52 protein-coding genes and 1 pseudogene (2 of these 53 cut by a window edge) are annotated in these 56907 nt (G+C 63.5%); 34 read left to right on the top strand and 19 right to left on the bottom strand.

Annotation, left to right across the window (positions count from 1 at the left end; translation table 11 throughout):
• Positions 1-2: a 2-nt sliver of a Trm112 family protein gene (locus tag Q8S60_RS15205; RefSeq protein ID WP_305275214.1), read on the top strand. 211 nt of this gene lie to the left of the window's left edge; just 2 of its 213 coding nucleotides fall inside the window; the start codon falls outside the window, past its left edge; the stop codon is cut by the window's left edge — 2 of its three bases fall inside, at positions 1-2.
• Positions 1-363, top strand: the 3' portion of a protein-coding gene (locus Q8S60_RS15200; protein ID WP_305275216.1) for a DUF971 domain-containing protein. The gene continues 6 nt to the left of window position 1, outside the view; 363 of the gene's 369 nt are visible here — the last part of the coding sequence; its start codon lies beyond the left edge, outside the window; it ends in the stop codon at positions 361-363. The genes Q8S60_RS15205 and Q8S60_RS15200 overlap by 8 nt, the downstream gene beginning before the upstream one ends.
• Here the strand turns inward: Q8S60_RS15200 and Q8S60_RS15195 are convergent.
• Positions 360-1589 (bottom strand): FAD-dependent monooxygenase, encoded by a 1230-nt coding sequence (locus Q8S60_RS15195; RefSeq protein ID WP_305275218.1) that lies wholly within the window; start codon positions 1587-1589, stop codon positions 360-362. The two genes, Q8S60_RS15200 and Q8S60_RS15195, sit on opposite strands and share 4 nt — an antisense overlap.
• Positions 1590-1683: 94 nt before the next feature.
• Here Q8S60_RS15195 and Q8S60_RS15190 point away from each other — a divergent pair, with 94 nt between their 5' ends.
• On the top strand, positions 1684-3039 hold the full coding sequence (locus Q8S60_RS15190; protein WP_305275219.1) for an amidase: 1356 nt from the start codon (positions 1684-1686) through the stop codon (positions 3037-3039).
• A gap of 53 nt (positions 3040-3092) precedes the next feature.
• Here the strand turns inward: Q8S60_RS15190 and Q8S60_RS15185 are convergent, their stop codons facing one another.
• On the bottom strand, positions 3093-5294 hold the full coding sequence (locus Q8S60_RS15185; RefSeq protein ID WP_305275221.1) for a PQQ-dependent dehydrogenase, methanol/ethanol family: 2202 nt from the start codon (positions 5292-5294) through the stop codon (positions 3093-3095).
• A 418-nt stretch (positions 5295-5712) separates the two neighbouring features.
• Between Q8S60_RS15185 and Q8S60_RS15180 the strand changes: the two genes are divergently transcribed.
• From Q8S60_RS15180 to Q8S60_RS15115, 14 genes are all read left to right on the top strand, one after another.
• Positions 5713-7050, top strand: coding sequence for an ammonium transporter (locus tag Q8S60_RS15180; protein ID WP_305275223.1), 1338 nt, complete (start codon positions 5713-5715; stop codon positions 7048-7050).
• 380 nt (positions 7051-7430) lie between these two features.
• Positions 7431-7769, top strand: a complete 339-nt coding sequence (locus tag Q8S60_RS15175; RefSeq protein ID WP_305275225.1) for a P-II family nitrogen regulator — start codon at positions 7431-7433, stop codon at positions 7767-7769.
• 64 nt (positions 7770-7833) lie between these two features.
• Positions 7834-9177, top strand: coding sequence for an ammonium transporter (locus Q8S60_RS15170; protein ID WP_305275226.1), 1344 nt, complete (start codon positions 7834-7836; stop codon positions 9175-9177).
• A gap of 458 nt (positions 9178-9635) precedes the next feature.
• Positions 9636-10889 (top strand): ammonium transporter, encoded by a 1254-nt coding sequence (locus Q8S60_RS15165; RefSeq protein ID WP_305275227.1) that lies wholly within the window; start codon positions 9636-9638, stop codon positions 10887-10889.
• Between the two features lie 231 nt (positions 10890-11120).
• Positions 11121-12362 carry an aminotransferase class I/II-fold pyridoxal phosphate-dependent enzyme gene (locus Q8S60_RS15160; RefSeq protein WP_305275228.1) on the top strand — a complete coding sequence of 414 codons (1242 nt, stop codon included), beginning with the start codon at positions 11121-11123 and terminating at the stop codon, positions 12360-12362.
• A gap of 116 nt (positions 12363-12478) precedes the next feature.
• Positions 12479-15049, top strand: a complete 2571-nt coding sequence (locus tag Q8S60_RS15155; protein WP_305275229.1) for a DNA translocase FtsK 4TM domain-containing protein — start codon at positions 12479-12481, stop codon at positions 15047-15049.
• Positions 15050-15136: 87 nt separating this feature from the next.
• The gene (locus Q8S60_RS15150; RefSeq protein ID WP_305275231.1) at positions 15137-15868 is read left to right on the top strand and encodes an outer membrane lipoprotein carrier protein LolA; all 732 of its coding nucleotides are present in this window, start codon (positions 15137-15139) and stop codon (positions 15866-15868) included.
• Between the two features lie 135 nt (positions 15869-16003).
• Positions 16004-16897 (top strand): gamma-glutamyl-gamma-aminobutyrate hydrolase family protein, encoded by an 894-nt coding sequence (locus Q8S60_RS15145; RefSeq protein WP_305275232.1) that lies wholly within the window; start codon positions 16004-16006, stop codon positions 16895-16897.
• Positions 16824-18215: a glutamine synthetase family protein gene (locus tag Q8S60_RS15140; RefSeq protein ID WP_305275233.1), complete on the top strand. Its 1392-nt coding sequence runs from the start codon at positions 16824-16826 to the stop codon at positions 18213-18215. Before Q8S60_RS15145 ends, Q8S60_RS15140 begins: the two co-directional genes overlap by 74 nt.
• Before the next feature lie 108 nt (positions 18216-18323).
• Positions 18324-19955 (top strand): lipopolysaccharide assembly protein LapB, encoded by a 1632-nt coding sequence (locus Q8S60_RS15135; RefSeq protein ID WP_305275234.1) that lies wholly within the window; start codon positions 18324-18326, stop codon positions 19953-19955.
• A 270-nt stretch (positions 19956-20225) separates the two neighbouring features.
• A complete protein-coding gene (locus Q8S60_RS15130) occupies positions 20226-21608 on the top strand; it encodes an aspartate aminotransferase family protein (protein WP_305275235.1) in 1383 nt (460 codons plus the stop codon).
• A 442-nt stretch (positions 21609-22050) separates the two neighbouring features.
• On the top strand, positions 22051-22674 hold the full coding sequence (locus Q8S60_RS15125) for a hypothetical protein (protein ID WP_305275236.1): 624 nt from the start codon (positions 22051-22053) through the stop codon (positions 22672-22674).
• A gap of 52 nt (positions 22675-22726) precedes the next feature.
• Positions 22727-23533: an exodeoxyribonuclease III gene (xth, locus tag Q8S60_RS15120; RefSeq protein ID WP_305275238.1), complete on the top strand. Its 807-nt coding sequence runs from the start codon at positions 22727-22729 to the stop codon at positions 23531-23533.
• A 229-nt stretch (positions 23534-23762) separates the two neighbouring features.
• A complete protein-coding gene (locus Q8S60_RS15115; protein WP_305275239.1) occupies positions 23763-24404 on the top strand; it encodes a TetR/AcrR family transcriptional regulator in 642 nt (213 codons plus the stop codon).
• Here the strand turns inward: Q8S60_RS15115 and Q8S60_RS15110 are convergent.
• Together Q8S60_RS15110 and Q8S60_RS15105 are read right to left on the bottom strand one after the other, a co-directional pair.
• Positions 24395-24877, bottom strand: a complete 483-nt coding sequence (locus Q8S60_RS15110; RefSeq protein WP_305275240.1) for a PaaI family thioesterase — start codon at positions 24875-24877, stop codon at positions 24395-24397. The genes Q8S60_RS15115 and Q8S60_RS15110 overlap by 10 nt on opposite strands.
• Entirely contained in the window at positions 24870-25361 is a 492-nt protein-coding gene (locus Q8S60_RS15105) for a cyclic nucleotide-binding domain-containing protein (RefSeq protein ID WP_305275241.1), read from the bottom strand. Before Q8S60_RS15105 ends, Q8S60_RS15110 begins: the two co-directional genes overlap by 8 nt.
• Positions 25362-25480: 119 nt before the next feature.
• Between Q8S60_RS15105 and Q8S60_RS15100 the strand changes: the two genes are divergently transcribed.
• Together Q8S60_RS15100 and Q8S60_RS15095 are read left to right on the top strand one after the other, a co-directional pair.
• A complete protein-coding gene (locus Q8S60_RS15100; protein WP_305275242.1) occupies positions 25481-25945 on the top strand; it encodes a thioesterase family protein in 465 nt (154 codons plus the stop codon).
• A gap of 89 nt (positions 25946-26034) precedes the next feature.
• Entirely contained in the window at positions 26035-26199 is a 165-nt protein-coding gene (locus Q8S60_RS15095) for a hypothetical protein (RefSeq protein WP_305275243.1), read from the top strand.
• Between the two features lie 18 nt (positions 26200-26217).
• Here Q8S60_RS15095 and Q8S60_RS15090 read toward each other — a convergent pair whose 3' ends face one another.
• Both Q8S60_RS15090 and Q8S60_RS15085 read right to left on the bottom strand, forming a co-directional pair.
• The gene (locus Q8S60_RS15090) at positions 26218-26904 is read right to left on the bottom strand and encodes a response regulator transcription factor (protein WP_305275244.1); all 687 of its coding nucleotides are present in this window, start codon (positions 26902-26904) and stop codon (positions 26218-26220) included.
• A 7-nt stretch (positions 26905-26911) separates the two neighbouring features.
• On the bottom strand, positions 26912-28660 hold the full coding sequence (locus tag Q8S60_RS15085; protein WP_305668693.1) for a tetratricopeptide repeat-containing sulfotransferase family protein: 1749 nt from the start codon (positions 28658-28660) through the stop codon (positions 26912-26914).
• A gap of 401 nt (positions 28661-29061) precedes the next feature.
• Here Q8S60_RS15085 and Q8S60_RS15080 point away from each other — a divergent pair, with 401 nt between their 5' ends.
• Both Q8S60_RS15080 and Q8S60_RS15075 read left to right on the top strand, forming a co-directional pair.
• Complete coding sequence (locus Q8S60_RS15080) at positions 29062-29796, top strand: hypothetical protein (protein WP_305668692.1); 735 nt, start codon at positions 29062-29064, stop codon at positions 29794-29796.
• 89 nt (positions 29797-29885) lie between these two features.
• Positions 29886-30398: a L,D-transpeptidase gene (locus Q8S60_RS15075; RefSeq protein WP_305275248.1), complete on the top strand. Its 513-nt coding sequence runs from the start codon at positions 29886-29888 to the stop codon at positions 30396-30398.
• On the opposite strand, the gene Q8S60_RS15070 is transcribed toward Q8S60_RS15075, so the two are convergent.
• Positions 30395-31081 (bottom strand): YggS family pyridoxal phosphate-dependent enzyme, encoded by a 687-nt coding sequence (locus tag Q8S60_RS15070; protein ID WP_305275249.1) that lies wholly within the window; start codon positions 31079-31081, stop codon positions 30395-30397. The genes Q8S60_RS15075 and Q8S60_RS15070 overlap by 4 nt on opposite strands.
• A gap of 78 nt (positions 31082-31159) precedes the next feature.
• On the opposite strand from Q8S60_RS15070, the gene Q8S60_RS15065 reads away from it, so the two are divergent.
• Positions 31160-31777 carry a thiamine phosphate synthase gene (locus tag Q8S60_RS15065; protein WP_305275251.1) on the top strand — a complete coding sequence of 206 codons (618 nt, stop codon included), beginning with the start codon at positions 31160-31162 and terminating at the stop codon, positions 31775-31777.
• Here the strand turns inward: Q8S60_RS15065 and Q8S60_RS15060 are convergent.
• Both Q8S60_RS15060 and Q8S60_RS15055 read right to left on the bottom strand, forming a co-directional pair.
• Entirely contained in the window at positions 31758-32639 is an 882-nt protein-coding gene (locus Q8S60_RS15060) for a sulfotransferase domain-containing protein (RefSeq protein ID WP_305275252.1), read from the bottom strand. The two genes, Q8S60_RS15065 and Q8S60_RS15060, sit on opposite strands and share 20 nt — an antisense overlap.
• A gap of 123 nt (positions 32640-32762) precedes the next feature.
• Positions 32763-33890, bottom strand: coding sequence for a porin (locus Q8S60_RS15055; protein ID WP_305275253.1), 1128 nt, complete (start codon positions 33888-33890; stop codon positions 32763-32765).
• A gap of 611 nt (positions 33891-34501) precedes the next feature.
• Here Q8S60_RS15055 and Q8S60_RS15050 point away from each other — a divergent pair.
• The 4 genes from Q8S60_RS15050 (at position 34502) to holA (ending at position 39371) form a co-directional block, all read left to right on the top strand.
• Positions 34502-35074 (top strand): DUF3576 domain-containing protein, encoded by a 573-nt coding sequence (locus Q8S60_RS15050; RefSeq protein ID WP_305668691.1) that lies wholly within the window; start codon positions 34502-34504, stop codon positions 35072-35074.
• A gap of 98 nt (positions 35075-35172) precedes the next feature.
• A complete protein-coding gene (gene leuS / locus Q8S60_RS15045) occupies positions 35173-37788 on the top strand; it encodes a leucine--tRNA ligase (RefSeq protein WP_305275256.1) in 2616 nt (871 codons plus the stop codon).
• Positions 37781-38317 (top strand): LPS assembly lipoprotein LptE, encoded by a 537-nt coding sequence (gene lptE / locus Q8S60_RS15040; RefSeq protein WP_305275258.1) that lies wholly within the window; start codon positions 37781-37783, stop codon positions 38315-38317. Before leuS ends, lptE begins: the two co-directional genes overlap by 8 nt.
• Before the next feature lie 10 nt (positions 38318-38327).
• On the top strand, positions 38328-39371 hold the full coding sequence (holA, locus tag Q8S60_RS15035; RefSeq protein WP_305275259.1) for a DNA polymerase III subunit delta: 1044 nt from the start codon (positions 38328-38330) through the stop codon (positions 39369-39371).
• A 447-nt stretch (positions 39372-39818) separates the two neighbouring features.
• Here holA and Q8S60_RS15030 read toward each other — a convergent pair whose 3' ends face one another.
• From Q8S60_RS15030 to Q8S60_RS15005, 6 genes are all read right to left on the bottom strand, one after another.
• The gene (locus Q8S60_RS15030; RefSeq protein ID WP_305275260.1) at positions 39819-40736 is read right to left on the bottom strand and encodes a ParB/RepB/Spo0J family partition protein; all 918 of its coding nucleotides are present in this window, start codon (positions 40734-40736) and stop codon (positions 39819-39821) included.
• 234 nt (positions 40737-40970) lie between these two features.
• A complete protein-coding gene (locus Q8S60_RS15025; RefSeq protein WP_370867246.1) occupies positions 40971-41933 on the bottom strand; it encodes a ParA family protein in 963 nt (320 codons plus the stop codon).
• Positions 41905-42582 (bottom strand): 16S rRNA (guanine(527)-N(7))-methyltransferase RsmG, encoded by a 678-nt coding sequence (gene rsmG / locus Q8S60_RS15020; protein ID WP_305275261.1) that lies wholly within the window; start codon positions 42580-42582, stop codon positions 41905-41907. Before rsmG ends, Q8S60_RS15025 begins: the two co-directional genes overlap by 29 nt.
• A gap of 15 nt (positions 42583-42597) precedes the next feature.
• A complete protein-coding gene (gene mnmG / locus Q8S60_RS15015) occupies positions 42598-44454 on the bottom strand; it encodes a tRNA uridine-5-carboxymethylaminomethyl(34) synthesis enzyme MnmG (protein WP_305275262.1) in 1857 nt (618 codons plus the stop codon).
• A 375-nt stretch (positions 44455-44829) separates the two neighbouring features.
• The gene (gene mnmE / locus Q8S60_RS15010) at positions 44830-46146 is read right to left on the bottom strand and encodes a tRNA uridine-5-carboxymethylaminomethyl(34) synthesis GTPase MnmE (RefSeq protein WP_305275263.1); all 1317 of its coding nucleotides are present in this window, start codon (positions 46144-46146) and stop codon (positions 44830-44832) included.
• A 26-nt stretch (positions 46147-46172) separates the two neighbouring features.
• Positions 46173-46457 (bottom strand): DUF6489 family protein, encoded by a 285-nt coding sequence (locus Q8S60_RS15005; RefSeq protein WP_012110162.1) that lies wholly within the window; start codon positions 46455-46457, stop codon positions 46173-46175.
• A gap of 103 nt (positions 46458-46560) precedes the next feature.
• Here Q8S60_RS15005 and Q8S60_RS15000 point away from each other — a divergent pair, with 103 nt between their 5' ends.
• On the top strand, positions 46561-48591 hold the full coding sequence (locus Q8S60_RS15000; RefSeq protein ID WP_305275265.1) for a thioredoxin domain-containing protein: 2031 nt from the start codon (positions 46561-46563) through the stop codon (positions 48589-48591).
• A gap of 6 nt (positions 48592-48597) precedes the next feature.
• Here the strand turns inward: Q8S60_RS15000 and Q8S60_RS14995 are convergent, their stop codons facing one another.
• Together Q8S60_RS14995 and Q8S60_RS14990 are read right to left on the bottom strand one after the other, a co-directional pair.
• Positions 48598-49191 (bottom strand): arsinothricin resistance N-acetyltransferase ArsN1 family B, encoded by a 594-nt coding sequence (locus Q8S60_RS14995; RefSeq protein WP_305275266.1) that lies wholly within the window; start codon positions 49189-49191, stop codon positions 48598-48600.
• A gap of 36 nt (positions 49192-49227) precedes the next feature.
• Complete coding sequence (locus Q8S60_RS14990) at positions 49228-50181, bottom strand: transcriptional regulator GcvA (RefSeq protein WP_305275267.1); 954 nt, start codon at positions 50179-50181, stop codon at positions 49228-49230.
• Positions 50182-50281: 100 nt separating this feature from the next.
• Here Q8S60_RS14990 and Q8S60_RS14985 point away from each other — a divergent pair, with 100 nt between their 5' ends.
• The 6 genes from Q8S60_RS14985 to Q8S60_RS14960 all read left to right on the top strand — a co-directional run bounded on the left by Q8S60_RS14985 (position 50282) and on the right by Q8S60_RS14960 (position 54387).
• Complete coding sequence (locus Q8S60_RS14985; RefSeq protein WP_305275268.1) at positions 50282-50452, top strand: hypothetical protein; 171 nt, start codon at positions 50282-50284, stop codon at positions 50450-50452.
• Between the two features lie 90 nt (positions 50453-50542).
• Complete coding sequence (locus Q8S60_RS14980; protein WP_305275270.1) at positions 50543-51238, top strand: dienelactone hydrolase family protein; 696 nt, start codon at positions 50543-50545, stop codon at positions 51236-51238.
• Between the two features lie 128 nt (positions 51239-51366).
• Positions 51367-51993, top strand: coding sequence for a LysE family translocator (locus tag Q8S60_RS14975; RefSeq protein WP_305275271.1), 627 nt, complete (start codon positions 51367-51369; stop codon positions 51991-51993).
• 41 nt (positions 51994-52034) lie between these two features.
• The gene (locus tag Q8S60_RS14970) at positions 52035-53018 is read left to right on the top strand and encodes a quinone oxidoreductase (protein ID WP_305275272.1); all 984 of its coding nucleotides are present in this window, start codon (positions 52035-52037) and stop codon (positions 53016-53018) included.
• Positions 53015-53431 (top strand): GFA family protein, encoded by a 417-nt coding sequence (locus Q8S60_RS14965; protein WP_305275274.1) that lies wholly within the window; start codon positions 53015-53017, stop codon positions 53429-53431. Before Q8S60_RS14970 ends, Q8S60_RS14965 begins: the two co-directional genes overlap by 4 nt.
• The gene (locus Q8S60_RS14960) at positions 53428-54387 is read left to right on the top strand and encodes an alpha/beta hydrolase (protein ID WP_305275276.1); all 960 of its coding nucleotides are present in this window, start codon (positions 53428-53430) and stop codon (positions 54385-54387) included. The genes Q8S60_RS14965 and Q8S60_RS14960 overlap by 4 nt, the downstream gene beginning before the upstream one ends.
• Here Q8S60_RS14960 and Q8S60_RS14955 read toward each other — a convergent pair whose 3' ends face one another.
• The gene (locus Q8S60_RS14955; protein WP_305275278.1) at positions 54388-55059 is read right to left on the bottom strand and encodes a PAS domain-containing protein; all 672 of its coding nucleotides are present in this window, start codon (positions 55057-55059) and stop codon (positions 54388-54390) included. It lies immediately after the preceding gene.
• A gap of 269 nt (positions 55060-55328) precedes the next feature.
• Between Q8S60_RS14955 and Q8S60_RS14950 the strand changes: the two genes are divergently transcribed.
• A complete protein-coding gene (locus Q8S60_RS14950; protein WP_305275280.1) occupies positions 55329-56708 on the top strand; it encodes a hypothetical protein in 1380 nt (459 codons plus the stop codon).
• 54 nt (positions 56709-56762) lie between these two features.
• Here Q8S60_RS14950 and Q8S60_RS14945 read toward each other — a convergent pair.
• Positions 56763-56907 (bottom strand): annotated as a pseudogene (locus tag Q8S60_RS14945) (transcription termination factor Rho); the annotation flags it as partial.

The raw sequence follows: 56907 nt of genomic DNA, 5'->3' as shown, positions 1-56907 counted from the left end.
GACGCAAGCGCCGCGCCCTGGCCGACCGGCATCAAGCTGAAGAAGGCCGAGCGCATCCTCGAAATCACATTCGACGACGGCGTGAGCTTCGCGCTCCCCGCCGAATTGCTGCGCGTCGAAAGCCCGTCGGCCGAGGTGCAGGGCCATGGCAGCGCGCAGAAGAAGACCGTCCCCGGCAAGGCCAATGTCGCCATCGACACGCTGGAGCCCGTCGGCAATTACGCGGTGAGGATCGTCTTCGACGACGGCCACGACACCGGCCTCTTCACCTGGGAGACGCTCTACCGGCTCGGCCGCGACAGCGAAAAAATCTGGACGGACTACCTGGCAGCGCTCGCGCGGCAGGGGCTGAGCCGGGACTAGACCGTCTCGCCCTTCAGCAGGCGCGGCAGGTCGCCGACGACACCACCGGCATGACGCATGAAGAAGCGCCGCGCCGGGCCGATCTGGCCGACGATGCCGAGGCCGAGATCGCGCGCGAGGCGGACGGGGCCGATGTCGTTGGAGAAGAGGCGGTTAAGCCCGTCCATCAGCAGCGACAGCGCCACATTGTCGAAGCGGCGCCAGCGCTGGTAGCGCTCCAGCACATCGAGCGCGCCGATATCGAGGCCGAGGCGCGCGGCATCGACCACGACTTCCGCCGCCGCCGCGACATCGCGAAGCCCGAGATTGAGCCCCTGCCCCGCGATCGGATGAATGCCATGCGCCGCATCGCCGATGAGCGCCAGGCGCGGACGCACATAGTCGCGCGCGAGCTGCAGCGTCAGCGGGTAGGACCAGCGCGGGCCCGTGGGCGCGCAGGCGCCCAGATAGTCGCCGAAGCGCACACGCATCTCCTCGGCAAAGGCATTGTCGTCAAGCACGAGGATCGCTTTCGCATCCGCCGTCTTTTCCGTCCAGACGAGCGAGGAACGGTTGCCGACCATGGGCAGGATGGCGAAAGGGCCGCCAGGCAGGAAATATTCCTGCGCCACGCCCTCATGCGGCAATTCATGCTCGACGGTGCAGACGATGCCGGTCTGGCCGTAATCCCAGCCGACCGTCCTGATGCCCGCCGCCTCGCGCGTCGGCGAACCGCGGCCATCGGCGGCGAAGCAGAGCCGCGCCGTTACCTGTTCGCCATTGTCGAGCGTGGCGGTGACGCGCGCACCATAATCGACATGACGAACGAAACGCGGCGCGACGAGGCGGACGAGCGGTTCCGCTTCCACGGCCTTCTGCATCGCGATCCGCGTATGCCGGTTCTCGATCAGGTTGCCGAGCGGCTCGTCGCCGATTTCCTTGTGGTCGAAATGGAGGAAGAGCGGCGAGGCGCCTTCCCGCACGCGACCGTCCGACACCATGATGTCGTTGATCGGCTGCATTTGCCCCTTGAGATGCGCCGTGACACCTAGGCTGTCCAGCATCCGGCAGGAGGCAAGCGCAATGGCCGAGACGCGGCCGTCGAACGCCGCATCCGTCACGGTCGCGGGATCGAGCGCGTCGATAACGGTGACGGAGAGGCCGCCCTGCGCGCAGGCCAGGGCAAGCGGCAGGCCGGCAAGGCCGCCGCCGACGATAAGGATGTCGCTGTCCGGTGCATTGCTCATGACAGGGAAGATCGGTCGGAAGCCTGCCCAAGGCAAGCGCCGGATGGACGCAGGCGGACGCTATGCCTAGTCTTCGGCAAAAAGGGAGCGGCAAATGGATTTCGGCGGCATGAACGCGCTTGAGCTCGGCGGTCTCTTCGAGCGGGGCGAGGCCGACCCTCGCGAGGCGACGGAGGATTTTCTCGCCCGCGCGGCGGCGGCGGACCCCGGCCACCGCATTTATGTGAGCCTGCTTGGACCCCGGGCCCGCGCCGAAGCGGCGGCCGCCGCCGACCGGGCAAAGCGGGGGCTGCGGCGCCATGCGCTCGACGGCGTGCCGCTCTCCTGGAAGGACCTGTTCGACACGGGCGGTGCGGCGACGGCGGCGGGCTCACTCCCCCTCAAGAACCGCGTGCCCGTACATGACGCCGAGGTGCTGGCGCGCGCGACGCGGGCGGGCGCCGTCTGTCTCGGCAAGACCACGATGACGGAAATCGCCTTTTCGGGCCTCGGCATCAACCCGAAATTCGGCACGCCGGCCAATGCCTGCGACGAGAAGATCGAGCGCGTGCCGGGCGGCTCGTCGGCGGGCGCGGCCGTTTCCGTCGCGCGGGGTCTGGCGGCGGGCGCCATCGGCACGGATACGGGCGGTTCAGTGCGCATTCCCGCCGCGTGGAACGGGCTGGTCGGACTGAAGACCACCAGTGGACGTCTGCCGCTCGCAGGCACCGTGCCGCTGTCGCCGACATTCGACACTGTGGGGCCGCTCGCGAAGGACGTCAGCGACGCCGCCGCGATGTTCGCGCTTCTCGACGGCAAGCAGGCGCGCCGCATCGACGATTTCGATCTCGCGCGCGCGGTCTTCTGGCTGCCCGGCGGTATCGGCTGGTCGGAATTGGGCGAGGGCGTTGCCGCGGCTCTCGAAGCCGCGATCCGGCGTCTCGTGAAGGCGGGTGCGAGAATTATCGAGCACCCCCTGCCCGAACTCGACGAAGTACATGCGCTTGCCTGGGATCCGAAGGCAAGCCGCCTCGTCGCCGACGCCTATGCGCAATGGGGCGGGATGCTGCGCGCGAACAAGGCCGATATCTATCCGCCCGTCCATGACCGCGTGATGGCGGGAGAGGCGCTGACGGCGGGAGACATCGTCCGCGCCGATCTGAAGCGTGCGGAAATCCGCGCGCGCTATCTTGCGGCAACAGCGGGCGCGGACGCGGTACTGATGCCGGCGGTGGCGATTTCACCGCCGCCGATCGCGGACCTCATCGATGGCGGCGACGCCTATGGCAAGGCAAACCGCATGGCGCTTCGCAACACCACCATCGGTAACCAGCTCGGACTATGCGCGATCACGCTGCCGGCCGGCTATGACGGACAGGGGCTGCCGGTCGGGCTGATGCTGCAGGCTGCGCCGTATACGGAGGAAAAGCTGATGCGCATTGCGCATGCCGTGGAGAAGGTTCTGCACTAGACAGAAAAAAGCCCCGGAGATTTCGCTCCGGGGCTTTCTTTCATGACGGCAGATCAGTTCGTCGGCTGCTGCCGCGCGCGATCTTCAAGCGCCCGCTTCTGCACATAGGACAGGATCGCATCGACATCTTCTTCCGACAGGTGATCGGCGAAGCTCGCCATTCCGTTGTCGGAGAGAATACCGCCCCGCACAATGTCCTGGATGTGCTCGCGCGTACTCTCGCCCATGCGACGAAGGTCGGGCGTGACCCCCGGTGACACGGCAAGCGCGCCGTGGCAGAGCATGCAGTAGGTCGAGTAGCCGATCTCGCCCTGACGCACGGTTTCCTCCGATGCCGTCAGCGGCGGCCATTCCGGGATCGACTGGTCGAGCATCGCAAGCTGCGGCAGGTTACCGCCGCCACCGATCTTGAAGGCGAGCAGGCGCCCTTCATTGCCGTATTTCGCCGCCGCCGAAGTACGCGCATCGCCGGAGACGATGTTGACGCCGCCCCAACCCGCCAGCACCGCAACATATTGCTCGCCATCGACCATGTAGGTGACGGGCGGCGCGACGATGCCGGTCTGGATGTGTTGCGCCCAGACCTGCTCGCCGGTATCGGCCTTGTAGGCATAGAGATAACCGTCCGCCGTGCCCTGGAAGACGAGATTGCCCGCGGTCGCCAGCACGCCGCCATTGAGCGGTGCCGGATATTCCGCCTGCCATTTCACTTCGCCCGTCGCCGGATCCCAGGCCTTGAGATAGCCCTTCTCCATCGGCAGTTCCGGCAGCGCGTTGATCGCGTCGATATAGTCGGTCCAGTCGATGCCGGTGTTCCACCAGTTCTTTTTCGGCGTGAACTTCTTCTCGGTCTTCCATTGTTCGCTGAGCGAATAGATGCCGGCGATGTCCTGCGTCGGGATATAGACGAGGCCGGTGCCGGGATGGAAGGCCATCGGGTGCCAGTTATGCGCGCCATTGGCGGAAGGCAGCACGAAGGCTGTGCGATCGCTGTATTCGCCTTCGCCCGTTTCAACCGGACGGCCGGTTTCGAGGTCGACATGGCTTGCCCATGTGACGGTCGAGAACGGATTCGCCGAGATCAGCTTTCCCGTTATGCGATCGAGCACATAGAAGAAACCGTTCTTCGGCGCCTGCATGATGACCTTGCGGGTCTCGCCACCGATTTCGATGTCGGCGAGCATCAGGGGCTGCGTCGCCGTGTAGTCCCAGTTATCGCCGGGCGTCGTCTGGTAGTACCACTTCATCCGGCCGGTTTTCGCGTCGAGCGCGAGGATCGACGAGATGTAGAGATTGTCTCCGCCCCCGGGCGAGCGGATTTCGCGCGTCCAGGGCGAACCGTTGCCGGTGCCGACATAAAGCGTATCGGTATCGGGCTCGTAGACCATCGAGTCCCACGCGGTGCCGCCGCCGCCGACTTTCCACCACTCGCCGCCCTTCCATGTCGGAACGGCTGCTTCAAGCTCGGGATGCTCGAGCGGCAGCGAGGGATCGCCCGGCACGGTATAGAAGCGCCAGCGTTCTTCGCCGGTCTCGGTATCGTAGGCGGTGATGTAGCCGCGCACGCCATACTCGCCGCCGCCATTGCCGATGACGACCATGTCGTCGAAGACACGCGGCGCGCCGGTGATCGTGTAGGGCGCTCCGGGGATCGTGTTCACCTTCCAGACGACCGAGCCGTCCTTCGCGTCGAGCGCAAAGAGGCGGCCATCGAAGCTCGCCACATAGACCCGGCCTTTCCAGACCGCCACGCCGCGATTGACGACGTCGCAGCAGCCATAGCGACCCCATTCGCCTGGAACTTCCGGGTCGAAGCGCCAGAGCTCTTGGCCCGACTTCGCATCGACCGCGATGGTGATGCCCCAGCTGAGCGACATATACATCGTGCCGTCGACCACAATGGGCGTCGCCTCGAGGCCGCGCACCGTATCGGTGTCGAGCGACCATGCGAGCGAGAGCTGGCCGATCGTGTCGGCAGTAATCTGGTCGAGCGGCGAGAAGCGCTGCTCGTCATAGGTTCGGCCATGGGCGAGCCAGTTGCCGGGCTCGCTGTCGGCATTGACGATCCGTTCGGCATCGACGCCGACGGCGCCTTCCGCCCTCGCGGCTTCGACCGGTGCGCCGGCCACGGGCGGTGCTTCCACCGCCCGCTCGCCCCCATCGCCGCCCACGAACTGCCAGCCGATGACCCCGGCCAGCACCAGTCCCGCTGCGGCATTGACCGCCGCAGGCCACATTTTCGCTAGATCCGCCATGACCTCCCCGTCCCTGTTTCGCGCTTGTGCCGCGCTTTGTGTTTTGCGGAGCTTGGCTCCGGCTTTTTCAGAACATTAACCGAAGGCCGGAAAACAGGAAACCACCCCATACCGACGGCAAGCGGGCAAAACGGGTGGCTCTCACTTGTGACTCCTGTGGAAGCAAAGTGATTATAATTTATGCAAGTGATGAAATATGAGTAATTATTGAGCAAATTTCGGACGGGTTGCCGCCGGGATTGGCAGCTTGCGATGAAATTCGTTCGATATTTCAGTGAGATAGTCGAAGCGGCATGAATCGGCATGCTTCTTGAGAAGCAACCGGCCAAGCGCCGGAGCGATGCCCGCCGGGAGACGGGTACACCGCGCGGAATAAAAGCCGGGGACAAGTCCGCCGGCGCATAACGGAGAGAGACGGATGACCGACAACACAAAGTTCCGGGGGCTTGTCCGCAGCGGCGCTGTGGGCCTGGCGGCAGCCTCCTTTGCGCTACTGGCGACGGCGGGCAGCGCCTTCGCCCAGGAAGAAGCACCGGTATTGAACGCCGGCGACACCGCCTGGATGCTCACCTCGACCGCGCTGGTCCTGATGATGACCATTCCGGGTCTTGCGCTTTTCTACGGCGGCATGGTCCGCAAGAAGAACGTCGTCGCCATGACGGCGCAGAATTTTGCCATCGCGGCGCTGATGTCCGTGGTCTGGATGGTGATCGGCTATTCGCTGGCCTTCCAGGATGGCGGCTCGATGAATGCCTATATCGGCGGCCTCGACCGGCTCTTCCTGAGCGGCATGGGCGTCGACGAGCTTTCGGGCACGATCCCCGAAAGCGTCTTCATGACCTTCCAGATGACCTTCGCGATCATCACCCCCGCCCTCATCACCGGCGCCTTCGCCGACCGCATGAAGTTTTCCAGCATGCTGGTCTTCATGGCGCTCTGGCTCGTCTTCATCTATGCGCCGATCTGCCATTGGGTATGGGGCGGCGGCTTCCTCAGTGAAGACGGCGTGCTCGACTTCGCCGGCGGCACCGTGGTGCACATCAATGCCGGTGTCGCGGGTCTCGTCGCCTGCCTCGTGCTCGGCCCGCGCAAGGGCTTCGGCACCGAGAACATGGCGCCGCACAATGTCGTACTCACGATGGTCGGCGCGTCCCTGCTCTGGGTCGGCTGGTTCGGCTTCAACGCCGGTTCGGAACTGGCGGCCGACGGCCGCGCCGGCATGGCGATGGCGGTCACGCAGATCGCAACGGCAGCAGCCGCGCTCGCCTGGATGTTCATCGAATGGATCGTCCACCGGAAGCCCACGCTGCTCGGTCTTGCGACCGGCGCGGTGGCGGGTCTCGTCGCGATCACGCCCGCGTCCGGCTTCGTCGATCCTTCCGGCGCGCTCTGGATCGGTCTCGCGGCGGGCATCGTCTGCTTCCTCGCCTCGACGAGCCTGAAGAAGGCGATCGGCTACGACGACGCTCTCGACGTGTTCGGCGTCCATGCGATCGGCGGTATCGTCGGCGCCGTGCTGACAGGCGTCTTCGCCTCCGCCGCCATTACCGGCGCGGATGCGCCGCTTGGCGGCCTCGAAGGCAACTGGGCCCAGGTCGGCATTCAGATCAAGGGCATTATCGCCACGATCGTCTATTGCGGGCTGGGCACGTTCATCCTGCTGATGGTGACGAAGCTCTTCTTCGGCCTGCGCGTGACACCGCAGGAAGAAGTGGAAGGTCTCGACATAAGCCAGCATGGCGAAGTGATCCAGTAAGCCTCTCCACACCGCACGAAACCAAAGGGCGCCCCTCGGGGCGCCCTTTTTGTCTGTGCAACCCGGCTCACACCTATGGAGGGATCGATCCGTAGGCTGACCGTTGCGGAGGCGGCTGCACAGAATTTGTGCACAACCTCGCACACCAACGGGCATCGCCTCCGCATTGCCTTCCGGGGCAGCACAACATCTGCCGGAAACACCCGCAAAAGGCCGGGATTCCACTGTTTCCCGGCATCCCTCCGCGCGGCACGGTTCTTGATTGTAAGCTGGAGCCTGAGCCCGGACGGCCGTTTCAGAAGGAAAGCGTTTCGGGACCGGGTGAACAACGCGCGTCGGCGGGGCGAGGCCTATCCGGCGACAGAAAAGAGGAAACTCAAATGAAGCTCGTTATGGCGATCATCAAGCCATTCAAGCTGGACGAAGTCCGTGAAGCGTTGACCGCGATCGGCGTCCAGGGCCTGACCGTGACGGAAGTGAAAGGCTACGGCCGTCAAAAGGGTCAGACCGAAATCTATCGTGGCGCGGAGTATGCGGTGAACTTTCTGCCGAAACTCAAGATTGAAGTGGTCGTGGCGTCCGACCAGACCGACGCAGTGGTGTCCACCATCAGCGGTGCCGCCAAGACGGGTCAGATCGGCGACGGCAAGATTTTTGTGATTTCCGTCGAGCAGGTGTTGCGCATCCGCACCGGCGAAACGGACGCGGAAGCTCTTTGATCCGTACAAGGATCGAGGTTCTTTCGTGAAATGGGGAAGGCAACCCTCTAACGAGAGAGGAACGATGACCAACACTGGAAGATATACACGTTTGGCGGGGATGGCGGGTCTCGCCGTACTGGCCATGACGGCTCCTGCGTTCGCGCAGGAAGTCGAAGAAGTGGCCGAAGAGGCCTTTGCGCTAAGCGCGCCCGATACGGCCTATGTGTTCAACACATTGCTGTTTCTGATGACCGGCTTCCTCGTCATGTTCATGGCGGCCGGTTTCGCAATGCTCGAAGCGGGTCTTGTCCGCTCCAAAAACGTCGCGATGCAGTGCACGAAGAACATCGCACTCTATTCGGTCGCCGGTATCATGTACTACCTTGTCGGCTACAACCTGATGTATTCGGGCGTCGACGGCGGCTATTTCGGCTCCATCGCGCTGTGGGGTGTGGACGATTCCGGCGGCGTAGCCGCGGACGGAACGGGCTACGCATCGGCTTCCGACTGGTACTTCCAGATGGTCTTCGTGGCGACCGCCGCATCGATCGTGTCGGGCACGCTCGCGGAGCGCATCAAGCTCTGGCCGTTCCTCCTCTTCACGGTTTTCCTGACGGGTTTCATCTATCCGATCCAGGGCGCCTGGCAGTGGGGCGGCGGCTGGCTCAGCGAGCTTGGCTTCTCCGACTTCGCCGGTTCGACGCTTGTGCACTCGACGGGCGGCTGGGCCGCTCTGATGGGCGCGCTCATTCTCGGCCCGCGTATCGGCAAGTACATCAAGGGCGGCGGCGTCAATCCGATGCCCGGTTCGTCCATGCCGCTCGCGACGCTCGGTACTTTCATCCTGTGGCTCGGCTGGTTCGGCTTCAACGGCGGCTCGGAGCTCGCGCTCGGTTCGCCTGACGAAGCCAACGCGGTCGCGACCATCTTCATCAACACCAACATGGCGGCTGCGGCTGGCGTGGTTGCCGCGATGGTCCTGACGCAGCTCCTCTACAAGAAGGTCGACATCACCATGGCGCTCAACGGCGCCCTGGCCGGCCTCGTCTCGATCACGGCGGAACCGCTCGCACCGACGCTCGGCTGGGCGCTCGGCATCGGCGCCATCGGCGGCGTGATCGTCGTCTTGACTGTGCCGCTCCTCGACAAACTCCATATCGACGACGTGGTGGGCGCGATCCCCGTCCATCTCTTCTGCGGTATCTGGGGCACCATGGCGGTGCCGCTGACCAATGCCGACACGAACTTCGCCGCACAGGCGACGGGCGTGATCTCCATCGGCATCTTCGTCGCCGTGACGAGCCTCGTGCTCTGGCTCGCCCTGCGCTTCACGGTCGGCATCCGCTGCACCGAGGAGGAAGAAATGATGGGGCTCGACAAGGCCGAGATCGGCGTCGAGGCCTATCCGGAGTTCGCGGCTCGCTAACGGCCGTTTCTCCAGGGCGGAGGTTCTTCCCTCGGACCTCCGCCTCTCTCCCACGGCCGTCAAACCCCTCGCCACCACTTTTCGGGGTTTGGCGGTGACACTGGAGCCCGGAGATTCCCTCTCCGGGCTCTTTTTTTATCGTCATCTGCCCTGAACAGGCTGGCACCGGCGAAGCAAGACCACTTTGCATAATATTTGTGCCTGTTGCCTCGAAACAGAGGTCAAACTCTAGGCACTGAGGGGCGCCGCACGCCGCCGCTTTCCCTCTTTTCCCGCTAAGCCGTTGATCTTGTGTGCCTCGTTCCCGGGCAGCTTCATGGCATGCCTCTTGATTGGGCAACACGCTGAAGAAAAGGGCCGCGCCCGTTCGCGAGAGCGGGAAGCGGCCAAACGCCTTTGCCGGCCAGAACAAAAAATCCGGCGAGGCGTCCCGGTGGCAACGAAAGGGAGATCCCTTCATGGATCCGATTGAAAGCGCAAGCGCCGGAATGGGCGCCGGCGGCGACGTGTTCTTTATTCTCGTAGGCGCCATTCTTGTCTTCGCCATGCATTCCGGCTTCGCCTTTCTCGAAGTCGGCACCGTGCGGCACAAGAACCAGGTGAATGCGCTGGTGAAAATCCTGGCGGATTTCGCCATCTCGACGATCGCCTATTTCTTCGTCGGCTATGCGGTCGCCTATGGCGTTGACTTCCTGGTCAGCGCAGCCGAGCTCAACGGCGCAACCGAAGGCTCGGCCTACGGGCCTCAGGGACTCTCGCTGGTGAAATTCTTCTTTCTGCTGACCTTCGCCGCCGCCATTCCCGCGATTATTTCGGGCGGCATCGCCGAACGTGCCCGCTTCTGGCCGCAAGCCATGGCGACCGCGATCATCGTCGGCCTCATCTATCCCTTCTTCGAGGGGCTCGTATGGAACGGTAATTTCGGCGTTCAGGCCTTTCTGGAGGAAGCGTTTGGCGCCCCGTTCCACGATTTCGCGGGCTCGATTGTCGTCCATGCCGTGGGCGGCTGGCTGGCGCTTGGTGCCGTCATCATGCTGGGCCGGCGCAATGGCCGCTATACGAAGGAGGGCAAGCTTGTCGGCTTTCCGCCCTCCTCGATCCCGTGGCTCGCGCTGGGATCATGGCTTCTCTGCATCGGCTGGTTCGGCTTCAACGTGATGTCCGCCCAGTCGCTCGAAAGCGTGTCGGGCCTCGTCGCCATGAATTCACTCCTTGCGATGGCAGGCGGCATCCTCGCTTCGCTGGTCGTCGGCCGGAACGACCCGGGCTTCATCCATAACGGCGCACTGGCCGGCCTTGTCGCCGTCTGTGCGGGCTCGGACATTATGCACCCGCTCGGCTCTCTCGTCGTCGGCGGGGTCGCGGGGGCGCTCTTCGTCGTAATGTTCGAGGCCTGCCAGCGCCGGTTCCGGATCGACGACGTGCTGGGCGTCTGGCCGCTGCATGGCCTTTGCGGCCTCTGGGGCGGCATCGCGGCGGGAATCTTCGGGTTGACGGAGCTCGGCGGCCTTGGCGGCGTCACCTTCCTCAGCCAGCTTGCAGGCTCGCTTGCGGGCGCCGCCTATGCCGGTCTGGCCGGCTTCGCCGTCTATGGCCTCCTGAAGATGCTGGTCGGCATCCGCCTCAGCACGGAGGAAGAACACCGGGGCGCCGACCTTTCGATCCACCAGATCGGCGCCAATCCCGAGTCGGAAGTGTCGCCGACCCGGTGAGAACAGACCGGAGCGGCTCGCGCGGAGCCGCTCCGGTTAACGTCCGGTTAAATATTTGCTTCCAATTGTGTGGATAAGGCGCGGGAATTCCACAGCTTTTTCCACTGGGTGAAGCGGTCCGGCCCACTGGACCGCTTCACTCGCCACGGCTAAGATCGCGCCGAATTTGGAATTTTAACCCTCGCGTCCCGCGCAATCCCTTGTGCGAGGCCCGCAAACCGCGCGAAATCCATGACGGCAAGCGCCGCTTTTTCACGGTTCGATGGCCTGCCCGATAGCCCCTTTCCGCGCCTCAACGCGCTGATCGAGGGGATCGAGCCGGGCAAGCCTCCGCTCGTCATGTCGCTGGGCGAGCCCCAGCATGCTTTCCCCCCCTTCGTGATGGAAGAAATCGCACGGAATGCGCCGCTTTTCGGCAAATATCCGCCCATCATCGGCACCACGGAGTTTCGCAACGCCGCCGCCGGCTGGCTGGGCCGCCGCTATGGCATCGAAGCCGCCGTGGGGAAGGGACTTGCACTCGATCCCGACCTCCAGATCCTCCCGGTGAACGGCACGCGCGAGGCTCTTTTCAGCATCGCCCAGGTGGCGACCCCGCCGGAGAAGACGGGCAGGCGCCCCGCAATTCTGATGCCGAACCCGTTCTACCAATGCTATGCGGCGGCAGCGCTCGCGGCGGGCGCGGAACCAGTTTATATCGCTGCCACGAAGGAAACGGGCTTCATGCCCGACTTCGAGGCGCTGCCGGAAGAGTTGCTGGCGCGGACCGCGATGATCTATTTCTGCAGCCCGGCGAACCCGCAGGGCTCCGTCGCGAGCCTCGACTATCTGATGCGGCTGATCCGGCTGGCGCGGACGCATGGCATTACGCTCGCGATCGACGAATGCTACGCCGACATCTATGACCGGGAACCGCCGGCGGGCGCGCTGCAGGCGGCGCTGGCCCTTGGCGGCAGCGGGCAAGGCGAAAGCGACCCCTTCGCCAACATCATCGTCTTTCATTCGCTCTCGAAGCGATCGAGCCTGCCGGGTCTGCGCTCCGGCTTCTGCGCCGGGGAGCGGGCGCTGATGCAGCGCTTCCGCAATTTCCGCAACATCGCCTGTCCCCAAGTACCGCTGCCGCTGATGGCGGCCTCCGCCGCCTGCTGGAACGACGACGCACACGCAAGCGCGAACCGCGACCTTTATCGTGCGAAGATCGACGCCGCCGAACGCGTTCTCGGCAATCGATTCGGCTTCTATCGTCCGCCCGGCGGCTTCTTCCTGTGGCTCGATGTCGGCGACGGCGAAAAGGCGACGCGCGAACTTTGGGCCCGGGGTGGCGTGAAAGTGTTGCCGGGAGCCTATCTATCGCGCGAAGATTCGCCTTACGGGCCGACGGGGAATCCCGGTGCCGCCTATATTCGCGTGGCGCTGGTCGACGGCCAGTCCGAAACCGAGCAGGCTCTCGCGCGCATGGCGGAGGTTCTGTGATCGGTACGTCCGCGAAGCGAGGCCGCTCCGCAGGCGGAAAGCCCGTGCGCAAACCGCGCGGCACGAAATCGGGAGCGGCTTCCCGAAAGCAGCAGGGGCCCCCGGCCCATCGGAGGATGCAGCGCGTGAGGAGGTGGCTCGTCAACCCGCTCACCTATCTGCCCCCGGCAGTGAACGCCTTTCTCGGGCGCCGCGTCGTGGAAGGGGCGGGCGTCGTGCTGGTTGCGCTGGCGGGCTTCGGCATTCTCGCCGTGCTGAGCTGGTCGATCGACGATCCGAGCCTCAACAACGCAACGACGCGTCCGCCCGGCAATTGGATGGGCCTTCCCGGCGCCTATGTCGCCGACATATTGCTGCAGACACTCGGCCTCGCCTGTCTGCTTCTGCTGCTGCCGCCTTTTGTCTGGGGCATCCGCGCCTTCTCGCACCGCCTGTCGAACTACATCGTCTTCCGCGTCGCCGCATGGCTTGCCGGCACGCTCACCGCCGCGGCCTTTCTTGGCGCGCTTCCCCGCTTTGCTTTCTGGCCGCTGGCGCTCGGCCTTGGCGGTGTTCTGGGTGACGCGCTCGCTGCGCTGGGACTGAGCATTTTCGCGCCGCTGACCGGCGAAGCGATGGCTTATACGCTGACGGCGCTGATTGCCGCGCCGGCTGCCTTCTTCCTGATCCTCTTCGCAACCGACACCACACTTGCCGATCTTGCCACCGCCGCGGAACGTCTGCGCAACTGGCGCGCGGCGGAGGAAGAGGAAGAAGAGGACCGCCTCTATACCGGCGCGGCCCGGCCCCGCCGCCGTGGCGCATTGGCGGACGAACCCGTGCGGCCGCACCGGCCGGACGTCGAACCCAGCCGCCTTCGCATCCTGATGTGGGAAGCGGGCGACCGGGTGACCGACTGGCGCGACCGGTTCCTGCGGCGCGGCGACTACGCTCCCCTGACCGCCGAGGAGATTGAGGCGGCGCGTCAAGGCCGGCTTGGCGAATTCGGCCGCCGCAGCGAGGAAAGCGCGAGCGAACGCCGGGCGCGCCGCCGCGAGGCGAGGGTGGCCCGCGCCGCCGAAGAACGGATCGAACCAACGATTTCGGAGAAGCCCGCGCCCCGCGTGAGCCGCGGCACCACAAAGCCGGTAAAGCCATCCAACCGCGCCGCGCGCGAAGCCCAGCCGAAGCTGCCGTTCGAATCCTCCGGCGACTATCAATTGCCGCCTCTCAACCTGCTGACGAAGCCGAAACCCTCGGCCATACCGGCCAAACTTACCGACGACGCCTTGCAGCAGAACGCCCGGCTTCTCGAATCCGTCCTCGACGATTTCGGTATCCGCGGCGAAATCATTTCCGTGAATCCGGGCCCCGTCGTCACGCTCTACGAACTGGAACCCGCGCCCGGCATCAAATCCTCGCGCGTGATTTCGCTTGCCGACGACATCGCCCGCTCGATGAGCGCCGTCTCGACGCGCGTCGCCGTGGTACCCGGCCGCAACGCGATCGGCATCGAGCTGCCGAATGCACGGCGCGAAACCGTTTACCTGCGCGAGCTTCTCGAGACGCAGGAATATGAGAATTCGAGTTCAAAGCTGACGCTTGCGCTCGGCAAGAATATCAACGGCGAGCCTGTGCTCGCCGACCTGACCCGCATGCCGCATCTTCTGATCGCCGGCACGACAGGCTCCGGCAAGTCTGTCGGCATCAACACCATGATCTTGTCGTTGCTCTACCGGATGTCGCCGGAGCAGTGCAAACTCATCATGATCGACCCGAAGATGCTGGAACTGAGCGTCTATGACGGCATCCCCCATCTTCTCGCGCCCGTCGTCACCGAACCGAAGAAAGCGGTCGTGGCCCTCAAATGGGTCGTCAAGGAGATGGAAGACCGCTACCGCAAGATGTCGAAAGTCGGTGTACGGAATATCGACGGCTACAATACGCGCGTTTCGGAAGCGAATGCGCGCGGCGAAGTTCTGGTGCGGACCGTGCAGACGGGTTTCGACAAGGAGACGGGGGAAGCCATCTACGAGGAAGAGGAGATGGACCTTTCGCCCATGCCCTTCATCGTCGTCATCGTCGACGAAATGGCCGACCTGATGATGGTGGCCGGCAAGGAAATCGAGGCGGCCGTGCAGCGCCTCGCGCAGATGGCGCGCGCCGCCGGTATCCACATCGTGACCGCGACGCAGCGCCCCTCCGTCGACGTCATCACCGGCACCATCAAGGCCAATTTCCCGACCCGCATCTCGTTCCAGGTGACCTCGAAGATCGATAGCCGCACTATTCTGGGCGAGCAGGGCGCCGAACAATTGCTCGGTCAGGGCGACATGCTCTACATGGCCGGCGGCGGGCGCATTCGCCGTGTGCACGGGCCTTTCGTTTCCGACGAGGAAGTGGAAAAGGTCGTGAGCTTTCTCAAGCGTCAGGGTGTTCCGGAATATCTGGAAGCGATCACCGCAGAGGAAGAAGAGGGCGGCGATCCCTTCGCTTTCGACGGTGGCGCCGGTTCCGGCGACGATCTCTACGACAAGGCTGTCGCGATCGTCGCCCGCGACAAGCGCGCCTCGACAAGCTATATCCAACGGCGCCTGCAAATCGGCTACAACCGCGCCGCGCGCCTGATCGAGCTTATGGAAGAGCAGGGCGTGGTCAGCCCGCCAAATCATCAGGGAAAGCGCGAGGTTCTTGTCGGCGACCACTGAAGAAGTTGTGCGCTTCATTTACCCGTTGCAAACCGAACGCCGCCAAAAGGCCCCGCCGGGCTCCACATTTTGCCACAAAAGGCCGCCATGATCTTCGTCATGAGAGACCTCGAACAGAACCACAGGTACCGGCAGCGCGTGCTGTTTGCCGCGGCGGTTGTCGGTCTTTGTCTCCTCTTTGCGACGTTCCTCTCCGCCAGCGGAAGCGCTCACGCCGAGACAGCCGACGGGATGGCGCAGACGCCGGTCGCGGCGTCGGCCGAAGCGCGCTTCAGCGAAGAAGATGAAAAGGCGCTTGCGGAAGCGAGTGCCTATCTCTCGTCGCTCGAGAATCTCCAGGGCAATTTTCTGCAAGTCGGACCGGACGGCTCGGTCGCCGAGGGCAAATTCTATCTCCGCCGGCCGGGACGTCTGCGCTTCGAATACGAACCGCCGGAAAACCTGCTGGTGGTGGCGGACGGTACCTGGGTGGCGGTGAAGGACAGCGCCGGACCGGCACAGCGCTACCCCATGGCCTCGACGCCGCTCAATCTGTTGCTCGGCAAGAACGTCAACCTGACCGATAGTGCCCGCGTCCTCAATGTCGACAGCCAGCCGGGAGCGCTTCTCATCACGCTGGCCGACCGCAGCGGCGAAGCGCCGGGCCAGATCACGCTGATCTTCGACCAGCCCACGCTGCAGCTCCGGCAATGGGTGGTGACCGACGCGCAGGGGCTGCAGACCACGGTCGCGCTGCGGAACGTCCAGTCGGGCATCCGGGCGGACAACGCGCTTTTCGTGCTCCGCGACGATCAGCGCCCGGCGATCGGCGGCAGGTAAGCCTTCCGGCGCTGGTATTGCGCCGCCGCGTCTATTATTCTCAACACAAGTTCCCTTTAAACGCCACGCCCCGGCCCTTACGGTCCATCCTTGCCTTGACCGGCCACCGGGGCGGCGTGGTACTTGTGAATTTGCATGACACGAAAAGCACATCGGCGACCGATCGTCGGCATCCCCTGCGACGTCAAGATGCTGGGACCGCATCCGTTTCACGCGGTCGGCGAGAAGTACCTCGCCGCCGTCGATGGCGGCGCCGACTGCCAGCCGATCCTGCTGCCCGTGCCGCGCGAACCCTTCAAGGAGGCCGCGGACCAGCTCGACGAGATTTTCGCCCTCTGCGACGGCATCTTCCTCACCGGCTCCCACTCGAACGTCCATCCCGAAAATTATGGCGGCACGCCGCCGCGCGAGGGCGTGCTGCTCGATCGCCAGCGCGACGCGCTGACGCTGACGCTCATCAGGCACTGCGTCGAGCGTAGCGTGCCGCTCTTTGCCGTCTGCCGCGGCTTTCAGGAATTGAATGTCGCTTTCGGCGGCACGCTTCACCAGCATATCCATGAAGTGCCGTCGGAGCCCGGCTTTGCGCCGCGCTTCGACCACCGCGAGAACAAGGACGACCCGCTCGACATCCAGTACGGCCCCGCCCATGACGTAATGCTGGAAGCAGGCGGCGCCTTCGAAAATCTGCTGGGCACACGGACGATTGAGGTAAACTCGCTGCATGGGCAGGGTGTGGCACGTATCGCCGATGCCCTTGTAGCGGAAGGACGGGCCGCGGACGGCACGGTCGAGGCGATGCGGGTGCGCGGAGCGGCGGCTTTCGCTCTTGGCGTGCAGTGGCATCCCGAGTGGAAATATTGGGAAAACCCGGTGTCGCAAAAGCTGTTCCGGGCCTTTGGAGACGCGGTGCGCGAAGCGGCGGCCGCGAACGCGGAAACGGAAAGAGTGGTGTCCCATGGCGATGGGCAACGAACAGGACGAGAAGGACGAGAAGGTCGGCAGCGAGGAAGACCTGATCAAGTGGCTTAAGGACCGCCGCATCACGGAAGTCGAGTGCATGGTGTCGGATATGGCCGGCATCGCGCGCGGCAAGATCATTCCGACCCGCAAATTCATCGCAGGCCTCAGCGATCGCTCGCTGAAGCTGCCGGAGTCGATCTTCGGTCAGACCGTGACCGGCGACTATGTCGACAGCGACTTTCTGGGCGACATCGAACCCGACATCATCCTCGATCCCGATCCCGCCACCGTCCGCGTCGTCCCCTGGTATGACGAGCCGACCGCTCAGATCATCTGCGATGCCAACTACCGCGACGGCCGGCCCGTGCCGATCGCGCCGCGCAACGTCCTGAAGCGCGTCCTCGCGCTTTTCGAGGAGAAGGGCTGGGCGCCCGTGGTGGCGCCGGAGATCGAGTTCTATCTCGCCGCCAAGAACATCGATCCCGATTATCCGCTGGAGCCGCCGGTGGGCGCCAATGGCCGCCAGGAAACCGCGCGGCAGTCCTACGGCATCGATGCGGTCAATGAGTTCGATCCGATCTTCGAGGACATGTACGATTTCTGCGAAGCTCAGAACCTCGATATCGACACGCTCATTCACGAGTCGGGCGCCGCCCAGGTCGAAATCAATTTCGATCACGGCGAGCCGCTCGAAATCGCCGACCAGGCGTTCCTCTTCAAGCGCACGATGCGGCAAGCGGCGCTCCGCCATGGCATCTATGCGACATTCATGGCAAAGCCCTACGAGGGCGAGCCGGGCAGCGCCATGCATATCCACCAGTCGATCGTGAGCGCGGAGACGGGCGACAATCTCTTCGCGACCAAGCAGGGCAAGGATACGAAGCTCTTTCTCGGTTACATCGCCGGCCTGCAGAAATATCTGCCCGACGCCATGGCCCTGATCGCGCCCAATGTGAACTCCTATCGCCGGATCGTCCGCGACCATGCCGCGCCCATCAATACGCATTGGGGTCACGAGAACCGGACGGTGGGCCTCCGTGTGCCGGAGGCGAAGCGGCAGGGCAGGCGGGTGGAAAACCGCGTGCCGGGCGCCGACGCCAATCCCTATCTCGCCATCGCGACGTCGCTCGCCTGCGGCTATATCGGCATGGTAAACGACCTGAAGCCGACGAAGGAAATGACCGGCAACGCCTATGACAGCAAGCGCTACGCGCTGCCGCGGCACCTTCTCGATGCGCTCGACAACCTGCGCACCGCGACCGAGCTGAAGGAAGTGCTCGGCGCCGACTTCGTGACGCTCTACATGGACGTGAAACTCACAGAACACGAGGCCTATCAGCAGGTCATTTCCGCCTGGGAGCGCGAGCATCTGCTGCTGAACGTGTGAGGCTGCGTTTTCCGACAGTACTTATGCCGACGAAATCCGGGGCCCGCATTATGGCCTGTACGGACTATTTTTGCGGACGGCGACGCGGATTATGGATACATTCGCAGCATGGAATGGCTTGCTGACCTTAAGGCCTGGTTCTCTGACAATGCCGCGTGGCTGAAGGGTCTCGCTGCGTTCCTAGGGGTACTTGGCACAAGTGTAGCTCTCATCGTCCGAGTTCGCGACAAACGCAATACATCGCCGGAGAGCATCAATGTAACGGCGAGCCCCAACCAAAGTTTTAGCCCGACAAACACTCAGAATGTTGTCATGACAGCGGATGACGGCTTTTCCTTGCTGACCAAGGAGATCTATTCCGATTTCAAGCAAGCAGTTAGGGAGCGGGACGAGGCTCGCGCTGAAATTAACACTCGAGAGGCGCTCTGGAAGCGAGTTGAAGAGGAGAACGAAGAACTCAAGAAGGCAATTGCTGCACTTACCGAGCAACAAGGCGCCCGAGCAGAAGTTGCAGTCGTGCACCTGCGCAAAGGCAGTACGGATGAAGCAAAAGCATTCTTTGCGCAGTTGGCGAGGGAAAGTGAGGTAAAAGGCCCAGAAGCGAATAAGGAAGCAGCACAGTTTTACTGTTACCTTGGCGCTCTTGCGTTCGTTGACAGCACCGAGCAGGCGATAACTGCGTACACAAAGGCATCGGAGCTAGACCCCGAGAACATTGAAGCATGGATTCAATTAGGCCAGCTTCAATTTCGATCAGGAAATCTGAGCGAGGCAGAAATCTCCTATCGCCGGGCGCTTTCGCTTGGAGAGATGCTGAAGGATGAACTTTTTGTGGCCCTTGCGCTTGCTGGTTTGGGCATCATTGCCCAGGTCCGAGGGGATCTGGTCACGGCAGAGGACCTTTTTAGACGCGCCTTGGCACTCAACGAAGCGCAAGGCCGTTTGGACGGTATGGCCGTAAATCTCGGGAACCTCGGCGTTGTGGCAAAGACGCTAGGCGACCTCCGTGCGGCCGAGAACCTCCATAATCGCGCGCTCGAAATAAATGAATCATTGGGCTTCCGAGACCGGATGGCCGACAATCTCGGCAACCTAGGAATCATCGCCTCAATACGCGTTAACCTTGAGGCAGCGGAAAACTTTCACAGACGTGCGCTAGCGATCTACGAAGCCACAGGAAACAAGGAGGGTATGGCAGGCACATTCGCCAACCTCGGTGTTGTAGCAAGAAAGCGCGGCGAATTGGATGCAGCAGAGGATTTCCACAAACGTGCCCTAGCGGTAAATGAAGAACTCGGCCGAAAAAAGGGTTGCGCGCTGGCGTTCGGAAATCTCGGAATTATCGCAAGTGAACGCGGGGATCACGAAACCGCTGAGAAGTTTCACTTGCGAGCTCAAGCTCTCAATGAGGAAATCGGGCACAGAGAGGGAGTGGCGCGAGATTTGATAAACCTTGGCGGGGTGGCAGCAGGTAGGGAAAATTTCCAAGCCGCCAAGGATTTTCTCCATCATGCCCTTTCGATAAGTAGGGAGCTGGGACATAAAGAGAGTATAGCCCGTAGCCTCACGAGCCTTGGCACCGTGGAGAAGATAGAGGGAAACTCACGAGAAGCGCAAAAGCTGTGGATGAATGCACGCGAGTTCTTCACTGAACTCGGAGTCCCAGAGGCAATTAGTTTCCTAGACCAAGAAATCGAAGACCTTGGCGTCAAAGATGATCCTGAGGTGAAAGATCAATGATTCTGGATGCGCTACCCGCATCTTTGAAGAATGCGGATCATTGCGGAAAGAATGCAGCCAACCCGTTGGTGGCCCTCCTTTCCACTTCCCCCTATAATCGCCCCATGACCAGCGATGCCTTCACACCTGCCGCGCGGATGCGCCTCGCCAAGCGCGAGTTGCTGATCCTCTGCGCGCGCATCGGCTACAATCCGTAGCCCGCGACCTCGCGCGCGGCCGTCTCGGCCGCGCACCCTTCCGAAAATTTCAACCGGAACCGGAGCAGACGAGATGTCGCAGACCGCCGCACTTTCAAATCAGACCAAACGCTGGCAGGAGATGGATGCCGCCCATCATCTCCATCCTTTCACGACGCACAAGGACCTCGCCGCAAAAGGCGCGCGCGTCATCACGCATGCCAAGGGCATCTATCTCTACGATAGCGAAGGCAAACGCATGCTGGACGGCATGGCAGGCCTCTGGTGCGTGCAGGTCGGTTATGGCCGCGAAGAGCTCGCGCAGGCCGGCTACAAGGCCCTGAAGGAACTGTCCTACTACAACAACTTCTTCCAGACGACGAACCCATATGCGGCGGAACTCTCCGACAAGCTTGCGGAAGTTTGTCCCGAAGGCATCGACCGGTTTTTCTTTGCGAATTCAGGCTCCGAAGGAAACGACAGCGCGGTGAAGATCATCCGCTACTACTGGAACCTGATGGGGAAGCCGGAAAAGAAGACCATCATCGCCCGCAAGAAATCCTATCACGGCGTAACGCTGGCGGCGGCATCGCTCTCCGGCCTTACGCATCTTCATCCGCAGGCGGACCTTCCGCTGCCGGGTTTCGTTCATGTCGAATGCCCCGACTGGTTTGCCGAGGGTGGCGACATGTCACCGGAAGAATACGGATTGAAGACCGCGCGGAGCCTTGAGGAGAAAATCCTCGAGCTCGGCGCCGGCAATGTCGCAGCTTTCGTGGCAGAGCCCGTGCAGGGCGCGGGTGGCCTCATCATCCCGCCAAAAGGCTACTGGGAAGAAATCCAGCGCATCTGTCGCAAGTACGACGTGTTGCTCCATATCGACGAAGTGATCTGCGGCTTCGGCCGCACCGGCCGGTGGTTCGGTTCCGACACATTCGGCATCGAGCCCGACATGATCAACATGGCGAAGGGCCTCTCGTCCGGTTATCAGCCGCTTGCGGCAGTCGGACTGGGCAAGCGCGTCGGCGATGTGATTTTCAATTCCGACCAGGAATGGTCGCATGGTTTCACCTATTCCGGACATCCGGTCGCCTGTGCGGTCGCACTCGCAAACCTGGAAATCATCCAGAAGGAAAAGCTGGTCGAAAAGGCCGGCGGCACGACCGGCGGGTACTTCCAGAAGAAGCTCGCCGAACTTGGCGAGCATCCTCTGGTGGGCGAAACGCGCGGCGTCGGGCTGCTCGGCGCGATCGAACTTGTGAAGGACAAGAAGTCCCGCGCGAAATTCGACAGTGCAAGAGATGTTGGCACGCATTGCCGCAATCACTGCTTTTCCAACGGTCTCGTGATGCGAGCCATCGGCGACACGATGGTGCTGAGCCCGCCCTTGACCATCACCGAGGCTGAAATGGACGAGCTTTTCAGCCTTGCCCGCCGATGCATCGACCTCACCGCGAAAGACCTCGGGGTCATTTGAAGAGCGGCCCGGGACGTCGTGTGGCGGTTTGACGCAGCCAGGTCCCGGATCAGGGGGCGCTCAAGGATCGGGCGGCAAATGCTTGATTGCATTGTCTGTTTACCCTTCCAAGGCGCTGTTAATCCACAGTTAGGCTACGTAAACAAACCATATTGAAGGTCTGCAATATCAAACCTATCTACTTGGTTATGAGGGCCGGACGTGAAGCTGCCCGGGTGACCTGCCCCCCGCTTGCCCGTGCGGTGTTCGAGCCCCCTTCCGGCGCCGGTTTTTCCCCTCCCGGTGCCACGCGCTAGTCGCGCGGTTGCGCCTCGCCTCCCCCCGGCGGGGCGCAACTTTTTTGTGCTCCCTGACGCAGACAAAAATGTCTCGAGCTTTTGCGCCGGCGAGCCAAACGACTAAGCTCGGCAGTCCACGAATCGCCCGGTGACCATTCAATTCCATGCCCCGCAATTTCGACGAAGCCAACGGTCAGCACCTCGAAATCTCCGACGCGGAGTTGACGGCGCTGGAAGCCGAGATCCCGATCCTTGCCGGGTTGCGGAGCTTTGCCGAGGAAGCGGCCAACATGCCCTGGTTCGCGAAGCTCGGCCGCCCCCTCGACCGCGAGGTCCGGGCGCTCGCGCGGTCTTATCTGGACGGACTCGGCTTTCCCGACGCGGAGCCCGCGCGGCTGCGCGACTGGACTGAAGCCGCCGACGCCGCCCTGTCGCTCGACATCGATCCGGCTCACTGGGAAGCGGAAGAGGGGCTGCGCGCCAGCCTTGCGAGCGACGCGCTGGAAATATTGAGCGAGGACGCGCTCAACATCGCCATGACTCATGTGTCGGCGCTGCTGGGCGAGCAGATCGGCATTGCCGTGCGGAACGCTGCCGACTTCTGGGAGGTCGACGACGAAGAGCTGCTGAATGCCGCTGCCGGCGCCGCGTTGCAGGCTGCGCATGGCGCCGCGCTGACGCTCATCGTGGATGCGGACGACGACCATCCGTTGCGCCGCAAGTTCGCGCTCTTCACGCGCGGCCGCTGGCCCATCGGCATCGCGGGCCTCACCCTCAATATATTCTGACTTTCCATTCCGATCCCCATTCCCGTCAGTCGAACAAGAAACGGACAGAAACTTGGACCTCAAGATTGCTACCTGGAACATAAATTCCGTCCGCCTGCGGATCAACCTTGTGGAACGCCTGATCGCGGAAGAGAGCCCCGACGTTCTTTGCCTTCAGGAAATCAAGTGCATCAACGACGCCTTTCCCCTGAAGGCCCTGAAGGCTGCGGGCTACGAGCACATCGCGGTGCATGGCCAGAAGGGCTATCACGGCGTCGCCACGCTCAGCCGCATTCCTTTCAAGAAGATCGACAGCATGAATTTCTGCGAGAAGGGCGATTGCCGCCATCTCGCCACCGATCTCGATATGCCGGGGGGCATGCGCGTCCACAATTTTTATGTCCCGGCCGGCGGCGACGAGCCCGACCCGGAAATCAACGAGAAATTCGCACACAAACTCGCCTTCGTACGCGAGATGACGCAGCTATACGACAAACACCGCACGAAATCCCAGAACCGCATGGTGCTTGTGGGTGATCTCAATATCGCTCCGCTCGAACACGATGTCTGGTCCCACAAGCAGCTCCTGAAAGTCGTCAGCCACACGCCGGTAGAAGTCGAACTCATGAACGAGCTGATCGCCTCTCACGACTGGGTCGACGTGATGCGCCGCTTCGTACCGGATACCGAGAAACTCTATTCCTGGTGGAGTTACCGCGCGAAAGATTGGCTCGCCGCCGATCGCGGCCGGCGGCTCGATCACATCTGGGTGACGCCGGCACTCGCCGACACGCCTGTGTCCATGCATGTACGCAAGGATGTTCGGGGGTGGGAGCGGGCGTCGGACCATGCGCCGGTAATCGCGACGCTGAGGCTTTAGCTGGGGGGCCAGCCTTCGGGGGTGAAGCACCTCGCCGCCGCCCGCTCCTGGGGTTCCTACCGATATACGCAGCCGTCCGGATTCGGGGGAACACGGCGACCGTCTTATTAGGGTAGATGCCCCATATTAGGGTATTGACCCTATTCGCACAAGGGGGCAGGTTCCGCTACAAAAGCGTCTTAACCGCTCTGCCGCTACGGCAAGGACCAAGGCAAGAACAAAAATCCTCATGGCAGCACCGAAGACCGCAGCACCGAAGACGAAAGACAGGATTCTCACGGCGAGCCTGAAGCTCTTCAACGAGCACGGCTATGACGCCGTGACCACCGCCCGTATCTCCGAAGAAGTGGGGATCTCGGAAGGCAATCTCTGGTACCACTTCCGCACCAAGCGCGACCTTGTTCGGGCGCACCAGCTCGCACTCTTCATCCTGATCGACAGGCGGCTCGCCATCCAATCGACGCCTCCAACGGTGCTGGACAGCTACGCGCAATTCAATCGCATGGTCTTCGAGGAAGTCTGGACCTACCAGTATCTTTATCGCGACCAGGCCGAATATGGCCGCACATCGCCAGAGCTGGAAGACCGGGTCCACCGCATCTATGAAATGACGACGAGCATGCTGATCCGTTTCTTCCGGCACATGATCGAAGCCGGCCACCTCGACATGCCGGACGACGAACTCGCGCCGCTCGCGGACAATACCTGGATGGTGATCCGCTATTGGCCCAGCTTCCTCCGCGAGACGCGCCGGGTCGTGAAGCTCGACAAGGCTGCGCTCAATGCCGGCATCCGCCACCACTTCGCGCTTTTCGAAACCCATCTGGCTCCGAAGGCGCGCGCCTATTTCGAGAAGAATGCCTACGCCTGAACGGACCCGTCCTGCGGAACCGGCTTCTTCTTCAGCGTCACGAAGGTCGCTGTGGAGCTTCCCGTCGCGATGAGCTTGCCGCTCGCCTCGTCGGTGAGCTCTCCCTCGATGAAGCCGACCGACTTGCCTCTCTTTATGACCTGCCCTGTGCCGATGATGCGGCCGGGGCGAGCCGGATTGAGCATGGAGACCTTGAGTTCGAGCGTCGGCGAAATCTGACCCCATTCGAGATCGAGACCGACCGCGAGGCTCATGACATCGTCCAGCATGGCGGCCACCATGCCGCCCTGAATACCGCCCCACATGTTACAGAGGTCGGCACTCGCATTGAACGCGACCTTGACGTAACGTTTTTCTCTATCGGCCTCGATGATTTCCAGACCCAGATAGCGGCTCGCCGGCGCCATGCGCTTGAACACCGCCTGGATATTCGGCGGCCAATCGCTCTTCGGTTCCGCCTGCCGCTCACTCATCCTGTCCCCTGCCCTTTATCCCTGAACCCGCCACGGCAAATCGCGCCGCCAGTTTCCGCAAATCCTCGCCAACAGAGTCGAGCCTGTCCGCAACCCGGGCCGCGACCGATCCGGCCATCTCCGGAAACTCGCCGAGAAGACGCTGGAACATATCGCGACCGATACGCAACGTGCAAAGAGACGTCACGGCGCGAACGGTTGTTCGCCGCCGTTCCGGCCCGAAGAGGGCTGTTTCGCCGATCAGGTCGCCCCGGTCAAGGCGCAGCGCATTCCTCCCCTCCACCGCATCGTCGACCAGCATAACGGCCTCCCCCTCGATGATGAGGTGGGCACAGTCGGCCTCCTCTCCCGCGGAGAAAAGCGTGGCGCCCGCCGGAAATTCGCGGCGCTCACAGGTGAAGGCGACGACCTCCAGCCGCACAGGGTCCAACCCCGCGAAGAGGTCGAGACGTTGCAGAAGGGCGACGGCGGGCTCAAGGCTCATGGGTCGAGAATAGCGGAGGCAAGCTCGCCTGTCTCCGACCGGCAGCGTTTGCACCCGGCCCCGGCCGGCGCTAAGAACAACGGAACCCAACCCGGCGCATGCCACAGCGGAGCCGCCATATGCTTTCCCCGTTACCCGTCATTGCCTGGGACTGGCCGAACCCGTTCATTCACGAAACCAGGGTCGAGCCCCAGCACATCGACGACTTTCAGCATACGAACAATGTCGTTTACCTCACCTGGATGGCGAAGACGGCATGGGAGCATTCGAAAGTGCTCGGTCTCGACTTCGCAAGCTATGCCAGGCTCAATCGCGGCATGGTCGTGCGCCGGCACGAACTTGAATATCTGGCGGCAAGCCACGAAGGGCAACGCGTGCTGATCGGCACATGGATTACGGCAAACGATGGAAAACTGAGACTGCGGCGGCGCTTTCAGATGGTGAATGGCGAAACGGGCGAAACATTGCTGCGCGGTTTGACGGACTTCGTCTGCATCAATATCGAGACCGGACGGGCAACGCGCATGCCGGCGGAATTCGTGGAAAGCTACCGGATCACCGCTGCGGGCGTCGACAACGCCTGAATCGGATGCCTGCGGCGAATCGTCCAATTGGCTTCACGCTCCCGGCGCGGCACATCGCTTTCTCTGCACACCGCCTTCAGGAGTTTTCCGTGGACAGGATCGACGGCTTCGTACTTATTCCGATCAACATCATCATGCTTGTTGCCATTGCATGCTACTTCTGGGGAGCAAGCGCTCTGCTGGTCGCGGCGCTGATCGGTACACCTCTGGCGCTCGGTGCCGTAGTCGCGCTCTCGCTGACGGCAAAGGCCTGACCGCCCGCCTATGCCGGCCTATGGCACGAGCCGGTATCCGCCCGCTTCAGTGACCAGGATTTCTGCGTTTGACGGATCTTTTTCTATTTTCTGTCGAAGCCGATAGATATGCGTCTCGAGCGTATGCGTCGTGACGCCTGAATTGTATCCCCACACTTCGGCCAGAAGCACATCGCGTCCCACGACCTTCGTCCCCGCGCGGTAGAGATATTTCAGGATCGAAGTTTCCTTTTCGGTAAGCCTGACCTTCTTGTCCTGAGCGTCCACAAGAACCTTGGCGCTCGGACGGAACGAATAGGGCCCGATCTTGAAAACGGCGTCCTCGCTCTGCTCATGACTTCTCAGATGCGCGCGGATGCGCGCGAGCAGGACGCCGAACCGGAAAGGCTTCGTGACGTAGTCGTTGGCGCCGGCATCGAGACCCAGTATTGCATCCGAGTCCGTATCGGCGCCCGTCAGCATGATGATCGGCACCTTTACGCCCGCTTTCCGCATCAGGCGGCACGCCTCGCGCCCGTCCATATCCGGCAACCCGACATCGAGCAGCACGAGATCGACATGGGCCCCGCGCGCATGCTCGAGACCCGCTCCGGCAGTCGCAACGGCAATGCAGGAAAACTCTTCGTAAAGCTGCAGCTGTTCGACAAGAGAATCGCGCAGCACATCGTCATCGTCGACAAGGAGGATTTTCTTTATCGCGCTCATATAACCATCAAAGCGAATAACCGAACCGCGCGACATGCGGTTCAAGTATCGGAAGAACTGGCTGCATCTGCATTTCATAGCGCCGCCAGCGTTCCGCGGAGCTTGAATAGATCGGCTGCGTCACCTGTGAGTAGGAGGGCGTCCGTATGGTTCCGCGAGCCAGTGCGTGTGCGGCTGGATCGTTTACCGCATCGTGCCAGGGAAGCCCGAGGAAATTCAGCGCCGGCTCGACTTCGCCACGAAGATTGGCGATGAGGTTTTCATACCGTATTTCGTGCACGTTGAGCGGCAACAAGGTCCGGTATTTCTGCCAGAGCGTCATGACCCTGTCATAGAAACGCGCGGAACCGTCGATTGTCAGGAAGTTCAGCATCGCTCCATTGGGCACGAAATCCTGCATGAAACAGGAGAGCACGCAGTCGGCCGGGTGGCGCAAGGCAAAGATGATGCGCGCTTCGGGAAAGATGCGATGAACAAGACCAACATGAACAATGTCGAGAGGCATCTTGTTGACGACGGTCATGCCTTCGAGATCGGCGCCTTCCTTTCGCAACTCCCCCCAGTAAATCCCGCGCGCCGCTTCGCGCTCCACCTCGCCCATTCTGGCGAGCGATCTGGGATAATCGAGAAGCGATTTCCTTACCGTACGCAGCAAGGGCTGCTCCTCGAACACTTGCACGTTCGGATGCGCATCGAATATCTGGTCCATTAACGTCGTGCCGGAGCGCGGAAAGCCGACAAGAAAGACGGGTGCCGCGGCATGGCCGGGCTCGCGTTCGATTTCCGGCAGCGGGTTCCAGCTCTTGACGAACTTCCCGGTGAAGACGCCGAGGAGTTCCTCGACTTCGTTGCCGAACTTTTGCCGATCGACACCTTTCAATGCCGGTAATTGGCTGGTGCGGTCGTTCATTCGGGTGAAATACTCGAAGGCACTCGCGACATCGCCCTGCTCGTCGCAGATCTGCGCCAGTTCGGAATAGAGAAGGCGCGCATCGGCGTGCCCCAGACTGCCGGTGTCGACACCCTCAAGGCGTTGCCGCAATTCAACCAGAAGCGCCGCGTCGTTCTTGCGCTGACGGCGGCGCGCTTTCGACCATGTGCGAAGCGCACCCGCACTTTCCGGATTTTCGGCAAGCGCCTTCTCCGCCCATGCAATGGCCTCATCGAGTTCGCCGAGCCGTTCATGGGTCGTCGCGAGCACGGTCTTGACCTGCAGCGGCACAGGATCGAGCCGCTCGATAGCCTTGTGGCAATAGACAAGGGCATCGCGGAAACGTCCCGCATCCGTCGCCGCCGACGCCGCGCGCATGTAAGGGCCCGCCTCGGCCGGCAGAAGTTCAATCAGCTTCTCGAAATCCGCAATCGCTTCGGCATATTGCGCCATATCCTGATAGAGCCGTCCGCGATTGAGAAACAGGTCCGGATAAGCGGGGTTGATCGCTTCGGCGCGCCGGTAGGAAAGGAGCGCCTCATCGGCCTTGCCCTGGTCGCGTTGCGCGTTGCCGAGATTGACCCAGACATTGACATGCCGCGGCATGAGCGCCGCCGCTGCCGCGATCAGCTTTTCGGCACTGGCCGCATCGCCCTTGCCCAGCGCCACGAGACCGAGCAGGTGAAGCGCGTCGGGATTTTGCGGCTCGATCTTCAGGATCGCTCCCGCTGCAGCCCCCGCATGATCGAGGCGGCCCGCCGCCAGATGACCGCCGCCGAGTTGCAGGGCCCGGGTGATCTCTTCACGCCCGAGCTGTGGCTTCACTGGAGCCGCGCCTGGCCGAAAGCCACCCCCGGCGCCCGGCATCCCCGTGACAGGCCGGGCGCTCGCAGAAGGCGGCAGTCCCACAGTCGGCTTGGCCGTTCCCGGCAACGGAAAGCCCGGGTTAAAGGATTTGCCGGCTCCCTTGGGAGGAGAATCTTTCGTCATCTGCCGTTTTCCGAATAATCAGGCGTACTTGCCGGAATGCGCGCGGAGTGTGCCATAGCCGGAGCCGCCGACCAACGCATGAAGTCTCTCGCTGGCGTTCAAGATGCCGAGAGCAAAGATTGCTTCCGGGCAGCGGGATGGCTCGGCAGATTTTACCCCCCGATGCCTCGGACGGGCACCAAATCTCACGGAAACCCGCGGCGTTCCGATGGCCCGATGTTTGCTCTTTACCCCGCATGACCGAAGCAATCGCCATCGCCCTCCCGCTCCACGCCAAGCCGGGCAAGCACAACATGGCCTCGGCGGCCTTCGACGCCTTGCGCACGGCCCGCGCCGAGGGACGAACGCCGGACGAGGGAAAGCTGACCTTCGGCGACCTCGTCGACACGCTCAACCCGCTCCAGCATATTCCGGTGATCTCCGAAATCTATCGGGGTGTGACGGGCGACAGCATCACACCACAGGCCCGCGTGGCGGGCGCCACGCTTTACGGCGGCCCGATCGGCCTCGTCGCCTCCGTTGTCAGCCTCGCAATTGCAGGCAATGGAGAGGACGGGATCGGCGACAGTCTCTACGCAAGCCTGATGCAGCCCGCAGAGGAAGGATCCACCCCCGCCCTGGCCGCGAACGAGCCCGACGGGAACCATGCGAAGAGCGAGCCGGTCGAAACGACCCGGCAAGCAAGCCTCGCCGGCGCGGCCCAGCCACAACGCCTCGCCGCCACCGCTCAGCAAAGCACCCAGCCCATGCCCAGGCTGAGCCCTGAAGCATTCGAGGCCCTGCTCGGCTCGTTCTCGAACCCCGAGACGATGCAGAAAACGAACGCCACCCTTGCTGCCGCTCTGGACCCGGCGGACGAGTCCGGCGAAACGCAGATGGACGGCCCGCCGGACGATTTGACGGACGTCATGCGGCAGGCTCTCGACAAGTACGAGGCGATGAAGTCCGCAAACACGGTCGCGGCCCGATAGAAAACGTCCGGCTGGCAAGAAGCCGCTCCGATCCTTAATCTGTCGCCATCATGACCGCCTCTCCAGACATACCTGACCCGGATATTCTCGTGACCGCCGCCGCCGGCGAGACGTCCGGCATGCTGCAATTCGGACATCTCCGTTTTCCGTGTGCGCTTGGACGGTCGGGCGTCGTGGAGCAAAAGCGCGAGGGCGACGGCGGCACACCTCTGGGCCGTTTTCCTCTCCGGTCTCTCCGCTACCGGCAGGACCGCCTCGCGGCGCCCTTGACCGCGCTGCCGCTCATCCCCACCGGCCCCGACGACGGCTGGTGCGATGCGCCCGGCGACCCTGCCTATAACCAACCCGTCCGTCTGCCTTATCCGGCAAGCGCCGAAAGGATGTGGCGGGCAGACCATCTTTACGACGCGGTCGTTCCGCTCGGATACAATGACGACCCGGTCGTGCCGGGCGCGGGCAGCGCGATTTTCTTTCATCTCGCCAATGAGAAGGACGGCGTCCTGCAGCCGACGGAAGGATGCGTGGCGCTTCGTCTGAAGGACATACTGGCGGTACTCGAGCTTTGTGCGCCCGGCACGCGGATGCGGATAGAAAAACGCTAGTCCCGGGTGCCGAAGAGCGCGCTGCCGACCCGTACATGCGTCGCGCCGAGACGCACCGCCGTTTCGAAATCGCCGCTCATACCCATGGAAAGCTTCACAAGACCGTTTCTCCGGGCAATCTTCTCCAGCAGCGCAAAATGCAGCGCCGGCTCTTCCTCCGTGGGCGGAATACACATCAGCCCCTCGATATCCAGGGCCCATTCGTCCCGGCAACGCCGAAGAAAGTCATCGGCGGCGCCGGGCGCGATGCCCGCCTTCTGCGGCTCCTCGCCCGTATTGATTTGTACGAAAAGCCGGGGCAGCACCGTGCCCTTGTCGCGCGCCTTCACAAGCGCCTCGGCGAGCTTCTCCCGGTCGAGCGTATGAAACACGTCGAAAAGCTCGAGCGCATCGGCAAGCTTGTTGGTCTGCAACGGTCCGATGAGATGCAATTCGATATCGCCATAGCGTTCGCGCAGCGGCGGCCATTTGCGCGCAGCTTCCTGCACGCGGTTCTCGCCGAAGACGCGCTGTCCCGCGTCGAGCAGGGGCAATATCGCATCCTCCTCGAATGTCTTCGAAACCGCGACAAGCACCACATCCTCGGCGCGCCGGCCGGCGTCCTTCGCCGCCGTCGCGATGCGCGCGCGAATGGCGGCGAGCCGCGCGGCGGGTGTTCGGGGATTGGTATCGGTGCTGGTCATTGGCATAGTGTGTGTCGTCCGGTTGCGGCAGCGCAAGCTAATGTCCGGCGAATGGCGCCGCAAGGCCAGGAGAAGACGATGGACGAGGCACGGACAGCATGGCGTTCTCCGCGAGCGGCGAGCACTGTCGCGCTGATCGGCGTCACCGATCCTGTCCGCCTGCCCGACCCTCTTGCGGCACTGGTCGCGTTGCCGCGGGGCGGCACCCTGATCTGGCGCGCCTATGGTGCGCATTTGAAAGCCGTCCCGCTGCGCCGCCTGTCGGCGGCGGCACGCATGAAGGGATGCCTGCTCCTGGTCGCGGGTCATCCGCGATGCGCGCGTTGGCTCGGCGTGCAGGGACTTCACCTGCCTGAATATTCAGTCGGCAAGCATTTCGAGCATGGCCATGTTTATTCCCTGCGCGATTTGCCGCCCGGATTTGTCATCACTGCCGCCTGCCACTCGGAAGCGGCAATCCATGCGGCCGCGCGCGCGGGCGTGAATGCGGTTCTGATTTCGCCCGTCTTTCCGACAGCCAGCCATCCGGGAGCGAAGACACTCGGCGTCGTGCGCTTCGCCCGACTTGCGCGGCTCGCCCGCGCTCTGGGCATGGCCCCTTACGCGCTGGGCGGCATCGCATCCGCATCGGATATGCGCCGCCTGTCCGGAAGCGGCGCTGCCGGCATCGCCGGTGTCAGCTTGCTGCTGCCTTGATGCGCGCGCTTTCCGGTACCGCGTCCTTGTAGTCTTCCGGAATATATCCGAAGCGCACCATTTGCTCGTGGTGATCGGCGATGATGCGCCGGACCTGATCCGGCGTCAGCACTTCGCGCCACTGCTCCGCACGGCCTTCGCGAAAGAAGGACCTGGATACTTCCGGTCTTTCCTTGAAGCCTTCCTTCTCTTCCTGCGTCTTGAGAACCTTGAAGGAGGAAAACTTGATGGCCCTTTCGAGCCGCTCGTTCGAAGGCTTGAGACCGAGAAAGTTGGCGACCATTTTAAAGCTCTTGCGTGGTTTGCCGAGCATGTCCTCGTAGCGCATCGTCAGCAGCGCGGGACTGGGAGTTCGGGTCCATGTCCTTACATGTGTCGACCACGAGCCATAATGTTCCGGCACGTGTGTAGCCGAGGCGAGGCTGCCCGCATTCTCGTTCGCGAGAGTGACAATGGCCTCGTCGAGCGAAATATCGAAATGCGGAACCATCGACAAGACGACATCGAGAGGGTTGCGGACAATGTAGATAGCGCCGGCGGTCACATCCATATTGTGAAGCGGCACATCGGCATGCTCGCCGAGATAGCTGTGCGTCTTCACGAAAACGGAATCGGGAAAGACCAGGGTGAAGTCCCGCTGCACCTGCGGCCGGTACTGCGTGATTTCCTGTTCGGTCAACTGGTCGAGAGGAGTGGATGTATAACGCTTGTACCAGGCAGCGGCCGACGCCCCGAGGCAGAAATCGTCGATCTCGTTGATATTGACCGGCTTCGAGCTGTTCCGGAACAGATTGTGCAGAAAGCTGCGCATCCAGGTGTTGCCGGACTTGGGATATGAGGCAAGCCAGATCAAGCTGCCCATCGCAACGCCTCCAGAATCTCGTTCATGCCGGCGATCTTTAGCAGAAGAGACTGACAAAGATAACCGGCAAAAACAAAGAGAGCGGGCACAAGGCCCGCTCTCTCAATAGTTCTATGCCGTCGATCAGAACGAGACGGAGAGAACCAGACCAGCCGACTGCGAGTCGAAGTCGACGCCATTGACCGTCTGATCCGTCATCTGAAGGTCGAGGCCGACATCGACGCCCGAACCCAGATTGTAGCCGCCGCCCGTCTGCCAGGTCTTGGCTTTCTCGGCGAAGCCACCGTTGGCGGTGTTTTCGTCCTCGAGATAGGCAACACCAACCGTCCACGGACCCGTCGCGTAGGACAAGCCCAGAGTCCAGACTTCTTCTTCATAGCCGCCGGTCGACGCCATCGCGCCCGAAACCGGCACCAGGTCTTCGGACTTGTACCAGGCGCCGCCGAGCGTGAAGCCGCCGAAGCCGATATTCGCACCGAAGCCAAGCTCTTCCGGATCGCTGGCAATACCCGTCGGGCCATCGCCCGTGACGTAGAAGCCATCGACGCCGAGGTCGACCGAGCCGAACGAACCGGCATAGTTCAACGCCACTTCGATAACTTCTTCGATGACAAGGCCGCTCGTGACCAGGCCGAGACCATTCGGATTCGGGCCGTTGAAGGTCACATCCGGCGTGTAGGAGCCGCCGAGCTGGAAGCCGGCGAAGCGCGGGGTGAAGTAGGTCACCTTGTTCGCATCGGCAGCCATCAGCGAGAACGTCGAATGACGGAAACCGTAGGACGACACGTCCGTCGTGTTCAGGATGTTCGGGCTGTCGACGCCGTTGCCGGGAACGAACCACGGCGAGGTGTAGTGCATCTTGAACGCAGCGCCGTCGGTGCCGCCGATTTCGAACCGGCCGAAGCCGCCTTCGAGGTAGGCGAAGAGTTCGCGGAACGTCGCATCGTTGTTCGCGTGATGCGTGTTCCAGTCGTCGCCCAGCGACAGCGTCGCGAGAACACCGGCGACCATGCCGTTGTCGAGCGTGCCTTCGGCTTTGATGTCGATGTTGCGCGCAACCAGCTTCACGGCGGTGTCGTTGTAAGACGCCGGGCCACCGAGAGCGACCGGAAGATCATCGGCGTCGATGACGTAGAAGCCGGCCGTGACCGTGCCGCCGACCGTGACGGTCAGCGGATCGCTCGCGAGCGCCGGACCGGCGATCAGGCCAGCCGAGACGAGAGCAGTCGTCCCAAGAAGAATCTTTTTCATGTGTTCCTCGCAGTATCAGCTGTTAGCTGTTCCATTTGCACGTGCCGCCGGAAAGCAAATCCCCCCGTGGCTGCGTCCATCGCCGGGTCGACCGAAACTGCCCCCCGAGCGCGTGCATCGATTAATCCGTTGATAACCGCCCCGGGTCAAGCAAACCTCTCCCCATGACGAAGGAATGTCAGCGCATGTTGCGCAAAGGGCACAAATCGGGCGAAGAGGGTTAATGATGGTTTAACCGGGCCCGGCATGAAGGCGGCTCGGCACGGCTATATAGCAACAACGAAGCGGACTCTTCGTGTCGCGTGCTCCTTCGGACAGACTGCTTGCCCGCTTTGGCGGGCGAATGCCGGAGCCCTTTCAATGTGCCTTGGCGGCAACACAAGGGCCGTGCATCCTGCGCCGCCTGCCTCCTGGCGGAAGCGGCCGGCGGATGCCCTGCAAGCGCAGAAAGAGCTGCGGCGCTTATGCGTCATTGCGGGAGAAGGGTTTCTCTCGGTATAAAGGCGCGCTCGCCGTTTCCCGGGCGGGTATTCGAATTCATTGCTCTCCGCGGGCGGCTACCGGAACCGGCGGATCAGAGGGGCGCAACGCGAGAGGCTTGCCGTAAATTGATGACCGATCACCGATTGACACGTGCGAAATACGTCGCCGCTGCGCTGCTGTTCGCGGCCACCCTCGGCCTCTCGGCCTGCGGGCCCTCGAAGTCCAATTTTCCCGGCCAGCCCACGGGTCAGGGAGCGCCGAACAACCCGACCGGCGAGAAGCAGCGCGAATCGGTTTTCGGTGAAGACGGTCTGAAGCTGTTCGGCGGCGGCAGCGACAGCGACCAGAGCGGCGGCGCCGGCATCGGCGTCAACAGCTTCCTGTGGCGCGCCTCGCTCGACACGATCTCCTTCATGCCGCTCGCCTCCGCCGACCCCTTCGGCGGCGTCCTCATCACCGACTGGTACCAGGACCCGAAGGCGCCGGGCGAACGCTTCAAGGTGACGGTCTATATTCTCGACAAGCGGCTGCGGGCGGACGGCGTGAAAGTCGCCGTATTCCGCCAGAGCAGGTCCGCCAATGGCAGCGAGTGGGTCGACATGGCGGTCAATCCCGACACGCCGATCCAGATCGAGAACGCCATTCTGGTCCGCGCCCGCCAGCTCCGCATCAACACGATCGAGGCCCAGGAAACAAAATAAGGCGAACCGCCGGAACGGAAGCCGGAAGCGCGGCATCGCGGGAAGCCGCGCCCGCTTCCGCTATCGCCCGGTTCGCCTGAGAGGCTATCCAGACAACCATGTCCACAAGATACAACGCCCGCGCCGCCGAGCCGAAATGGCAGAAAATCTGGGAGGAGCGCGGCGACTTCCTGACGCGCGAGGACGCGGACGGCAAACCCAAATATTATGTTCTCGAAATGTTCCCCTATCCGTCGGGGCGCATCCATATGGGCCATGTCCGTAACTACACGATGGGCGACGTCATCGCGCGCTACAAGAAGGCGCGCGGCTTCAACGTGCTGCACCCGATGGGCTGGGACGCGTTCGGCATGCCGGCCGAAAACGCCGCGATGGAAAAGAACGTCCATCCCAAGGGCTGGACCTACGACAATATCGACGCGATGCGCGCGCAGTTGAAGGCGATCGGCCTCTCCTTCGACTGGACGCGCGAAATCGCGACCTGCGACCCTGAATATTACGGCCAGGAGCAGGCGCTCTTTCTCGACTTCCTCGAAGCGGGCCTCGTCAGCCGCAAGAAGAGCATGGTGAACTGGGATCCGGTCGACAACACCGTGCTCGCAAACGAGCAGGTGATCGACGGCCGCGGCTGGCGATCGGGCGCCGTCGTCGAGCGGCGCGAGCTGACCCAGTGGTTCCTGAAGATTTCCGACTTCGCCGACGAACTTCTCGAAGGCCTCGACACGCTCGACCGCTGGCCGGAAAAAGTGCGCCTCATGCAGCGCAACTGGATCGGCCGCTCGGAAGGCGCGAAAGTCTTCTTCGCTGTCGACGGCGTGCCGGGCGAGACGGACTACCGCCTCGAGATTTTCACGACGCGGCCGGACACGCTCTACGGCGCAAGCTTCTGCGCGCTCTCGCCCCACCATCCGCTGACGCAGTCGCTCGCCAGGGACAATGCCGCGCTGCAGGACTTCATCCGCAAATGCGACCAGATCGGCACCAGCCAGGAAGCGATCGAGACGGCGGAGAAGATGGGCTTCGACACCGGCCTCAAGGCGCGCCATCCCTTCATCGAGGGAAAGACGCTGCCGGTCTATGTCGCGAATTTCGTGCTGATGGAGTATGGCACCGGCGCAATCTTCGCCTGCCCCGCGCATGACCAGCGCGACCTCGACTTCGCGCGCAAATACAAGCTGCCGGTGATCCCGGTCGTCGCGCCGAAGGACAAAGAGGGCGCGGAGCTTGACGCTTTCGCATCGGACCTCGCGGAGAGGAGCACCGACGCCTATACCGGCGACGGCGTTGCGATCAATTCGGAATTCCTGAACGGGCTCGATGTCGCGAGCGCCAAGCGCGCCGCTATCGAAAAGCTCGAAGCGAAAGGCATCGGACAGGGCACGGTGAATTACCGGCTGCGCGACTGGGGCATTTCGCGCCAGCGCTACTGGGGCTGCCCGATCCCCGTCATCCACTGCAGGACCTGCGGCACCCTGCCCGTTCCACGCGAGCAACTGCCCGTCATCCTGCCTGACGATGTGAATTTCGACGCGCCGGGCAATCCGCTCGACCGGCATCCGACATGGAAGCACGTCGACTGCCCGAAATGCGGCGGCGCGGCGACGCGCGAGACCGACACCTTCGATACCTTCGTCGACAGCTCATGGTATTTCGCGCGCTTCACCGCACCTCACGCGGCGACGCCGACCGAAAAGGCGACGGTCGACCGCTGGCTGCCGGTGGACCAGTATATCGGCGGCATCGAACACGCGATCCTGCATCTTCTCTATTCGCGCTTTTTCACCCGCGCGATGCGCAAGACGGGACACCTCTCGTTCGACGAGCCCTTCGCCGGGCTTTTCACGCAAGGCATGGTGAACCACGAGACCTATCGCGACGACAAGGGGCAATGGGTGCCGCCTTCCGATATCGAGATCGAAACGCTCGACGGCGCACGTGTCGCCAGGCGCACGAGCGACGGCGCGCCGGTTGAAATCGGCTCGGTCGAGAAGATGTCGAAGTCGAAGAAGAATATCGTCGACCCCGACGACATCATCGCGAAATACGGCGCCGATACCGCGCGCTGGTTCATGCTCTCCGACAGTCCGCCGGAGCGCGACGTGCAATGGTCGGATGCCGGCGCGGAAGGCGCATGGCGTTTCACGCAGCGCGTCTGGCGCATGGCGACCGAAAAGCCGGAGGATCTCGCCGCGCCCGGCGAGGCGATGCCCGCGAGCTTCGGGGAAGACGAGCTGGCGCTTCGCCGCGCCGCCCACCAGGCGCTCGCCGCCGCCACCGACGATTTGGACAATCTGCGCTTCAACCGCGCGGTTGCACGCGTCTATGAACTCGCCAACGCCGTTAGCGGTTTCGCGCCCGCCTCCCCCGCCGGCAAATGGGCGAAGCGCGAGGCGGTCGAAATCCTGATCCAGATCGTCGCGCCGATGATGCCGCATCTGGCCGAGGAATGCTGGGAAGCACTGGGCCACAAGGAACCGGTGGTGGCGGCCGATTGGCCGGTTGCCGACAGGGCCCTCCTCGTGGAAGACTCCGTCACGATTGCCGTGCAGGTGAACGGCAAGCGCCGCGACGAGCTGACCATCGCCCGGGACGCGGACAAGGAAACGGTGGAGCGCGCGGCGCTCGCGCTGGAAAAGGTGGGGAAGGCGATCGATGGAAAACCAGTCCGCAAGGTCATCGTCGTGCCGGGCAAGATCGTCAACATCGTTGTTTGACGGATCGCGCGCTCGGCTGGCGGCGCTTCTGCTCGCCTTGCCCCTGATGGCGCTGCCGCTGGCCGGCTGCGGCTTCACGCCGCTTTACGCCGACCGGACATCGGGATCCGTTGCGAGCGATCTTTCCATGCTCGATGTGAGCGCACCCGAAACGCGGCTCGGACGCGAGTTGAAGTATAACCTGCTCGACCTTCTTTCGAGTTCCGGCAACCCGCCCGCGAACCCCGCCTATCGCGTCGTTCTTGCACCGACTTCCTATGAGCGCGACGTCGCCGTCGAGGCCGACGCGGACGTGACGCGCAAGACCCTGGTGGTTATCGTTCCCTTCCAGCTGATCGATACCGGGACGAACAAGGCGGTGCTGAGCTCGACCTCGCGTTCGCGTTCGTCCTACAACCGCGTGACCTCGGAATTCGCGAACATCACCGCGGCGGAGGACACCGAAAGCCGGATCGCCGAGATGCTGGCGCAGGACATCAAGCTGCAGCTCAGCATCTATTTCGACCGCCAGGCCAAGGCCGGCGGGTGAGCGGGCAGACGTGAAGATCGCCCCCCGGGAAGCCGACCGTTTCACAGCAAAGCCCGACCCCAAAGCCGTGGCCGTGCTTGTCTATGGCCCCGATGCCGGATTGGTCCGTGAGCGGATCAAGACCATGACGAAGACGGTGGTGGACGATCCCGCCGATCCGTTCCGCATTTCCGACCTCACCGACGGCGACCTGAAGCAGGATCCGGCGCGGCTTTCCGACGAAGCCGCTTCCATCGCCATGCTCGGCGGGCGGCGGGTCGTTCGCGTGCGGGGCGCGTCCGACGGCACGGCGAAGATATTCGAAAGCTTTCTCGACAATCCTGCGGGCGACGCGCTTGTGCTGGTGGAGGCAGGCGAACTCACGCCGCGCTCCGCCTTGCGCCTGCTGTTCGAGAGCGCGGCGAACGCCGCCGCCATTGCCTGCTACGCCGACGATGCCGGCGCGCTGGAAACCGTCATCCGCACGCGGCTTGCGAGCGAAGGCCTGGTGCCCGAGCCCGCCGCGCTCGAATATCTGCGCGACCATCTCGGTTCCGATCGCGGCGTGACGCAGAACGAGTTGGAGAAACTCATTCTCTATGCGGGCCCCGGCAAGCCGGCCGAGAAGCGCGCGGTGACGCTCGACGACGCGCGCGCAAGCGTTGGCGACAATGCGGGCTCGAACCTCGACGAGGTGATCGACGCGGCGATGGGCGGCGATCTCGAGGGGCTCGACGTGGCGCTGGCCCGCGCCCGCGCGGCGGAGACGAATGCCATCGCGATCCTCAACGCCTTGTCGCGTCATCTCATGCAGATGCATCTGGCGGCGGCGCGTCTTGAAACGGGAAGCGATGCCGAGGGCGCGATGCGCGGCTTCAGGCCGCCCGTTCACTTCAGCCGGAAAAGCGCCGTACAAAGACAAATGAAATTATGGAACCGGAAGCGCCTCGACCGGGCGCTGGCGCTCGCCCTCGAAGCGGAGGGCCAGTGCAAATCGACGGGCCAGCCGGACGTCGCGATCTGCGGCCAGACGCTGCTCCGGATTGCGCAGGGAGCACGCGCGGCGAGGCGCTGATTGGGGTATCGGGATACCTCAAAACACCCTTCTGTCATCGAACTGTCATGAAAATGTCATGGGGCGTTTCGCGGGCATGCGCCCTGCCCTCGCGCGGTCTGCTCGTGCTGCCGCGCCACACCCCCGTGCAACTCTGCAACGGCATTCCGGCCACAGCGGGGATTTCTTTTGTCACAGCGCGGCGATGCGGATGGGTGACAGAGGGGATAAGGGGGAACGGAATTTCTCCCCGCTTTCTTCTTCCCACCCTCCCCCTGTGGGAGGGTCGAAATTTGCGCAGCGAATTTCGGGGAGGGGTAAGCGGGAGAAAGCGGCGCATAACCGGAAGTCCTCCCTTTGTCGAAAACGGAGAACCCCTCCCCAAACGGCTTGCAGCCGTTTGACCCTCCCACAGGGGGAGGGTGGGAAGGAAGGACGGACAGACTCCTCCGTACCCGGAAAGTTTACTCAGGTCATCTTCTGGGCGGTGCGGCCGGCGAGGCGGCGGCAGATTTCGTCGAGCTGTTCGAGGGTCTTGTAGGCGATCCTGACCTCGCCGCCCTTGTCGCCCGAGAACGAGATCTCGACCTTGAGGCCGAGCTGGTCGGAGATGTTTTTCTCCAGCGCCAGCGTGTCGGCATCCTTCTCCGCTTTCGGCAGCGCCTTGGGCTTGGTGGAGGAGGCGGCCGGACCGCCGGCATCCGGCTTGCGGGTCAGCGCCTCGGCCTCGCGCGCGGACAACCCCTTGGCGACGATCTCGCGCGCGAAGCTCTCGGCGTCGTCATGGCCGATCAGCGGACGGGCCTGACCGGCGGAGAGCTTGCCCTCCTCGATCAGCGAGCGGACGCCCTGCGGCAGGGCGAGCAGGCGGAGCGTGTTGGCGACATGGGACCGGCTCTTGCCGATCATCTTCGAGAGCTGTTCCTGCGTGTAATGGAACTGCTGCATCAGGCGCTCGTAACCGGCGGCCTCTTCGACGGCGTTGAGATCGGCGCGCTGCACATTTTCGATGATCGCGATTTCGAGCGACTCGGCATCCGTCAGTTCCTTGACGATCACCGGCACCTGGTGGAGCTGCGCAAGCTGCGCGGCGCGCCAGCGGCGTTCGCCCGCGACGATCTCGAAGCTGTTGTCGCCGAGCGGCCGGACGACGATGGGCTGCAGGATGCCCTTCTCGCGGATCGAGTTCGCGAGGTCGTCGAGATCCTCGGTGCGGAACGTATGGCGCGGCTGGAACGGATTGGCGCGCAGGAATTCGATCGGGACTTCACGGACGCCGCGCGGCGCCTGCGTCTCGCGGTCGCCGAGGGAGAAAGCCGTGTCGTCGCCGATCAGCGCCGCGAGACCGCGTCCAAGCCGGCTCGGAGTTTCCTCTACCATTGCCATGACTTCCTTTTTCCTTGTCTTTTCCTTGCCGCTTTCCGGCGGCCGGAACAGCGCTGCTTCTATATGTGGTAGGGCCGATATGCGAGGCACTACTTTCCAGAATCTCTATGAAAGCGGAGACTTTTGGTTGACGCACTTGCCATAATCACTACCGGGTATGGCCACTAATCCGAATCATTTCAATCTGTTAACCGGCGTTCTTAAGGTCGCTTTCGCCGCCGGATTTCAAAACCCTCAGGCGGCGGTCCGGCGCAGCGCCCGCTCGCGCTGGATCATCTCCGCCGCCAGCTTCATATAGGCTTTGCTGCCCGCGCAGCGATGGTCATAGACCAGCGCCGGCTTGCCATAGGACGGCGCTTCCGAGATGCGGACGTTGCGCGGGATCACCGTGCGGTAGACCTTGTCGCCGAGATGGGTGCGCACGTCGGACGCCACCTGGTCCGACAGCTTGTTGCGCTGATCGAACATGGTGAGCACGATGCCCTGAATTTCGAGCCGCGGATTGAGGCTGGTCTTGACGCGCTCGACCGTGCGGAGCAACTGGCTCAACCCTTCCAGCGCGAAGAACTCACATTGCAGCGGCACCAGGATCGCATCCGCCGCCGTCATCGCATTGATGGTGAGCAGGTTCAGCGAGGGTGGGCAATCGATCAGCAGATAGGAGTAGGACCGCATGGTCATCTGCGCTTCGGCTTCGCTCGTCTCGCGCTGCTTGCCGTTGCGCGGCATCCGCGCCAGCGCGTCGCGCAGGCGATGCGAGCGGCGCGGCACCGAAGCGAGTTCGAGTTCGGCGCCGAGCAGATCCATCGTGGACGGAACAATATCGAGGCCGGGGACTTTTGTCGGCACGACCGCATCTTCGATGAGCGCGGCGCCGATCAGCACATCGTAAGCGGAGACCTTGCGCTCGGCGCGGCCGATGCCGAGGCCGGTGCTGGCATTGCCTTGCGGATCGAGATCGACGATCAGCACGCGCTCGCCGACGGCAGCCAGCGCCGTACCGAGATTGATGGCCGTGGTGGTCTTGCCGACGCCGCCTTTCTGGTTGGCGACGACGAGGATGCGCGGACGATCCGTGGACGGAGCAAGTAGTCCCGAGGTAGTGCTGGCGGGACGCGGCGTTTCATTGCCGGTGGCCGCCGTCAATGCCTTGGCGATAGGGTCGCTTTCAGGCGCGGGATTTTCCATCTGGTCCATGCAGGCCTCTAACCTTCAGCACGGAACCCTGGGGGTCCGACTGGCTGGGGGAAAGTTCTGCATCGAATATCCAACTTTCCCGGGCCAAGGTCAATTCGTCCTGGACGCCCTGCCCCTTCAAAAACAGGCCAATCGTGTCCGGCCCGAACAGGGGCGCGGCCCAGCCGAACAGCCGGTCGAGCGGCGCCAGGGCGCGGGCGGAGACGACATCGGCCGGCTCGACCCCTTCCGCAAAGGTCTCGATCCGGGCGGCATGGACCGTCACGGGCGCGTCCGTGACGCGGGCGACCTCCCGCAGAAAGACGCATTTCCGCTGGTCGCTCTCCACCAGATGCATATGAAAGCCGGGCCGCTCCCTCAGCAGGATGGCGATGACGAGGCCCGGGAAGCCGCCGCCGCTGCCGAGGTCGATCCAGCGCCGGGCGCTTTCGGGCGCGAGCCCGGCAAGCTGGGCGGAATCGAGCATATGGCGGCGCCAAAGCTCCGGCAGAGTGGCCGCCGAGACGAGATTGATGGATTTCTGCCACTTCCGCAGCAGCGCCTCATAGGTGAGGAGCCGGTCCAGTGTTTCACGTGAAACATTCGTCAGGGCGGAAAAGGATTCCGCATCAACGACTTGGGGGCCACCGGACACTATATGTTGGGTCATACCAGCTATAGTGCCTCAAGCACTGCGCTTTTGTTTCACGTGAATCATTAAGGTCGTGAGGGCTGCCGGCGTGACGCCATCCACCCTCGCCGCCTGCCCCAGCGTGGCCGGACGGGCCTTGGCAAGCTTCTGCCGGACCTCATGGGAAAGGCCGAGCACCGAGGCATAGTCGATCTCCGCCGGCAGCCGCAGGCCCTCATCGCGGCGGAACGCCCTGATATCGGCATCCTGCCGGTCGAGATAGCCGGCATACTGCGCTTCGATCCCCATCTGCTCGGCAATCTCGGGCTCCAGAGCGGCGAGTTCCGGCCAGACGCCTGCCAGCACCCCGGCATCGACATCCGGGTAGGCAAGCAAATCCATGGCCGTGCGGGCCACCCCGTCCTGGTTGACCTTGAGACCGCGCCTCACGAGCTCCGTCGGGCTGAGCCGCAGACCATCGCAAAGCACCCGCGCGGCCTCCAGCGCCCTCGCCTTGGCCTCATAGGCCACAGCCCGCGCCTCGCCCACCACGCCCGCGCCAATGCCCGCCGCCGTCAAACGCTGGTCGGCATTGTCGGCCCTGAGCGTCAGCCGGTACTCGGCCCGCGAGGTGAACATGCGATAGGGCTCGCTGACGCCGCGGGTGATGAGATCATCCACCATCACGCCCATATAGGCCTGCGCCCGGTCGAGGATGAAGGGATCGGCCCCCCGCTCCGCCAGCGCCGCGTTGAGACCGGCGATCAGGCCTTGAGCCGCGGCTTCCTCGTAGCCCGTGGTGCCGTTGATCTGGCCGGCGAGGTAGAGTCCGCCAAGCCGCTTCGTCTCCAGCGTCGGGCGGAGTTCGCGCGGGTCGATATAGTCGTACTCGATGGCATAGCCGGCGCGGCGCATGACGACATTCTCGAGGCCGGGGATGGTCTTGAGGAAGGCAAGCTGCACCTCCTCCGGGAGCGCCGTGGAAATACCGTTCGGATAGATCGTGTCGTCGTCGAGCCCTTCCGGCTCAAGGAATATCTGGTGGCTGTCGCGCTCCTTGAAGCGGACCACCTTGTCCTCGATGGAAGGGCAGTAGCGCGGACCGACGCCTTCGATCTGACCGGAATAGACCGGCGAGACATGGAGATTGTCCTCGATGATCCGGTGACCGGCCGCCGTGGTGCGGGTGATATGGCAGGGCACCTGTCGCGTCGTGATTTCCGCCGTCAGGAAGGAGAAGGGCACGGGCGGATTGTCGCCCGGCTGCACTTCGAGCGAGCCCCAGTCGATGCTGTCGCCCGCGAGGCGCGGCGGCGTCCCCGTCTTCAGCCGGCCGAGCTGGAAGCCGAGACCGTAGAGCCGGTCGGACAGGCCGAGCGCGGGGGCTTCCCCTACCCGGCCCGCGGGAATGCGCTGTGTGCCAAGATGAATCACTCCGCGCAGAAACGTACCCGTGGTGAGGACGACGCGGCGCGAGCGGAACTGGCGGCCATCCTCCGTGACGACACCGGCGACATGGCCGTCCTCGACGATGAGATCGGAGACGCCGCCCTCGATCACCTCGAGATTGCGGTGGTTGAGGATCGCCTCCTGCATGGCGGCGCGATAGAGCTTGCGGTCGGCCTGGGCGCGGGGCCCGCGCACGGCAGGGCCCTTGCGCCGGTTGAGCAGGCGGAACTGGATGCCCGCCTGATCGGCGACCCGGCCCATCAGCCCGTCCAGCGCATCGACCTCGCGCACCAGATGACCCTTGCCGAGACCGCCAATGGCCGGGTTGCAGGACATCTCGCCGATGGTCGCGAGCTTGTGCGTGACGAGGGCGGTACGCGCACCGGCCCGCGCGGCAGCCGACGCCGCCTCGCAGCCCGCATGGCCGCCGCCGATCACGATCACATCGAAGTCGCGCGTCATGGAAAAACCAACTGGAAGAAAAGTGCCTGTGCCCGTAGCAACGGATTCGCGTCAGGTGTTGCGAGAGCAATAGTCGCTGACGGCCTCCGCGTCAAAAACTTTATCCACAAAGGAGAATGAGGATTCCACCTGCTTGAGGATTCTCGCGCAAGCCATTGGCAGGGAATCGGATTCTCCATACTCCTCATGTTTCACGTGAAACAGGGGGTGCAGCCAACCCGGCGCCTCATCCAAATAATCGTCACCCCGGGCTTGACCCGGGGGGCCAGAGCGGCAGGCGGAAAAGTCATTACGAAGGGGACGCCGCTGCGCGGCTACTGGATTGCCGGGTCAAGCCCGGCAAAGACGATAGGTGGGGGCAGCGCTGTCTGCTTCTTATTTCCCGATGCAGAAGTCGCGAAAGATGACGTCGAGCAGGTCTTCGACATCGACGCGGCCGGTGAGGCGGCCGAGCGCCCGGGCGGCGAGGCGGAGGTCTTCGGCGACGAGCTCGGCGTCGCGTCCGGCCTTGAGCGCGGCCCCGGCGCGGGCGAGCGAGGCGGCGCAGTCGCCCAAGCCTTCGCGGTGGCGGGCTCGCGTGATGACGGGATGTTCGCGGGCCTCATAGGCCGAGCCGACGCGCGCCGCCAGTGCCGCTTCCAGCGCGTCGATCCCCTGCCCCGTCAGCGCCGAAATGCCGATGACGCCGGCGGGCACGGCGGCGCCGAGATCGACCTTGTTGAGAACGCGGAGATCGTCCGGCCGGGCCAGCGCGAAACCATCGCCGATGCCGGCGGCGCCAGGCGCGACCATGACGATGCGGAGGTCGGCCGCCTCGGCGCGGGCAAGCGCGCGGCGCACGCCTTCCTGCTCGATGGCGCCCGCCGCCTCGCGAAGCCCCGCCGTATCGGCCAGCGTCACCGGCACGCCGCCGATGTCGAGCCGGACTTCGAGCACGTCCCGCGTCGTGCCCGCCTCGTCCGAGACGATGGCGGCGTCGCGGCCCGCGAGCCGGTTGAGGAGGCTCGACTTGCCCGCATTGGGCGGCCCGACGATCGCCACTTCGACACCGTCGCGCAACCGCTCGCCGCGCCGGCCATCGTCGAGATGCACGCCAATCTCGCTTTCGAGCGCGGCGATCTCGGGGCCGAGCCTGGCGATCAGGTCGCCCGGCACTTCCTCATCGGGAAAATCGATTTCCGCCTCGGCGTAAGCCAGCGCCCGCATCAGCCGCGCGCGCCAGCCTTCGTAAAGCTGGCCGAGCGCGCCTTCCATCTGGCGAAGCGCCTGGGCGCGCTGCGCTTCCGTTTCAGCGTCGATGAGATCGGCAAGGCCCTCGACCTCGGTGAGATCGAGCTTGCCGTTCTCGAAGGCGCGGCGCGTGAATTCGCCGGGCTTGGCGGCGCGGAGACCGGGGAGCTGCCCGAGCGCGCGAAGCATCGCGGCGACAACGGCACGGCCGCCATGAATGTGAAGCTCGACGACATCCTCACCGGTGAAGCTGGCGGGCGCGGGGAAGAAGATCGCGAGGCCGCGATCGAGCGGCGCTTGCGTTTCGGGATCGCGGAAACGGACAAGCATCGCCTCGCGCGGCACACTCGCCTTGCCTCCCGTCAGGGCTTCAAGCGCGGGCCGCGCATGCGGACCCGACAGGCGCAGCACGGCAATGCCGGCGCGCCCCGCTGCCGTCGACAGGGCGTAAATCGTTTCCAAACCGAATCAATCCGTTGCTTGTGCGCCTAGGACTCTTTCTTCCCGGCGTCTTTCTTTGCGGCCGGTTTCTTGCCGCCGCCCATCGCCGTCTGCGCCATGCCCCAGAGAAGATTCTGGAACTGCTCGAGCCCCTGCGCGCCGACCGGCATGATCGCCTTCACGATCTGTTCGGGGTCGATATAGGACATGTTCGACGCCATGCGCTTTTCGAGCTCGGCGATGAGCCGCTGCTGCATCGGTTCGAGATCCGGCAGGCCCATCAGCCGCCGCGCTTCGACCGGCGTCAGTTCGACATCGATTGTGACTTTCATTGCCCTATCTCTTTCTCGACGGGGCCGCTCGATTGCCCCACATTGCCGCAACAAATCATTGGCCCAACAAATCAGAAACCAAGTGAACCGCCCGAAAGCCTCCATGTCACGAAATTTCCTCGACGCCGAAACCAGCCCCTATCTGCTCCAGCACAAGGACAATCCCGTGCATTGGCGGCCCTGGGGCGAAGCCGCGCTCGACGCCGCGAAGAGGGAGAAGAAACCGATCCTGCTTTCGGTCGGCTATGCCGCCTGTCACTGGTGCCATGTGATGGCGCATGAGAGCTTCGAGGATGAAGGCGTCGCGGCCGTGATGAACGAGCATTTCGTGAACATCAAGGTCGACCGCGAGGAGCGGCCCGACATCGACGCGATCTACATGTCGGCGCTGCATCTGCTGGGGCAGCAGGGCGGCTGGCCGCTGACCATGTTTCTGACGCCGGAGGGCGAGCCCTTCTGGGGCGGCACATACTTTCCGAAGGAGCCGAATTACGGACGGCCGGGCTTCGTGCAGGTGCTGGAGGAAGTGGCGCGCATCTTTCGCGAGGAGCCGGCCAAGGTCTACAAGAACCGCACCGCGCTGGTGAAGGCGCTGGAAGAACAATCGGCGACGGCGCGGCCGGGCGAGCCGACGCCGCAGGTGCCGATCGTGGTGGCGGAGAAGCTCCGCGAGATCATGGACCCGGTGCATGGCGGCATTCGCGGCGCGCCGAAATTTCCGCAAGTGCCGCTGCTGACGCTGCTCTGGCGCGCGCATCTGCGGACGGGGCGCGAGGATCTCGCCGCGCCTGTCGCCCGAGCGCTCGACCATATGTCGGAAGGCGGCATCTACGATCATCTGGGCGGCGGCTATGCGCGCTACTCGGTGGACGAGATCTGGCTCGCGCCGCATTTCGAAAAGATGCTCTACGACAACGCGCTGCTGATCGACCTCCTGACGCTGGTCTGGCAGGAGACGCGCAAACCGCTTTACGAGCGCCGCATCCGCGAAACGGTCGAATGGCTGGCGCGGGAAATGACGGTGGAAGGCGGCGCCTTCGCCGCTTCGCTCGATGCCGACAGCGAAGGCGTCGAGGGGAAGTTCTATGTCTGGTCCGAAGCGGAGATCGACAATCTGCTGACGCCCGGCGAGGCTGCCTTGTTCAAGCAGGTCTATGACGTGACGGCCGAAGGCAACTGGGAAGAGACGAACATATTGAACCGTCTCGCCCGCGCCGATGCGCCGTTCACGGCGGAAGAGGAAGCAGCACTCGAACCGCTGAAGGCGAGGCTCTTCCTGGAACGCGATCTCCGCGTCCATCCGGGTTTCGACGACAAGGTGCTGGCCGACTGGAACGGGCTGATGATCGCGGCGCTGGCGCGGGCGGGCGCGGCCTTTGGCGAGGCGGGCTGGGTCGGGATGGCGGCCTCCGCCTTCCGCTTCGTGATGACCGGGATGAGGAAGGACGGGCGGCTCCACCATGCCTGGCGCGCGGGGAAGCTGCAGCATGCCGCCATGGCCGACGACCTCGCAAACATGGCCGATGCCGCCTTGGCGCTTTACGAGGCGACGGGCGAGGAGAGTTATCTCGAAGCGGCGGCAAGCCTCGCCGCCGAACTCGACGCCCATTACCGCGACGAGACGAATGGCGGCTATTTCTTTACCGCTTCCGATGCGCCCGCGCTGATCGTCCGTAGGCGGACGGTTGCGGACGACGCGACCCCGGCCGCGAACGGGGTCATGCCCGGCGTGCTGGCAAGGCTCGCGCTGATGACGGGGAAACAGGACTATGCCGCCCGCGCCGACGAACTCATCCACGCCTTCGCGGGCGAGCTGCAGCAGAACATCTTTCCGCTGGGGAGTTACATCGCGAGCCTCGACACACGGCTGAAGCCGGTCCAGATCGTGCTGATCGGCTCAAGGGAGGAAACGGCAGAACTGGCGCGCGCGGCCTTCGGCGTCTCTCTCCCCTCGCGCGTGCTGATGCGGGTGGCGGATGGCGCGGCCCTGCCGGAGGGCCACCCGGCACATGGCAAGACGGCTGTCGACGGCAAACCGACGGCTTACACCTGCGCCGGTGAAACCTGCTCGCTGCCGCTGACGGAGACGACGGCGCTCGAGGCGGAGTTGAGGCGCGCCCGCGCATCCGCCTGAACCGTCTCAAAGACCGGCGGCGATCTTCCTGGCCCGGTGGAGAATTTCGGCAGTGAACGGCAAAGGCTCGGCGGGTTCGTGGCTCGCCGGCGCAAGGTCAAGGCCCCACCAGCCGACATCGCGCCAGGCACCGAACTTGAAGCCGACTTGCGGATAGACGCCGATCGGCCTGAAGCCCTGAGCCTCATGCAGTCCGACACTGGCCGCGTTGGGAAGCGTGATCCCGCCATAGGCGCGGTGATAGCCTTGCAGCCGCAGCGCCGCGATGAGCGTCGCGTAGAGCGCGCTGCCGATGCCCCTGCGGTGCGCGCCGCTGTCGAGATAGATGGCCGCATCGACGGACCAGCGATAGGCGGCGCGCTCCCTGTGCGGGGCGGCATAGGCGTAGCCTGTCACGCCCCCGTCGGCCTCGTGAACGAGCCAGGGCAGGACAGGCAGAATTTTCACGATCCGCTCCGCCATCTGCGCCTCGTCCGGCGGCACAGTCTCGAACGAGATCGCCGTGTCGCGGACATAGGGCGCATAAATGGCTGCAACCGCAGCCGCGTCATCGGGCGTCGCCGCGCGAATCTTATCGAGTGCTGTTGCTTTCCCTGTCATGAGACTCTCCATCGGCAACTCACGATACATCCATTCTCAGCGTATCGCCTTGCCGCGACCTCGGGGCGTCAGCATTTCCGGCGGCTTCGGCGCTTCGGGCGGACCGAGCCCTGCTTCCTCCCTGATCCAGTTCCTGAAGGCCTGCACTTTCGGCTTCTTCAGCCCGTCCTTCGGATAGACCAGCCAGTAGCCTTCCTCGTCCGGCATCTCGATATCGAAGAGGCGGATGAGGCGGCCTTCGGCGAGGTCGGCCATGGCGAGCGTGTCGTTGGCGAGCGCGACGCCCTGCCCGCCCGCCGCCGCCTGCAGCGCCAGGCTCGCCTCGATGAAGAGAGGGCCGCGCAGCGCCCAGCGCGGGTGTTTGACGCCCGCCGCTTCGAGCCATTGCTGCCAGTGCTGCATCGTCTCCTCGTGGAGGAGCGGATAGGATTTGAGGTCCTCGGGTTTGCGGATCGGTTTCTTCGGATCGAGCAGCGCCGGGCTGCAGACGGGATAGACCGTCGCCTCGAAGAGCTTTTCGGAGACGACGTCCGGCCAGCCGCCGAGCCCGTAGCGGACGCCGATATCGACATCCTCGCGGCTGAAATCGACAAGCTCCGAGGAGGGCAGCAGGCGAAGCTCGATCTCGGGGTTCGCGCGGTTGAACTTGCCGAGCCGGAGCACCAGCCAGCGCGCGGCGAAGGAGGGCTCGACCGAGACCGTGAGGGCGCCGGTATCGCGCGCGCCGGCCTGCGCCCAGGCCTCGCCGATCTGCTCGAAGGCGGCGGTGAGGGCCGGCAGCAGCCGCTGGCCGCGTTCGGTAAGCTCGACCGCCCTGCCCGTCCGGTGAAAAAGCGGCGCGCCCAGCTCCTCCTCCAGCGCCCTGATCTGATGGCTGATCGCGGCATGGGTGACGCTGAGTTCGGCTGCGGCGCGCGAGAAACTGCCATGCCTCGCCGCCGCCTCGAAGGCGCGCAACGCTTTGAGAGAAGGCAGGCGGCGAAGGGCCATATGTTAGTTTTTCTAACTTCTGCGTTGCAAAAAGATCGTTTGATAAAGGCCATAGCAAGGCGCATATCACCGTCACATGCTAGACCAAACGGTGAATAAAATGAACATCCTCGCAACATATGCCAGCAGCTACGTCAATGCCTTCGACGTTGCCCTCTCGGCGCGCAGCGAGCAGAAGACCGCGGCAAACCGCAATGAAGCCGCGCCCCTCGGCGCCCTTCGCAAGCTTTTCTCCCTCGGCCTCCGCGCCGACGCGGCCAAAGCCGCCTGAGTTCCTTCGCGCTCACCCCTCGCCTCACCGGATGAGGATCGTTAGAGTCTCGGCTCCGACATCCCCCGGTTGAAGCGAAGGAGGCCAAGAGTGAGCGGCGAAACAATAACGATCGCAGGTGCGGAAGGCTCGTTTACGGGCTATCTCGCAAAGCCCGAAGGCGCCGGCAAGGCGCCCGGCATCGTGGTCATCCAGGAAATCTTCGGCGTCAATAAAGTGATGCGCGACCTCTGCGACTGGCTCGCCGGGGAAGGCTATGTCGCGCTCTGCCCGGACCTCTTCTGGCGCATCGAGCCCGGCATCGACATCACCGACAAGACCGAGGCCGAATGGAAAAAGGCCTTCGACCTGTTCGGCAAGTTCGATGTCGACAAGGGCGTGACCGATATCGCCTCGACCATCAAGACGCTCCGCCCGATGACCTCCGGCAAGGTCGGCGCCGTCGGCTACTGCCTCGGCGGCCAGCTCGCCTATCTCACCGCCTGCCATACCGACGCCGATGCCTCCGTCGGCTATTACGGCGTCAACATCCAGAACCGCCTCGCCGACGCGAAGGGCATCAAGGCGCCGCTGATGCTGCACATCGCCGGCAAGGACGAATTCGTGCCACCGGAAGCGCAGGAACAGGTGGTGAAGGGACTGCACGACAATCCCCACGTCACCATCCACCGCTACCCGGAAATGGACCACGCCTTCGCACGCCCCGGCGGCGCGCATTACGACAAGGCGACGGCCGACGAGGCGAACGACCGGACGCTGAAATTCTTCGCGCGGCATCTGGGGTAAAAGACAACAATCGTCATTGCGAGGAGGCCGCAAGGCCGACGAAGCAATCCAGAGCCGCAAGCTCCGTGGTTGCCGCTCCTGGATTGCTTCGCTTCGCTCGCAATGACAATTTTTGGGGGGAGCTGTACGTGTCTCTCGATCTCTATCTCGGCTTCATTGCCGCGACGCTGATCCTCTGCGTGATGCCGGGGCCGGTGGTGACCTATCTCGTCGCCTGCGGCATCCGTCAGGGGCCGCGCGCGGCGCTGACGGGGCTGGCGGGAACGACGACGGCGCTCCTCGTCCACATGGTGCTGGTGCTGGCGGGGCTGGCGCCGCTGCTCGCCGCGCTCGGGCCCTGGGCGGATGCGCTGAAGCTGATCGGCGCGGCCTATCTCGTCTGGCTCGGCATTGCCGCCTGGCGCGCGCCTTACGAAGATCCGGAGCTTCCATCCGAGGCGCGGCGCGGCCATACGAGTGCAGGCGCGCTTTACCGGCGCGGCTTTCTCATTTCCGTCACCAATCCGAAATCGCTCGCCTTCTATGCCGCCTTCTTTCCGCAATTCGTCAGCGCCGCTGCGCCGGCCGGCCCGCAGCTTCTGGTGCTGGCGGTGACCTTCGTCGTGGTCGGCACGCTGTCGGATGGAAGTTTCGCGCTGGCGGCGGGCAAGCTCGCGCCTTATCTGAAGGGCGAACGCGCGCAGATGCTGCGCAACAGGATCACCGGCTCCGTGCTGGTCGCGGCCGGCATCGGGCTCGCGCTCACAAGACGCTGAACGGGCGCGGCGCTGAACAAATCGAACAGGGGAGAGAGACCATGACCACCGTGAAGGCGATCCGCATCGAAAAGACCGGCGGGCCGGAAACCATGTCGCTGAAGGAGGTCGAGCTCGGCCATCCGAAGCCCGGCGAAGTGACGGTGCGGGCGAAGGCGATCGGCGTCAATTTCATCGACACCTATCACCGCTCGGGTCTCTATCCCGTGGCCCTTCCCTCCGGCCTCGGCATGGAGGCGGCGGGCGTCGTCGACGCGGTCGGCGACGGCGTCACGCATCTGAAGAAGGGCGACCGCGTCGCTTATGGCTCCGGCCCCATCGGCGCCTATGCGGCGGCGCATAATGTGAGCGCATCGAGCGCCGCAAAAATTCCGGACGGCATCAGCGACGAGGAAGCGGCCTCGATGATGCTGAAGGGACTGACGGCGCAATTCCTGCTGCGTCAGACCTTCAAGGTCGAGAAGGGCCAGACGATATTGTGGCACGCTGCGGCCGGCGGCGTCGGCCTCATCGCCTGCCAATGGGCGAAGCATCTCGGCGCGACCGTCATCGGCACGACGAGCTCGGACGAGAAGGCGGCGCTCGCGCGGGCGCATGGCTGCGACCATGTGATCGACTACACGAAGGAAGACGTCGCGACACGCGTGAAGGAGATCACCGGCGGCAAGAAAGTGCCCGTCGTCTATGACGGCGTCGGCAAGGCGACTTTCATGGGCTCGCTCGACAGTCTCGCGCCGCTCGGCCTTCTCGTCTCGTTCGGCAATGCGTCGGGACCGGTCACGGATGTGAACCTCGGCATCTTCGCGCAGAAAGGTTCGCTCTTCGTGACGCGGCCGACCATGTTCCACTACATCGCGAAATCGCCGACCGCCTTCCAGGAGATGGCCGACGATCTTTTCTCGGTGGTGAAATCGGGCGCGGTGAAGATCGAGGTGAACCAGCGCTACTCGCTCGCCGAAGCCGCCCGCGCCCATCTCGACCTTGAAGGCCGGAAGACGACGGGCGCCAGCGTGCTGATCCCGTGATCGGGGGCTCCTGCCTCTGCGGCGCGGTGCGCTTCGCGGCAGAGCGCGGCAGCGGCATCGTCGTCTGTCACTGTTCGATGTGCCGCAAGGCGGCAGGCGGCGCCTTCGGTGCCTTCTTCGTCGCGTTGCGCGACGAGGTGACGTGGGAGGGCGCCGAGCATCTAAGCGTCTACCGCTCGTCGCCCGGCCTCGAGCGCGCCTTCTGCAAACATTGCGGCACGGCGATGACGGGCGCAAACCTCACCGAACCGGACGAAACGATCATTCTGGCCGCCAGCGCGCTGGATAATGATGGGTCCCTGCGTGTCATTGCCGTGGAACACGCCGCCGCGAAAGCGACATGGTCCGAAGGTAGTGAAGAGGTGCCGCATTTCGACGGCCCTTATCCGGGATGGGAAAAGCTCAGGCCATGAAAACTCTCGTGCTCGCGCTCCTCGCCGCGTTCGTCTTCTCCACCGGCGCGGCGGCGCAACCCTGGAGCGAGCGCGAAGTGGCGATCGAGGGTGGCATCTCGAAACTCTACGGCACGCTGACGTTGCCCGCGGGCGACGGTCCCGCCGATGCGGCGCTGATCCTGTCGGGTTCCGGCGCGACCGACCGCAACGGCAACTTTCCCGAAGGCTACAACAACAGCCTGAAGTTTCTCGCCCGCGGGCTCGGCGCCGAAGGCATCGCGACGCTGCGCGTCGACAAGCGCGGCGTCGCCGAGAGCCGCGCCGCCGCACCGGAGGAACGGGACCTGCGCGCGGAAACCTTCGTCGACGACGCGGCCGCATGGCTCGCCTTCCTCGAGGAGCAGCCGCGCGTCCGCCGCCTCTTCCTGATCGGGCACAGCGAGGGCGCGCTGGTCGCGACCCTGGCGGCGCAGAAGAAACCGGTCGCCGGCCTCGTGCTGATCGCGGCAGGCGGCAGGCCCGCCTCCGTCATCCTTCGCGAGCAGCTTTCCGCCGGCAACCTGCCGGCCGAGATGCGCCGCCGCTCCGACGAAATTCTGGCCAGGCTCGAACGCGGCGAGACCGACGACGCCGTGCCGCGCCAGCTCGAAGCGCTCTACCGGCCGAGCGTGCAGCCCTATCTGATCTCCTGGTTCAAATACGATCCCGCAGCCGAACTGGCGAAGCTCCAGGTGCCGGTCCTTCTCATCCGCGGCACGCACGACCTGCAGGTGCGGCAGGTGGATGCCGACGCGCTCGCGGCCGCGCGGCCGGACGCTGTGCGTCTCGCGGTCGAGGAGATGAACCATGTGCTGAAGATCGCGCCGCTCGACCGGGCGGAAAACATCCGCTTCTATTCGGACCCCGATGCGCCGCTGGCGCCGGAGGTCGTGCCCGCCATTGCCGGTTTCATCGCCGGAAAAGCGCCCGACTGATTATTTGCCGAGACCCAGCGCCGGGTCGGGCACGCCCGAACCGGTATCGATGAAGACGGCGCGGCGCAGCGTCAGGATGCGGTCGAGCACCACGTCGACGGTCCATTCGCTGACCAGCTCGCAGGGAATGACGGTACCGATGACGCGCTCCTTGCCGTCCGCATCGGGCGCGAGCGGCAGCGTCATGAACTCGCACGGATAGGCCATGCCCCGCCGGTCATAGACGTCGCGGATCATCAGCAACCCGCAGGGCTGCGCGTGGAGCGCCTGCAGCCGCGCGCGGTCGATGGCGACCTCGGCATGGCCGGGGCCGAATATGTTATGGCCGGTGAGGTCGAAACCGCTGCCCTCGACAAGGGCGCTGCCATAGATGCGGAAGACAAGGCGCTTGTCGTCCTCCCAGCTCAGATAGCGGATATAGGGAAGAAGCTCGACGAGCGCGCGCAGATCGACATCGCCGGCCGACGGCATCGGCTTGTCGCCGCGCGCCTCGAGCCACCAGGCATAGATTTCGCGGCCCGCATTGGAGAGGGTGATGCCGCCGATTTCGGCGGGAACGTGGTCGCTGGGATTTTTGAGCCGTGCCTTGACCCGCGCCGCGGCGTCGCCCTGCAAAAGCGGCTTCACCCAGGCCGACCGGCCCTCCGCGATCTCGCTTGCGCGCTCGTCCATGCCCCCACCTCACCGACCACTCTGCCCCGCATCCGCGACGGCAAGGAGCCGATACACGGAATGCGGGTAGAAGGTAGCAGATTTCAGGCGGATTTTCTCAGCTATTCACGTTGTCGAAGCCACCGGCACCCTTCGTCATGCGCTGGAGTTTGCCGGTGGCTGCAAGAATGTTCCGGAGGCGGATCATGCCTTTGCCTTGACTCCCCATAACCAACAGCCCTCTAATGCTCGCCATAACATCGCCATCGAAAGTCTTTTGGGGGGCTGCGATGAGGAACAAGCCAAGGCTTACGGTTCGCGTCACCAGCATCGCCGCCGCGCTCCTGATCGCTTCATGCGGGCCGCTGCATCAGGAGACGGTGCTGTCCTATCCGGAGCATGCAAAAAAAGCTCACAGCGACAAGCCGGCAACGCCTCCACCATCGCTGGCGCAGGCTTTCGCCTATGGCGAGGCCGTGAAGAAAAACTACAGCGACCTCATCCACGATCAGGAAAACTTTCGCCGCTATACGACCGTTGCGGTTATAGCGGCGGGCGCCACCACACTTTTCTACACCGTCACCGGAGGCGCATCCAAAGATGTACTGACAGCGCTTGCCGTCGGCGGCGGGGGTCTCTATGTGGCGGCAAATGTCCTGACAAGCCGGCTCGAGCAGGAGGTCTTCCTGCTGGGTTACGAGGGCGTGAACTGCGTACTCGGAGATTACGGAAGGCTCAACCAAGCCGACCGCGACCTCGCACGGTTCGTGCGGATCGGCAACGAAACGCATGAGCCAGTTCTGAAAACCGCCATCGCGGAGGCTGAGGCGGCAGTGAATGCGCTTGCGGCCAAGGCCAAGCCGGAAAAAGAAAGTGACGTAAGAAGTATATTCGCAGGGTCGATAAACTCCGCCAAGGATATTGAGTCGAAGATATTTTCGGCACGTTACGCGATCTCCGGCTATTCCTCCGAATTGGTACCTCGCATCGACGAAGTTCAGAAACAGGTGGTAACGCAAAAAAAACTGATAGGAACCGATCCGCTTGCGGCCGCGCGCAATCCGTTTCAGCTTGTCTTGCAACAGTCTGCGGGGTTTGCGCCTAAACCAATTGTCGTTCCCACTGTGTCTACGGCGAATCTCGCTGCCGCCAATATTCTGGCAAACGATACTTGGCGCGACACGAATCCGCCCACCGAACTATTGCAAGAAGCATCCACAAGGATTCGCCATCTCCAAGAAGTTGCCGCCGAGGCGCAAGCGGTACTCAGCGCTCACAAAGAGACGATCGACAAAGGTCCGGACAACACGACCTGCTCACTCCCGGATCAATCGAGCAAATTGGTCCTGAAGACATTACCTTCGACAGAAATAAAAATTAACAAATCAAAAACTGGCGAATCCGCAAAGCTGATCAGCATCAAGATCATCGATAATTCCGTTTTGGGTGTTATCGCCGACTGGATCGCCGATACGCCGCTAGCTGCTCCCAACGGTACGAAAGTGGTAGCTACAACCGTTCCCGGAACTTCAGGCAGTTTGACAGCGGTTGAGTTCCGAGTGACGGATACAACCACCACCGGCAACTACTTGCTTTACATCGTGGATACGTTGGGCCGCTTTTCCACCACCATCAAGGTGGAAATCGAAAATCCGCCTACTGCTCCCTAACAAAAAGGGCGGCTCCGTGAGCCGCCCTTGTTCCGTATCTGGATGTTTTTCCGTTTACGTATTCATCGAGTCGAAGAATTCGCTGTTGCTCTTCGTCTGCTTGAGCTTGTCGAGCAGGAATTCGACCGCGTCGACGGTGCCCATCGGGTTGAGGATGCGGCGGAGCACATACATCTTCGAGAGCGTGCCCTTGTCGACC

It is taken from the genome of Parvibaculum sp. (assembly GCF_030694575.1).
In the GTDB taxonomy this organism is placed as follows: domain Bacteria; phylum Pseudomonadota; class Alphaproteobacteria; order Parvibaculales; family Parvibaculaceae; genus Parvibaculum.
The sequence above is the reverse complement of the archived record's forward strand: the minus strand, read 5'-3'. Positions and strand labels throughout refer to the sequence as shown.

Excerpts from the sequence above, each read along its gene's own strand:
- Q8S60_RS15140 (WP_305275233.1), top strand. The coding sequence starts at position 16,824 with ATGGCGATGGGCAACGAACAGGACGAGAAGGACGAGAAGGTCGGCAGC.
- Q8S60_RS15160 (WP_305275228.1), top strand. The coding sequence starts at position 11,121 with ATGACGGCAAGCGCCGCTTTTTCACGGTTCGATGGCCTGCCCGATAGC.
- Q8S60_RS15115 (WP_305275239.1), top strand. The coding sequence starts at position 23,763 with ATGGCAGCACCGAAGACCGCAGCACCGAAGACGAAAGACAGGATTCTC.
- leuS (WP_305275256.1), top strand. The coding sequence starts at position 35,173 with ATGTCCACAAGATACAACGCCCGCGCCGCCGAGCCGAAATGGCAGAAA.
- Q8S60_RS14990 (WP_305275267.1), bottom strand. The coding sequence starts at position 50,181 with ATGGCCCTTCGCCGCCTGCCTTCTCTCAAAGCGTTGCGCGCCTTCGAG.
- Q8S60_RS14955 (WP_305275278.1), bottom strand. The coding sequence starts at position 55,059 with ATGGACGAGCGCGCAAGCGAGATCGCGGAGGGCCGGTCGGCCTGGGTG.
- Q8S60_RS15060 (WP_305275252.1), bottom strand. The coding sequence starts at position 32,639 with ATGGGCAGCTTGATCTGGCTTGCCTCATATCCCAAGTCCGGCAACACC.
- Q8S60_RS15065 (WP_305275251.1), top strand. The coding sequence starts at position 31,160 with ATGGACGAGGCACGGACAGCATGGCGTTCTCCGCGAGCGGCGAGCACT.
- Q8S60_RS15055 (WP_305275253.1), bottom strand. The coding sequence starts at position 33,890 with ATGAAAAAGATTCTTCTTGGGACGACTGCTCTCGTCTCGGCTGGCCTG.
- Q8S60_RS14985 (WP_305275268.1), top strand. The coding sequence starts at position 50,282 with ATGAACATCCTCGCAACATATGCCAGCAGCTACGTCAATGCCTTCGAC.
- Q8S60_RS15030 (WP_305275260.1), bottom strand. The coding sequence starts at position 40,736 with ATGGCAATGGTAGAGGAAACTCCGAGCCGGCTTGGACGCGGTCTCGCG.
- Q8S60_RS14995 (WP_305275266.1), bottom strand. The coding sequence starts at position 49,191 with ATGACAGGGAAAGCAACAGCACTCGATAAGATTCGCGCGGCGACGCCC.
- Q8S60_RS15110 (WP_305275240.1), bottom strand. The coding sequence starts at position 24,877 with ATGAGTGAGCGGCAGGCGGAACCGAAGAGCGATTGGCCGCCGAATATC.
- Q8S60_RS14950 (WP_305275280.1), top strand. The coding sequence starts at position 55,329 with ATGAGGAACAAGCCAAGGCTTACGGTTCGCGTCACCAGCATCGCCGCC.
- Q8S60_RS14960 (WP_305275276.1), top strand. The coding sequence starts at position 53,428 with ATGAAAACTCTCGTGCTCGCGCTCCTCGCCGCGTTCGTCTTCTCCACC.
- Q8S60_RS15025 (WP_370867246.1), bottom strand. The coding sequence starts at position 41,933 with ATGGACCAGATGGAAAATCCCGCGCCTGAAAGCGACCCTATCGCCAAG.
- Q8S60_RS15150 (WP_305275231.1), top strand. The coding sequence starts at position 15,137 with ATGATCTTCGTCATGAGAGACCTCGAACAGAACCACAGGTACCGGCAG.
- Q8S60_RS15165 (WP_305275227.1), top strand. The coding sequence starts at position 9,636 with ATGGATCCGATTGAAAGCGCAAGCGCCGGAATGGGCGCCGGCGGCGAC.
- Q8S60_RS15180 (WP_305275223.1), top strand. The coding sequence starts at position 5,713 with ATGACCGACAACACAAAGTTCCGGGGGCTTGTCCGCAGCGGCGCTGTG.
- Q8S60_RS15005 (WP_012110162.1), bottom strand. The coding sequence starts at position 46,457 with ATGAAAGTCACAATCGATGTCGAACTGACGCCGGTCGAAGCGCGGCGG.
- Q8S60_RS15090 (WP_305275244.1), bottom strand. The coding sequence starts at position 26,904 with ATGAGCGCGATAAAGAAAATCCTCCTTGTCGACGATGACGATGTGCTG.
- Q8S60_RS15125 (WP_305275236.1), top strand. The coding sequence starts at position 22,051 with ATGCCCCGCAATTTCGACGAAGCCAACGGTCAGCACCTCGAAATCTCC.
- Q8S60_RS15170 (WP_305275226.1), top strand. The coding sequence starts at position 7,834 with ATGACCAACACTGGAAGATATACACGTTTGGCGGGGATGGCGGGTCTC.
- Q8S60_RS15130 (WP_305275235.1), top strand. The coding sequence starts at position 20,226 with ATGTCGCAGACCGCCGCACTTTCAAATCAGACCAAACGCTGGCAGGAG.
- Q8S60_RS15080 (WP_305668692.1), top strand. The coding sequence starts at position 29,062 with ATGACCGAAGCAATCGCCATCGCCCTCCCGCTCCACGCCAAGCCGGGC.
- rsmG (WP_305275261.1), bottom strand. The coding sequence starts at position 42,582 with ATGACCCAACATATAGTGTCCGGTGGCCCCCAAGTCGTTGATGCGGAA.
- Q8S60_RS15000 (WP_305275265.1), top strand. The coding sequence starts at position 46,561 with ATGTCACGAAATTTCCTCGACGCCGAAACCAGCCCCTATCTGCTCCAG.
- Q8S60_RS15185 (WP_305275221.1), bottom strand. The coding sequence starts at position 5,294 with ATGGCGGATCTAGCGAAAATGTGGCCTGCGGCGGTCAATGCCGCAGCG.
- Q8S60_RS15100 (WP_305275242.1), top strand. The coding sequence starts at position 25,481 with ATGCTTTCCCCGTTACCCGTCATTGCCTGGGACTGGCCGAACCCGTTC.
- Q8S60_RS15155 (WP_305275229.1), top strand. The coding sequence starts at position 12,479 with ATGCAGCGCGTGAGGAGGTGGCTCGTCAACCCGCTCACCTATCTGCCC.
- Q8S60_RS14970 (WP_305275272.1), top strand. The coding sequence starts at position 52,035 with ATGACCACCGTGAAGGCGATCCGCATCGAAAAGACCGGCGGGCCGGAA.
- Q8S60_RS15070 (WP_305275249.1), bottom strand. The coding sequence starts at position 31,081 with ATGACCAGCACCGATACCAATCCCCGAACACCCGCCGCGCGGCTCGCC.
- Q8S60_RS15190 (WP_305275219.1), top strand. The coding sequence starts at position 1,684 with ATGGATTTCGGCGGCATGAACGCGCTTGAGCTCGGCGGTCTCTTCGAG.
- Q8S60_RS15050 (WP_305668691.1), top strand. The coding sequence starts at position 34,502 with ATGACCGATCACCGATTGACACGTGCGAAATACGTCGCCGCTGCGCTG.
- Q8S60_RS15145 (WP_305275232.1), top strand. The coding sequence starts at position 16,004 with ATGACACGAAAAGCACATCGGCGACCGATCGTCGGCATCCCCTGCGAC.
- mnmG (WP_305275262.1), bottom strand. The coding sequence starts at position 44,454 with ATGACGCGCGACTTCGATGTGATCGTGATCGGCGGCGGCCATGCGGGC.
- Q8S60_RS15195 (WP_305275218.1), bottom strand. The coding sequence starts at position 1,589 with ATGAGCAATGCACCGGACAGCGACATCCTTATCGTCGGCGGCGGCCTT.
- Q8S60_RS15175 (WP_305275225.1), top strand. The coding sequence starts at position 7,431 with ATGAAGCTCGTTATGGCGATCATCAAGCCATTCAAGCTGGACGAAGTC.
- Q8S60_RS15105 (WP_305275241.1), bottom strand. The coding sequence starts at position 25,361 with ATGAGCCTTGAGCCCGCCGTCGCCCTTCTGCAACGTCTCGACCTCTTC.
- Q8S60_RS15135 (WP_305275234.1), top strand. The coding sequence starts at position 18,324 with ATGGAATGGCTTGCTGACCTTAAGGCCTGGTTCTCTGACAATGCCGCG.